This window comes from Marininema halotolerans, assembly GCF_900116235.1.
GTDB lineage: Bacteria > Bacillota > Bacilli > Thermoactinomycetales > DSM-45169 > Marininema > Marininema halotolerans.
Genome location: NZ_FPAA01000012.1, coordinates 1 through 57,671, shown reverse-complemented (window position 1 = coordinate 57,671; position 57,671 = coordinate 1). Strand labels below are relative to the sequence as shown.

Sequence of the window (57,671 nt, the reverse complement as noted above, 5' to 3'; positions counted from 1 at the left end):
CATCAGCCAACATTTTATTAACGATTTATTCATGGAACGTACCTCCATCCACCCACCACTTTACTATCATTTCTATGCGTAGCCTGTCCGCTCCATGAATAAAAGGACGCAATCGATCTAGAATTGCGGAACCTCATGACAAAATTCCCATAAGAAAAATGAAGGAATCAGGAAACGTTACCGATCGCTCCCGACCCCTTCATTTCTTATTTACATAGCACTTTCCATTCGGAACGATCACTTGATCACACTTATGAACGCCTTTCTCGAAAAAACATTTATCACAGCCGACTGACATAAAGAAAAACCCGGCCGAAGCCGGGGGAATTACTTCAATTACTGTTCTTCTGACATCTTCCTGCCTGTTTTCTGCTTGGCTAACCAATCCGCTAGTTGCTCCTTCTCTAGCGCAGTTCCTTGGAACATCCCTGCAGGCATCTTGCCTTTCCCTTCATTCATGATGGAGATAATTTCGTCAGGCGTATATGCATCTCCCACACCACGTAAAGGGGGACCTTGAAGACCTTCTAGCTTTTGACCATGACAGTTTACACACGCATTGTTTTTGTAGATGTCAAAAGCCGGATCCTTCTGGTCAACAATCTTCGCTTCTGCTTCCCCTTTTGGCAGGGAAGCGAGTTGCTTCTCATGCTCATCCCATGCTACCCACGTAAGTACCACCGAACCAATTAAGGCGAGAAACATAATTCCAATGGTAACTGGACGTTTCATCGGACGACGCTCTTTTCCTGTATCGAGCCATGGAACGAGGAACAAAGAGCCAAAGGCTAGCATAGGGACAATCACGGTACCAACCACTACATAGGGACCGGAAGCCCATTTGAATTTTAGAAGTTCATAGAGAAACAAGAAGTACCAGTCAGGAACGGGTAGAAAGCCGGTATTCGTCGGATCCGCTTGAGCACCCAATGGTGGCTCTTCAGCCATTACCAGTGCCATAAATCCAACGAGTACAACAACCGCAACCATCCATTCCTTTAGAAGGAAGTTCGGAAAGAAGGCCTCGGTCTTACCCGGAAATTCGGAATAATCCTTGGGAACCAATCGTTCCGTCTTCTGTACCACCCGTGAGTCCCCAACATAATGGATTTCTTTGTCGTTATCATGATGATGTGCCATGGTTTTCACCCCTCACCTGTCAGACTTATAGCGGACCTGAAATACCCTGTCGACGAATTAAAACAAAATGAACTCCCAAGAGAAGAAGCAAAATAGCTGGGAGGAAGAAGACATGCAGAGCAAAGAATCGAGCAAGTGTCTGCGCACCAACAATTTCTCCCCCTTGCAGGAAGGTCGCGATGGCACTTCCAATCACAGGGACACTTGCGGCAATTTGAATCCCAACTTTTGTTGCAAAGTAGGCTTTATTATCCCAAGGGAGTAAGTAGCCTGTAAATCCAAGACCCAACATGACAAAAAAGATCGACATCCCGATCACCCAGTTAAATTCCCGTGGATGTTTGTACGATCCTGTGAAAAAGACCCTTAACGTATGAAGGAATAACATCACGATTGATACACTCGCTCCCCAGTGATGCATCCCCCGTACAATCTGACCGAAAGCGATTTCATTTTGTAAGTAGTCAACACTTTTCCAGGCGTTTTGAATATCTGGGACATAGTAAAGAGCGAGAAACATGCCTGATAAAATTTGAATCACAACAATAAAGAAAGTAAGCCCACCAAAACAATAGATGAACGCTGAAAAATGATGGGCAGGGTTCACATGTTCGGGTACTTCGTGGTCAGCGATATCACGCCACATCGGTGTAATATCGAGCCGTTTATCCAACCATTCATAAGTATTTTTTAACATGGTTCTTCTCCCCCCTTACCCTCGTTCTTTGACTGCACCCAGAAATAATCTTCCACCCTCAATTTTTGTTGCGTATACATCGAGGGGTTTAGGAGGTGGTGTGCCTGGAACATTGACACCGTCTTTCGTGTACATTCCACCGTGGCAAGGACAGTAGAACACGTCCGTGTTACCTCCACCCTCCCATTTCACTGTGCACCCCAGGTGCTTACAGATGGGAGATAACGCAAGAATCTCACTACCATTTTTCATTACCCAGGCAGTCGCTTTCTCCCCGCCTTTTTCCTTGTACCACCCATCATTTCGCTGAATGCGAAATTCCACAATCTTAGGTTTGTTTCCGAAATCGCTTACAGAACCAACATCGACAAATTTTGTATCCGTTCCTTTTTGTAGAAGCGGATCAATTGCAAAACGTACCATTGGAAACAACATACCAGAACCGAGGAAACCGGCGGTACTCGCGATGGTATAAGTCAAAAACTTACGGCGCGACATCCCCGACTTCGTCTGTTTGTGCTCGCTCAAGACTCGTCCGACCTCCCTCTATGCGGTTACCCTTAACCGGACCGGAATCCGTATGTAATGCTAGGACATAACCATGATAGCCAACCGTCTCAATCCCTGTCAAGAACAGGCACTCCAGGAATCAACTTAGGATGCAAGAGTTACTTTTTCCCAAACTCCCTTCCATCATTCCCCTGAACCGAATCCCACATGCCTATAATTCCTTCAACAACCTTCGTTACGCCATCGTCACTCTCGGACGAGGCCCCTGAATGGATGGGAATCCAACCGCATCCCCCATGGTTTAACGCCAACCCATTAGAAAAAATCGAGTCTCTTCCGATTACGAAACAATAGTGAAAACCGGAAGACGAAAACTGCCGAATCACATCGTTAACATAGTGAAGAAAAACATTTTTTTCGGCTCCATAGGGAACAGCGGGCATCAACAAAAGTCGGCCCGTTAACTCTTGCTCAACGCCTCGTGCAATCTTTTCAGTAAACTTTGCCTCATCGAGATCGGGGTTTTTATCGGTCATTCCAATTCGATAAACTGGGATGAGGAGTGTATCCACAAAGGGAGCTGAACGCAACCACTCATCCTGTGCCAACTTAGTCAACCGCATGAAAAATTCCTCATTTCATCAATGGTCATCCCATATAAAAATGCCCGGCCTCTACCGGGCATTATATCGGAACTCTCACTCATTTTCCACGATTCTGATCCATTGTTCGGTTAATTGTAAAAATTGCTTTCGATCACCCGAGGCCAATGCTTCATCAATCCTACGGTAAAGATTTTTTTCCTTAAAATCTCGTATCGATTGATCCAATACCAACTCAGCATATAAACTGTACAAGGTGTCTTGGACGAGATCCTGCTTTTCCATGGGGTTTCCTTCTAAAACAGCAGCATATTCTGGACAACTTGATCGATCATTAAAATAGAGACTGATAAAAAGATCTTCCTTCGGGCATGAACGGATATCGTAGAAGGCTGTCTCAACATCAGAACTCACCCGTTTGTTTTTCGTAAATTTAAAAGGCGTCATTTGAATACACCGCGTAGAAATCAGCAGGGTCTTAGGAAGTTGCCGAAGGCTTTCGACAAAATGGGTGCGCTCGAGAAGTTCCACATCTGAGCAGAGATAGTTGAGTAGCCACGCCGCCTCGCGTTTTTGCAGTTCGAAGCGGTTTAAAAACCACTGAATAAATTCTTTTTTTTCTGAGACTGTCACGCAATCACCCATCATAACCTATCCCCCCCATCTGGATCGATGAGAATATTGTGAACTTTGTTCTTAATATACGCAGGAAGCCTCTCAGATTTTCGGATAATCTTGATAGAGGCTTATATTTTTATTCCATGTCGGACACCCGATTCCCTTCTTGCAAAGGCAAATTGCGCCCACCTACGGGCTCTGACCATCTTTTCGCTAACCGTTTTTCTGCAAATCCAGCAATGCCTGAAACCCACTGGACACCCGTTAAGTTCATTGCGATCAACCGACTTCCGACGTCTGCTTCTCCCATTCGAATCATCCCTAGATGGAGCATCATTTTAAGAATTCGATTAAAAAGATCCTCCTTTGTTTCGTAATAGTAAGGGCTTAGCCACTCGTTGATACCCTGATAGATTTCCTCTGCATTTTGCCAGGTATCACGGGACAACAGCTCAATCCACTTTACGACTAAAGCGAGTTGCGGAAGGGGGGTTTTATAGAGACGAAGCCAAAAACGATAAAGTTCCTTTCCTTCTTCTCTAAAGGAATCCGTCATTTTCTGTACGCCCAATTCAGTTAGATGAACAATATTTGCAATCGTATCCTCTGCAATATACCCTTTAAAAAATGCATAATCATACATCAGAGCAAAACGATCAGGATACAAATGATAACTGCGTCCAAATCCAAAACGCCAGGCTTTTTTATCCACCGGACTTTCTTGAATATGAAAGGTTTGAAAGAGCTGACGTTGTTGTTGCCGATAAATTCCCCCGTCCGCACTGAGGCGCACTTCATGGCGACATAAGAAAGAACAAAACTGCACAAGATCTTCGACAAAAAGTCCCTCTTCATTTCGATAAACAGGAGGTTCTTCACGTCCCATAACCCTGTCTGAAAATAAACGAAGAAAGCGATTCCTTAAATCGCTTGGCATTTGGAGTAAATCTTTTTCCCGTTGTGAGATGCCTGGAAAGAGCCACCCCTTATGTAACGCAGAGAGTACCAACCGTCTCGGCTCTCCTTCCTTCCCTCCTAATGCCACACGTCCTTTACTCAGCAACTCTTCATGATTAAACCACTCACGGCTATCGAAACAAAGCTGTTGTAAGAACCGTCTTTCAATGTCAGTCAAGCATGCAAACTCTTCTGATAGTCGACTCTTCCCAGCGAGATGATGAAGAAGGGAGGTGATCAAATCTTTTTTAGAATGAACATCATGTCCACAACCATAATGTTTGGCCATTCGCTGTAGAAGATCAATATCGGCATAGGTTAAACGATCAGCTAAATTCATTAAATTCCCTCCCCTGGAGATGCGTCTTTCCTATTTTTCCTCCAGAGGATTAAAAAATACCTTATCTTGGATTTTATCAATCCCTTTTATTCATGGCGGATCGCTTACCAACTTGGTTATCGATCCTACCTGATGCCTCCTCTGACACACGTAAGTTGCGTCCGCAAAGGAATAAACAGAGCGCGACCCAAGCCGATAAAAACATCAGATCGATGGAAAGGGAGGGATCAAATAACCGCAAGCCATCACCGATCAGTCGACTCCATGCCTTTCCTGCCTCCTGAATCCATGTCAAAGGTTTCATTAGAGTAAGAGGTAGTCCACCTATCAACCATAGAGGTAAATGGATAAGAGCAAACACTTGTAACGCCTGGGTAAGGCTTAATTGATAGATTTGTCGCGATGTTGATCCCAGTCCAAGGTAGATCACACACAGGATCACACCCACGATGATTACCATCCACTCGCCCATCTTGGCTGCCATATCTCCGGTTGGAAAGAAGCGCCAGATGAAATAAGGGAATACCCATTCTTTTAATATGAGCACCATCGCTAAAACAAAGCCAATCTCAACCGATAACCCTCGACGGCTTCCTTTCATTTTCTCTCCCTCCTCCTCTTAGACGAATATGACAAGTCCAGCAAAAAAAGAACCGCCTGTGGAATCAGGCGGTACGCACTCAACCGTGCATTTTATGGATAGGAGTGGAGAGAAACCATACTTTGACACTCCCACAGCGAAATCACCCAAAGGAAATTCCGTTAGGCGCTTTCGCTGTGGGATTCTTGGAAGCTCCCATCGATTGATAGGATCATACCCAAGCGAACCCCGTGTGCCCCACGGTTAAAACCGTTTTTGTTGCTAAGCCTACCTCATTAGTTACGACTGAGGTAGGGGTTACGGCACATCCTATAAGCCTAGTATAAGCGGTGGGTTCATCACCGTCAACTATCTATTCTAAATATTGTACAGGAATAAGAATATTCTGATCTTAATGATAAAGAGAACGTGTGCGTTCTCTTTATCATTAAGAATGAACCTTACCCAACCTGGACATCAGTTCTGAAAAGCCTGGGAAGGAAACATTGATTGCATCCGCGTTGTGTACAGTAACTCCACCCTTTGCGATCAAGCCAGCAATTGCTGTTGCCATTCCAATACGATGGTCTCCACGGCTATCGCAAATTCCCCCAGTTAGAGGCGTTCCACCTTCAATCACCATGCCATCTTCCGTCTCTTCAATCCGTGCACCTAGCTTGGTCAACTCCCCAGCAGTCACAGCAATGCGATTGGTTTCTTTCACCTTCAGCTCTGCTGCATCACGAATAATGGTCTTCCCTTTGGCCTGGGTTGCTGCCACCGCAATAATGGGAATCTCATCTATCAACCGGGGGATTAATTCCCCGCCGATCTCTGTTCCAAAAAGGGTAGATGTCGAAATCGTAATATCGCCTACCGGTTCTCCACACCACTCCCCGGTCTCCTTCACCTCGATGGTTGCACCCATGGCTTTCAAAACATCCAATATCCCCGTCCGAGTCGGGTTGACGCCCACATCCTGGAGTGTAACTTGACTCCCTGGCACTAGTAAAGCAGCAATCATCGGAAACGCCGCAGAGGAGATATCCCCTGGCACTCGCACCTCCCTACCCGATAGCTGTTGCCCACCTCGTACAGAAACTCCCCCCGAGAAGGAATTGACCTCCGCACCAAATGCACGTAACATCCGTTCGGAGTGATCCCGTGATCGATAAGGTTCTTCGACAACCGTCTCTCCTTTGGCCTGTAGACCGGCTAACAATAGACAAGATTTAATCTGTGCACTCGCTACTGGGCTTTGATAGCGAATCCCTTGTAAACCCCCACCCCGAATACCTAATGGCGTAAAACGCCCTCCTTGACGTCCATCCACTTGCGCACCCATCTCACGAAGGGGATGAAGCACACGATCCATCGGGCGTCTTGCAATCGATTCGTCTCCAGCAACTGCTGAATAAAAAGAACGGCCTGCTAAAATGCCGAGCATCAAACGAATCGTTGTCCCTGAATTTCCCACATCAAGCAGTTGGTTAGGTTCATGCAGTCCTTCCCATCCTGCCCCTTCTATGGTTAATGATGTAGGAGATTCTTGCGTGATCGAAACCCCCATGTTTCGAAAACAAGCAATCGTTGCTAAACAGTCTGCTCCTGGAAGAAACCCCTTCACACGTGTTGTACCCTGGGCAATGGCACCAAACATTACTGATCGATGAGAAATCGACTTATCTCCAGGTACCTGAACGGTTCCTTGAAGTGAATTTCCCGGTTTCATCGTTAATTGTTGCATCAATTGTAGCCTACCCTTCTCCATATTCAATCCAGATCGAAAACGCGGAACTTCTTTCTTTTTAATACATCCCGAGCTCGCTGTTGTTGATCGCTATCACCGAACACCAGTCTAAGGACACCTGCTCGATCTTCACGGTTTTCCATCACACCAATATTTTGCAAATTAATTTTTTCATCCGCCAAGAGCTGAGCCACCCCTGCAATCATTCCAGGAGAATCGGGTACATCAACATAACACTCATAGGATGATTGCAAAACGCCTTGAACACGTTCAGGTAATCCTTCTCGGCTGATTTTCGCCCGCGTAAAAAAGGATTCGATTTGATCCGCATCTGCATCCAAGATCGCTTTCCTTGCGTTGCTCATCTCAGCAATCCAATCATCCATCAAGGGAAGAATGGCTTCACGATTGGAAAGAAGAATATCCCGCCACATAATGGGGTGAGCCGCAGCAATTCGCGTCAAATCACGAAACCCTCCTGCTGCTAGACGATAATACCATTCATTCTGCTCGTTATACCGGCTAATTTGGTTGACTAAACCAGAAGCAATGATATGAGGGAGATGACTAATCGCTCCAACGACCTCATCATGATATCGTGGATCCATCATCACCAGCTTTGCTCGTGTTGCAATGGTTAATAATCGGGAAAGCCTTTCCACATCCGCTAATGGTGTATTCGGTAAAGGCGTTAGCACATAGTAAGCATTCTCGAAAAGTAAGGAGTGGCTTGCTTGTACCCCAGAATGGTGGGAACCTGCCATCGGATGACCCCCGATAAACGTAGCAGGCAGTCCCTTCAATTCCCTCGCATGGGCAACAATTTCTCCTTTGGTACTGCCTACATCTGTGATGATGCACCCTTCCTTTAACGGCAACATTGCCACTTGATTTAAAAGCTCCTTTGCCGCATTCACCGGAACCGCTAGAACAAGAATGTCTGCATCAGCGATTGCTTCTGCTAAGTGGGTATACCCGCGATCAATCATACCCGCCGAGGTAGCCAGTGCCAAACTTTCCTCAGAGGTATCATAACCGGAAACGACCCAGTCCGTGCGCTCTTTGATGCATAAAGCAAGAGAACCGCCAATCAAACCAATTCCTAAAATCGCTACTTTACTCATGAGAACGGTCCACGTCCTCTGGTGCTGGCTTATCCAAAATCTGCGCTAACTCCGTCAGAAAGCGAAGATTTTGTTCTCTGGTACCGATCGTCACACGGATATGAGTAGGATAGCCCAAAGGTACTCCCGATCGGATAATCATTCCCTTTGCCAAGAGTGCTTGGAATACTTCATTAGCATCCCGCTCTGTATCCATCAAAATAAAATTTCCTTGGGAAGGAAAATAGGAGAGATTCCACTTATTTAATTGCTTTTCGAACAAAGCGAGTCCCTCTCGATTGGTATCACGGCATTTTTTAACAAAGTCCTGATCTTCAAGACCTGCTACTGCTGCCCGTTGGGCTAACCGATTCACATTGAAGGGTTCACGTACACGATTCATTTCCTGGATCAAGCGAGGATCCATCACCCCATATCCAATTCGAAAGGCAGCAAGTCCATAAATTTTAGAAAAAGTTCTTAGAACAATCACCCGTGGATCCTTTAATACTTCGTGGATTCCATCCGGATAATTAGAATCCACGACGTATTCTTCATACGCTTCATCCAACACCACCAACACATGAGGGGGGACTTTCTTCATAAACGAAGTCAGTTCCTCCCCAGAGATCATCGTACCGGTGGGGTTATTTGGATTACAAATCCATACAATCCGGGTGCGCTCATTCAGCGCAGCTGCCATTCCCTCTAAATCATGAACACCCTCGATGAGTGGGACTTCTACTGCCTTACCCCCTTCAATCAAGGTCTGTGTCTTATAGCGCGGGAAGGTAATATCAGCCATCACGGTTTCGTCGCCCGGTTCCAGGAAGGTGCGCCCGATCATCTGTATAATTTCATCTGATCCATTCCCAAACATCAATCGCTGTGGTTCTATCTGTAAATGAGCGGCTAGTTTCTCTTTTAATAGAGGAGCTTCACCCTCTGGATACAACGCAAAAAAATCACGTTCCGCTTGTAAAGACTCCCACACATTTGGCGAACAACCCAATGGATTTTCATTCGAGGCCAGTTTAATCACTTCATCAAGGCCATATTCTCGCTTTACTTCTTCCAAGGGTTTTCCTGGTTGATACACAGGTACCCCCTGTAATGTCGCTTTCCCTTTCATTCCACTGGCCCCTCTCCACACATTTTCCCTTTAGTTTACAATAGAATGGCTCTGAAGCCCAACTATCCTGCAAAAAAAAACCGTAACCATCGGTTACGGTAGTGTATCGATTACGTAACATTTGCTTCCGTTGTACCCACGCCCTTCACCAGCTCGCAAAAAAAGGCACGAATCTCTTCGAGTGACCTCTCTCGTGTATGAACGTCTTGCAACGAAGTGGCTCGCTCCCCTATCCTCTGTACAAGGGCGCTACCCACCACAGCTGCATCTGTATGGTTTAAAAAACGATCGACATGCTCTCGTTGCGAAATTCCAAATCCGACAGCTGTGGGGACCTTAGAAACTTGCTTAACCATATCAAGGAACTCTTCGACTTCCGCAGAAAAGGAAGAGCGTGCCCCGGTTGTCCCCAATGATGAAACACAATAAATAAATCCTTGAGCTTCACTTGCAATCCGTTGAACGCGCTCCTTCGAAGTCGGTGCCACCAGAGGAATTAAACATAAACCGCTCTCCTCTGCTAAATGCCGCAACTCTCCACTTTCCTCATAGGGTAAGTCTGGAATAATCATTCCATCGATTCCACTGGTTTTCGCCTTCTTTACTAACTCATCCAACCCAAAGCGAAGGAGGGGGTTCACATAGGAAAATAGAATGAGTGGGGCCTTGACTCCCTGTTGACGAGCCTCGTTTGCCAACTGAAGTACACCTGTCAATGTCATTCCTTGATTCAATGCACGACTCGAAGCTGCTTGAATGACAGGACCATCTGCTAGTGGGTCGGAGTAGGGGACTCCGAGTTCAATAGCACAGGCGCCTTCTTGATCAAGCATCCGTATAATCTCTAGACTTGCCTCTGGATTTGGATCCCCGGCCGTTACATAAGGGATTACCTTTCGCCCAGGCCGCTTAAAAGCATCTGCAATCCGATTCATTCAGCATCCCCTCCCAATCTTTCCCGAATCGTCTCTACATCCTTATCCCCTCTACCTGATAAGCAAATCACAACGATCCGATCCTCACGTTGACCCTCTGCCAATTTCATCGCTTCAGCGACCGCGTGCGCGGATTCAAGGGCAGGTAGGATCCCTTCACTTTGTGTCAATGCTTCAACCGCCTTCAAGGCTTCAGCATCCGTAGCGGTTGTATAGCGAACTTGATGCGTATCAAAGAGGTGAGCATGTTCCGGTCCAATTCCTGGGTAATCTAGCCCCGCCGAGATCGAATGGGCAGGGGCAATCTGTCCATGCTCATCTTGAAGAAGGTAGGTATATGAACCGTGAATGACCCCTTTGGATCCCTTGGTTAGTGTGGCAGCATGACGATGGGTCTCAAGCCCTTCTCCCGCTGCTTCCACACCGTGTAAGTTTACGTCTTTATCCTGGAGGAAAGCCGTAAACATGCCAATAGAATTACTGCCACCTCCAATGCATGCCACCACATCATCGGGAAGCCGTCCTTCTCGCTCTTGGACTTGCCTACGTGTCTCATCCCCAATTACTCGTTGAAAATCACGAACGATCGCTGGATAAGGATGGGGGCCAACAACTGAACCGATAAGGTAAAATGTATCCTCAACATGAGTTACCCAATGGCGGATCGCTTCATTGGTCGCATCTTTTAATGTTCGCGTTCCCGAGGTAACAGGAATCACCTTCGCTCCTAATAATTCCATCCGAAACACATTTAATTTCTGTCGCCGTACATCCTCCTCACCCATAAACACCGTACATTCCATACCGAGAAGAGCCGCGACTGTCGCAGAAGCCACACCATGCTGACCTGCCCCTGTCTCTGCAATCAGCTTCTCTTTCCCCATCCGCTTCGCCAATAATCCTTGTCCCAACGTGTTATTGATTTTATGAGCGCCTGTATGATTAAGATCTTCACGCTTTAAATAAATTTTAGCCCCCCCTACCTGTTTCGTTAAATTGGCGGCAAATGTAAGCGGCGTCGGTCTGCCCGAATACTCCGTCAGAAGTTGATGCAGTTCGTTTTGAAATTCCTCATCCCTCATCGCTTCTCGAAACCCTTGCTCCAATTCATCCAACGCGTTCATCAGGGTTTCAGGAACGAAACGTCCACCAAAATCACCAAATTGCTTTGCAGCACTTGATTGGTTCTCCATTCGTTTATTCATTGTCAACATTTCTCACCCTCTCAACAAAGGTTGCCATTTTCTTAGGATCCTTTTTTTCTGCTGTCTCTACGCCACTCGAGGTATCCACTCCAGCGATCGCAAAACGCCGGACAAGTTCAGCCACATTTTCAGGATGCAATCCGCCTGCAATCCAAACGGGAATTCCTTCTTTCTGCCATGGATCAACAAGCGAAGGGATTTTATCCCAGGAGAAAGTTTGACCACTTCCCCCCTTCAACGGACCCGCTCCAGAATCCAGCAACACTGCATCCACGACCGAAGCATAAGCACCCACTTCCCCTGAAGATTCTCCCTGATCATCCACATGCATCACTTTGATGATTGGAATTCCCACTTCTTCTCGTATACGGTGACAACATTCAGGAGACTCATTCCCATGAAGTTGAATACGATCCAATGGAACGTGTTCCACCCACTGTTTCACTTCATCCATGGAAGGATTCGCCATCACACCAACCGCTGCGATTGAATCTGGCACACGGTTAACGATCTCCTTAGCAATTCCCATGGTGACCGTTCGCCTTCGATTGGGTACGAGAATTAGTCCAATCGCATCAATATCGAGGGACTCACACGCCTCGATATCCTTTGGATGACGCATTCCACATAATTTAATTCCTGTTCGCCTTTTCAAAAGACTCCCCCCATTAGCAGATTCCTCACCCCAATTTCTGGAGAAGACTGTTTCATGAGATATTCTCCTACCAGTACACCATCGACACCTGCTGCGGCTAGACGCTGATAATCCGCCTGCGAATGAATACCACTTTCGCCGATTACAGGGATCGTCCCAGGAATAAGCGGGCGTATCCGTTCAGTGACGGCCAAATCTGTCGTAAAGGTCGAAAGGTTACGGTTGTTAATCCCAAGTAGATCGGGCTTTGCCTTCAGCGCACGAGGAAGCTCTGTTTCATCGTGTACCTCAAGTAAAACTTCCATTCCAAGTCGATGAGCTTCTTCTGTCAGGAAGCAGCACGCTTCTTCCGATAAAATCGCAGCAATCAATAAAATGGCATCTGCACCTAAATATCGACTCTCTACGACTTGTAATCGATCAATGATAAAATCTTTCCGTAATACAGGAATCCCCACGACGGGTTTTACTTTACGTAGATTTTCTGGATCGGCTTTAAAAAATGAGCGATCCGTCAAAACCGAGACAGCGGATGCCCCACCCTTTTCATAGGCCATCGCTGTTGCTACCGGATCCACTTTCTCTCGAATGACGCCTTTGGAGGGCGATGCCGGCTTCACCTCAGCAATTAGGGCCGGAGGATTGCCTTTATTCGTCATCGCTGTTGCCAGGGATCGACACGAAGGTAGCTCCTCATTTTTCGGTTCGATTTCCTTACCCGACAGTCGCTTTTCAAGTTCCACAATTTCCTGTCTCTTCACATCGATGATCGTCTCAAGAAACATGGCTAATCTCCTCCTGAAATTGCTCCTGAAACCCTCGCATATCCTTTAGTTTTGCGAGTGCCTCCCCAGAATCAATCGCTTTACCAGCAAGCTGAATCCCTTCTTCCATTCCATTCGCTAGCCCAGCAATGCTAATCACCGCTCCTGCATTCGCCACGATCACATCGCGTTGCGGACCTGCCGAGCCTTGAAAAACCTCCTTAATAATCTGAGCATTCCTCTTTGCATCCCCACCTGCTAAATCCGATAGGTTGGATCGATTAAGGCCCAGCTTCTCCGGGGTAATGCGATAGGTTGTTACCTTCCCATTCTTTAATTCACTCACTTGGGTTTCCCCTGTCACTGAAATTTCATCAATTCCATCCATTCCAGCAACAACCATTGCCTGTTCCGTATTTAATAATTGTAGGACCTTCGCCACGGGTTCAGTTAACGCAGGATCATATACCCCGACTAATTGTCTCTTTACCCCAGCAGGATTTGCCAAAGGACCCAGTAGATTAAAGCAGGTACGGAATCCAAGTTCTTTTCGTATCGGCATCACATGTTTCATTGCGCGGTGGAAAAGCGGCGCAAATAAAAAGCAGATTCCCTTCTGTTTCAGTGCTTCCGCAGCCCCTTCCGCATTTTGTTGAATATCCACACCCAGTGCCTCTAGGACATCCGCACTACCGCTTTTACCAGTGACGGCTCGATTGCCGTGCTTAGCAACTTTAACACCTGCAGCGGCTGCAACGATTGCAGCAGCCGTTGAGATATTAAATGTACGTCCACCGTCTCCCCCCGTACCGCAAGTATCTACTGCTTCCGAATCGATTGGTGGAAGACGGAGTGCCTTCTCTCTCATCACCATGGCTAATCCAGCCAATTCATTCACCGTCTCACCCTTCATACGTAACGCGGTTAATACAGCACCACCCTGTGCAGCGGAAAGTTCACCCTCCATCATCGCCCGCAATAATTGACTCGATTCTTGTTGGCTTAAATCCTTTCCATCGACGAGGGTTGCTAAATATTGCTTAACCATTTCCATCTCCCCTTCCATTGACATGTGATTGAAACAAGCTTTCAGCGACCTGAAGGGCACGAATCATCCCTCGTGCTTTATTCTGGGACTCTTCATACTCCTTCTCGGGAACCGAATCAGCAACCACCCCACCACCTGCTTGGATAAACGCAGTCCCCTCTTTAAAATGTAGGGTTCGTATCGTAATACAACTATCTAGATTGCCAGAAAATCCAAAGTAACCAATCGATCCAGCATAGATCCCTCGCGGTCCCGGTTCCATCTGTCCAATTAGCTCCATCGCTTTCACTTTCGGGGCACCAGAGACAGTACCCGCTGGAAAAGCAGATTTAAAAGCTTCTAACGGAGAAACTTCTTCGTTTAACTCTCCCGTTACATGGGAAACCATGTGCATCACATGGGAGTAACGTTCGATTTTCATCTCCTCAGTTACTTGGACGGTCCCGTAACGGGAAACCCGGCCGAGATCATTCCGGCCGAGGTCAACTAACATCACGTGTTCCGCTTTTTCCTTCTCATCCTCTAAAAGCTCTTCTTCGAGTGCAAGATCCTCGCTCTTTGTCACACCTCGTGGACGTGTTCCTGCAATTGGGCGTGTTTCCACTTTGCCATCCGTCACGCGTACAAGCATCTCCGGTGAGGTTCCCACGATTTCTTCTTCATCGAGAACGAGATGATACATATAAGGAGAAGGATTCAAGGTGCGGAGCACCCGATAAACATCGATGGAGGGAGGTGCATTTTGAAAGATCCATCGTTGAGATGGGACCATCTGAAAGATGTCACCACGCCGAATATGCTCTTTGGCCCTTTTTACCACGGCACAGTACTCTTCCTTGGTCATATTGGAATTCACCCTGGAAAAATCCACATCCATTTGGGCAATATCCAACGGAGGCAGTAATGAAGGGGCAGGTTCTTTCCCACGTAATTCCTCCATCCATGCATCAATTGCAATTTGCGTCTCGTAATAGGCTTCGTCAATTTGCTCAATGGACGCATTCCTAGGCACATGAAGGTTAACAACCACCGTGATATCCTGTTTTAAATGATCGACGATAATCAATCGATCACAGAACATCACATGGATATCATCCGACTGGGTTGAGTCCTTTCCCGCGGGACGCGGTACAGACTCGAAGGTAGAAACTGCTTCAAAACCTACATAACCAACGGCCCCACCTAGAAATGGCGGAAGACCATCGATTCGGGGAGATCGATACGCCTCAAGTAAGTCATTGAGATCGTCCATCGGGTGATCCGAGGGATATTGGCGGATCGCATCACCCTCTGTTATTGTTGTAATGCCTTGGCGAGAGCGTACTGTTAAGAACGGATCCGTACCCATAAAAGACCACCGGCCCCGACGCTCTCCACCTTCAGCACTTTCTAGTAAAAAAGAATATTTTTTCTCACCAAAGCGCTGATACAGGCGAATCGGTGTTTCAGTATCTGCAAAGATTTTTTTACAAATGGGAATCGTATTGTATTGATGGGCAAGTTGCCGCACATCCTCTAATGGGGGAACGAACACGATAACCAACCTCCTAGGTAAAATTTTCACATCTAGGAGACAAAGCATCGGTTCGCAGAGAAAAGGGAGGGTACTACCTTGGGGAAATATAAAAAACCAAGACACAGGTGCCTTGGTTTGGAAGTCCGTCAATTATACCAGCTTCCTCGGCTATCCTCTGCTCAACCTTACTCGTCTCAACTCATATAAGCTCTGCTCTCAGCTGTACGAAACCCTTCGTAAAGGAATTTCGTCGTCAGGGTATTCCCTGAGTAATTAAATATCCAATTCGCTTGGATCGATTCATGGTTTACTCAATGAATGAACTCCCGGTGATTTTCGTCACCCGTTTCATTCCTCAGCTTTACTCATAAACAATCGTAGTAATTAGTACTACTTTATCGAAAATCCTATCTGATGTCAATGATCCAGTGCGGAAAGCATCGGTCGAAATTTCCACCGTGTCTCTTCATATTCCTTCTCCGGATCGGATTCTTCAACAACTCCACATCCCGCGAACAAAGAAGCTTGTTTCCCTCGCAAAAGCCCCGAGCGAATGGCTACACAAAACTCTCCATCGCCCTTTGCATCCATCCACCCAATGGGTGCCGCATACCAGCCCCGATCCAATACTTCCTGTTCACGAATCCATGAGAGGGATTCAGACCATGGCCACCCACCCAAGGCTGGAGTTGGATGCAAACGGTGCACCATCGACAACAGACTGGTCCCTTCACGAGCCCAGCCGGTAACCGGTGTGAAGAGGTGTTGAATATAACGCAACTTATGAAGAATGGGTTCTTCCGGAACGTCAACATCTTCACTCTCTTGACAAAAAGCTTCCCGTATCATTTGCACAACAAAATCATGCTCTTCTCGATTTTTCTGATCCTGTAGTAATTCTTCACCGAGTGCAATATCTTCCGCGATCCCAACCCCTCGGCCAATCGAGCCAGCAATGCAATTCGATAGCAATTTCCTACCTTCGCGCTTCACCAAACGCTCAGGAGACGCCCCTACAAAACAGCCGTCTCCACGTTCAATCGCAAATAGGTAGCTATCCGGTTGGTTGGCATGGAGACTGGCTAACGTACCTTCTGGTGAGAAATTCCTCTCCCCAGTCAAGCGCAGTTCTCGTGCCAAAACCACCTTTTTTAAGGTTCCTTTTTGAATCTCGCGAGTAGCCAGAACAATACTTTGTTTCCAAGCGTCTGGCGCCACCTCTTCTGTGACAAAGGGAGTCCCTTTTGAAAAGGAATTTCTCTCAACCGCTTCTTCGAGTAATTGCCTCTCGTAATTCAATTGTTCTTTTAATTGCGTAAGGTCTTCATCAGGTTCCAACACGATATTCACCGTTAGCCAATGACCGCTTTCATTGATCGTTAACAACCAACGTGGCACGATCAGAGAGGCTTCTTGGTAGCCTTTCCATAGATCCGTTCGTTTCTTATTCGGGTCAAAGGAAAATCCACCAATGATCACCGGGCCTGTCCCCGGGCCATGTCCTTCTGTCATGATTGCATGGGCCACCCATTCCTGCCACTTTCGCTCCACTGCAGCAAAACGGTGTTCTTTTGCTGACCCCTTTTCATCAAAAACCAGCGTTTCCCCTACACCGACCAACACCATCCCCTGGGAAGCATCAGACCAAAAAGAACGCTTTCCCTGAAAAAGGGTGCCTGCCTTTGCAAAAAAAGAAAGCGGGTCCCATGAATCGATCCGCTGAGTATGGCTAACCAAAATGGATTGTCCCATGTGCTTTGCTTGATAAGCTCCTTGAGTGAGTTGCTCCCAATTTGCTAGTTGTTTTACCACCGTCATATTGGATACCCCCGCTCCATACCAAAGCGGGCCGAATTCCTTCGCCCCGCCATCGCACTCTTACCTGCATATAAACGTGTTTCTAATCTCCAATTAGTATACAAGAAATTCACCTTTATTTCTACCAAGGCCCACTTCCCAGTAGCTAGGGTGTTGTTAAATCCGGACGTAGATTGCGAGCCTCCCGTAAGTACACATGGCGAATCTCCTTTTGACCCCGATCAGTATTGGCATGGAGTAACAACCGAATACAAAGGGGCAAACTACCAGGCACGTCGATTTCCGTTGCACACATCAGTGGAACCGCCTCCCAATCAGGCATCCTCCTTATCGCCATCGCTGGAAACGTGGCCGTTAAGTCTGATGTTGCCGTAATAAATACACTGGCGATATCTTCGGGTAAGACCTTATTATGTTCAACAATTTCTTCGAGTAGCTGACGGGTAGCTGTTAAAATCGCCTCTTCTTCATTCACCTCGACAGTCGTCGCTCCACGAATCCCTCGAACTTTCATTCGACTCCCCCTCTTAATTCCTGTAGAACTTCACTCACTACTTCTTCTTGCACGTCGTGTTGAATAACGACTTCGCCAATCCCTTTTGGTAAAACAAACGTCAGGGATCCCCCCAGTGCCTTCTTATCACGACGCATCAATTCAACTAATTGCTTATTGGACCATGGGCCTGAAAAAGAGGTAGGCAAGGAAAATGCGGCTAGAATTTCTTTCGTATAGTGGTGTACATTTCGCGCTGTTCGCAGTTTTTCACCCAATAGAGAAGCTCCCACCATCCCAATCGAAACCGCTTCCCCATGCGCATAAGTATAGTCGGAAATCGCTTCAAGAGCATGACCCATCGTATGACCATAGTTTAAGATAGCACGTAGCCCATGTTCTCGTTCATCCAACGCCACCACATCAGCCTTTACCTGGCACCCGCGTGCTATCGCTTCCGCAATATATTCGGAATGTAAATCATTTAACTGAACATGATGGTCCAGTAACCATTTCGCAAAGGAATCATCGTAAATTAAGGCATGTTTTACAACTTCAGCAAACCCAGAAACCACTTCCCTACGTGGCAAGGTAATCAGCGTATCTGTATCAAAAACCACCAGGGAGGGTTGATGAAAAGCGCCTAACATATTTTTCCCTAAGGAATGATTAATTCCCACCTTCCCCCCTACACTGCTATCGTGAGCAAGTAAGGTCGTAGGAAGTTGGATAAAAGGAATCCCTCGCATATAGGAGGCCGCTAAAAAGCCAGCAAGATCACCAGTCACTCCCCCACCAAGAGCCAGGATTGCTCCATTTCGATCCAACCCTGCTCGAATGCATTCCTCGGTCAATTTCTCTAGAGTCGATGATGACTTCGAATGTTCCCCTGCTGGAAATGTCACAAGGCTCACCTGATATCCAGCTTCATCAAGGGGTTGAACGACTTTTTCACCATACAACGGAGCCACATGAGAATCTGCGATAACCATCAAGGGACGGTGTTCATCCCAACCCAAGTCATGAATAAAATTAGGCAATTGACTATACAAACCACTGCCAATATGGATTGGGTAACCTCCTTGTGGCAATTGTACGTAGATTGTTCTCATCTTAGAAATCCTTCACTTCGCGGTGACGTCCTTCGATTTCACGAAGCAAATCCGCTGCTTTATCCGAAGTAAATGTCTCTAAAAGAGCGTGCGCGATTTCCCAGGCCACCACATTTTCTGCGACCACGCTCGCCGCCGGTACTGCACAATTATCCGAACGCTCAATACTTGCCGCAAAAGGTTCTTTCGAATCAATGTCCACACTTTGTAGTGGCTTATATAGCGTAGGGATCGGCTTCATCACCCCGCGAACCACAATTGGCTCACCATTGGTCATACCACCTTCAAACCCACCCAGGCGGTTTGTTTTCCGGTAATACCCTCGTTCCTCTGACCACAATATTTCATCATGGACGGCTGAGCCTTTTCGTTCACCAGCTTCAAAGCCAATCCCCACTTCTGCTCCTTTAAAGGCATTGATACTCACAATGGCTTGGGTAATACGCGCATCTAATTTTCGATCATAATGCACAAAACTACCAAGCCCTACAGGAACATTTTCGACAATGACTTCGACGATCCCACCTAGACTATCTCCTTCCTCCTTTGCCTCGTCAATCTCACGTATCATCGCTTTTTCTGCTGCGGAATCTAAGCAACGCACTGGTGATTTTTCAGAGGTTGCACGAATTTCCTCCATGGTCCACTGTGAGGGATCGATCCGTTCCGTCCCGACTGAACCGATTCGTACGACATGACCCGCGATGGTGATCCCACAAAACTCTAACAACTGCTTCGCTACCGCCCCGACTGCTACGCGAGCAGCAGTTTCCCGTGCGCTCGATCGCTCAAGAACATCACGCATATCCCGATGGCCATACTTTATTGCCCCATTTAAATCAGCATGTCCCGGACGCGGGCGGGAAACACGGCGTTTGTCCGCTTTCTCCTGTTCCGGTTCTGGACTCATAATCTCAGTCCACTTGGCCCAGTCCTTATTTTCAATCGCCAGAGCTACAGGAGCCCCTGTCGTTTTCCCAAATCGAATCCCCGAGAGAATTTGGATTTCATCCGATTCAATTTGCATGCGTCGCCCTCGACCATGTCCTTTCTGGCGACGTAATAGTTCTTCATCTACTTTTTCCTTCGAAAAAGGCATCCCACTCGGCAAGCCTTCAATAATCATGGTTAGTTGGGGACCATGGGATTCCCCTGCTGTAAGGTAGCGCATCTTGTTATCGTCCTCCGTCTACGCCCGATTCGGGGCCTTTGTTCTTATGTTTCCGCATATCATACCATAGGACCTTAAGTGGAGGAAGTCCCTAGGATAGCAAAAGGTTTGTTTTGCAAACTTGTTTACCTTTATTGGAACAACCATTTAATTTTTCCATGGAAGAGGGTGTAAAATCTATCCTTTATCTCCTTCAAGTGGGGGACATAGGACATCACGCGTATCCATAAACTGAAGGGAATCACCATGGAGGTGAACGAAAACATGCCCCATAAAACGGATATTCCAGAGCACATTCTTCAGGATTTAAGAACATATTCACAAAATAGGAACCTGCTCAACCAATTAGTATACCTCTCTCGGTTGTACTTTGGCTTCTTTGTAAAACATACCCCACGCGCCTATGAATACGTCTGGTTGATCGAACAACTCCCCAATATTCAAGGAAAAAAGGTGCTCGATATCGGTACTGGAATTTCGCCCCTTCCTATTTATTTGGCCCAACAAGGCGCTGAGGTATATACCATTGATTTTTCCCATAATCAACACCATTTTGGAGAGGATCGCTCCAACTGGTATGAATGGGGATCCCTTGATTATTCAAGCGTTCATCCCAATATCCTATCCATGCATCAAAACATCCACCAAGTGGAGTTTCCTGAGCACCATTTTGATTGTATATACTCCATTAGCGTCATCGAACATATGTCAGCAATGAACCGAAAAAATCTTTGGCCAAAAATCGATCGCTGGTTAAAAAGAGAAGGCGATCTTTTATTATCCCTCGATCTCATCCAAGACACCGAAGATTTATATCCTTATTTTCTTGATAAATTCATCGAAGACCCTGAAGTTCATGGCGATTTATCAACCCTCCGTAAGGAATTAACTGAACGATTTACGATTCGTCATGTTCAATCCATCACCGATATCCCTCACCTCGATCAGCCCATTGATATCGTCACCCTATCCTGTACCACAATGAATCCATCATAGTAACGGTAAGTGAAATAATAGCTTTTTGTCTGCAAGATGGAATGCAACGTCTATTTTATGTTCGTCAACCCGATTAGCAAACTAAGACAATGGGGTGTCCGTATGAAAGAACCAACCATTTCGCTCATGGTAAGACCTACGCATACGATGGATTCTTCTTCATGGAGCCATCATTCGTTATTGCTTCAATATCGTAACCTATTAACAACCATCCATGCCTTTAGTCAAAATCATCAACCGATCCATCTATGTATTCCCATCCCTCATCTCATCCGATTTGCAGAGCCTGCTTTTCAGAGGGACTGTTTAACTTTTATCGAGAACAAGGCTGCTGTGGATTCACGCTTCTCTGAGCTCGATGATCAATTAAAACAAATGAAAGGTCAATTTCATACCGCACTTCACCATTTTCAACGGACTGGGGAAGTTGAGATCCTTCCCTCACTTGCGGTTCCTTCCTTCCTTCCGTTTATTCAACACAAAACCATCATTCAAGCCAACATTGAGCTGGCGATCGAGGTCTACCAACGGACATTTGGCATTCGCCCTAAAGGATTCATGTTAGAGGGTTCTGGCTATCATCCAGTGGTTAATTCGATCCTCAACGAATGGGGGATCCGCTATTTCATTGTGGATTCACAAACCCTGCTTCAAGCAACCCCTTCCCCCCCTCATAACATCTATGCTCCCATACAAACTTCCCATCAATTAGCTGTCTTCGCCATCGATGAACCTGCTTCTCAACAAATGAAGAACCTGCTCGAGCGTCCCCACGATGAACATGTCCAACTCAATTTCAATGCTCCAACGACACTGGATACACCTCTGCACCTCATACAACTTGCCATCGATGCGAATCCAAGCCATACACAAACACTATCCCAGTTAACAACAACCCTGTCTCCCTATCCAATGACCACCTTATCCAACGTCCTTGATACCACCCCTTCGATGGATCAGGTTACCCTTCCCCCATGTTCTCAGGAAGCTTGGTTAAACAAACATAACGATTGGATCTATCCCCAATTATTCTCTGCAGAATCAAAACTTCTACAATTAATTCAGGATAACCCCACTCCTAGACCCCCCATTGCAGAATCCCTAAAAGAGGCGATCGGTGAACTCCTTTTAAGTCAATGTAGCGAATGGGCTCTCGCCATGAATCATGAAGATACACGCGAGCAAGGACACCGTCATTATCAATATCACTACCAACGATTCCTTCAGTGGTATGACTCCATGCAACCACACACCTCGATCGAAATGCCTACTTCCGATGTTACGCAATCGGGCCTCTTTCAATGGATCAACCTAGAAGCAATTTCCTCTCAAAATCAAAACGGGACCAATATGTCTTTAAAAAAATCAAAACATTGTGTGTTGATGTTGAGTTGGGAATACCCTCCGCGCGGAGTTGGAGGATTATCCGTTGCTGTCCATGAATTGGCTCGCCATCTTGTCTTACACGATATTGAGGTTCACGTCATTACCAGCATGGCGGAATACGCCCCCAAATATGAACAAATGAAGGGTGTACATGTCCACCGCGTCGATACCTACTTCTATAGCAATGAAGGAGACTTCTTCAACTGGATCTTCCATTTGAATTTAGAAATGGTTGATGAAATGGAACGACTCTACCAAGAGGGCCTGCGACCGGATATCGTCCATGTTCATGACTGGCTGGTCTATTTTGCAACAGATAATATTAAGAAAACCTATCAACTCCCGATCATCGTCAGCTTTCATGGCCTCCAACAACCCCGAAATCAAATTTCTAAGCTTCCAGGCTACGAAGAAATTCACAACTATGAAGAAAAACTCTCTCAAATTGCCGATCACGTGATTACCTGTAGCCAATCCATGAAAGTCGACCTTCAACAAATCCTAGCTATCCCCCCATCAAAAATCAGTGTCGTACTAAATGGCATCGATCTCACACCTGCTCGCCAAATTACCCCCGATTTAGCTTCCCTCCGTCAACAGTATGCTCCCGGTGATGACCAAATCGTACTCTTTGTCGGCCGCCTTGTTGCGGAAAAGGGGGTTCAATTATTATTGTCAGCGGCCCCTGCTATCTTAGAACAGTATCCACGCGTTCGATTTCTCATCGCAGGAACAGGCTATCTAGAGCAGGCACTCAAGGAACAAGCGAAGGAGTTAGGCATTACCGAACAAGTCAGTTTCTTGGGCTTTATTCCCGATCAACTTCGCGATGAATTATATTGCTTAGCCGATATATGCGTATTTCCCAGCCTCTTTGAGCCATTTGGTATTGTTGCCCTTGAAGCCATGTCCTTTAAAACACCCATTATCGTCTCCCGTATCGGTGGATTAGCCGAAATCATCACCCATCATGAAAACGGTCTGATTATGGAAAATAATGATGTGGAATCCTTGGTTACCCAACTCCAGTGGATGATTCAATACCCGGATCGTGCCAAATGTTTAGCAGAGCAGGCGTATAAAGACCTAGCTGTTCACTATGATTGGTCACATCTGGCCTCCCAATCCCTCACCATCTATCAAAAACGATTAGAAAATGAAAAATAAGGAGGGATCATTGATGTATGGGACCTATATCGGGGGAAATCGCCTCCTCATACAGACTAAGCATGCAGGTACCCTGATTGCACCAGCGGATGAACAAAGCATCATTCCTCAGTTGATGGTAGAAGGACAGATCGATCCTTCACTGACCTCCTTCTTAGTCAATCACTTGACAAGAGGTCAAATTGTTGTCGATATAGGGGCCACGATTGGTTATTTCTCCCTCCTCATGGCAAGTCTTGTTGGCGGGAAGGGAAAATGCCTCAGCTATGAAGCCGACCCCTACTGTTATCGGTATCTCACTGATAATATTTTTATTAATCACTATCAAGATCGGGTAACATCCCACTCCCTTGCTCCTTTTTCTGACGATGCTCCCATCACCCTTCATACTCATAACCAATGGATTAACGAACACGCATTTAAAAATCCCTCTCATCGTTATCCACCTCACTTCGCCGATACCGTTGAAGCGAATGAAGAAATTCATGGAGTATCCCTCGATGAACACCTCTATCATTTACCATACATTGACCTCATCAAAATTGATGTGAAGGGGGACGAATTACAAACTCTGATGGGTCTCACCCAATTGGTGAAAGACAAAATTGGCACGCTACTTTTCTCATTTAATCGCGAGGATTTACACAATGACCTCCCTCATTTCAAAGAAATCCTTCTGCTATATCAAAACTATTATGGAAAGTCACTCTTTAAAATCGATCCCCTTGGAGAGCCCATTCCAGTGGACATTCAGCATGTCATTGAGCACTCACCCAATTGTACAATGATTGTCGCCTCCTGATCTTCCGTGCATACTCTGTTTACACAGGGTCTACCCGGAGTGTTGTTGGAGGGATAATCGATGAAAAAAGCCGTCATTATGGCAGGGGGACAAGGCACACGTCTCCGTCCATTAACCAATCATCTACCCAAGCCGATGGTTCCGATCCTTAGTCGACCTTGCTTAGAATATATCATCCATTATTTAATGTCCTACGGAATTACCGATATCGCAATGACGGTGAATTACAAAAGCGACCAAATTAAAGATTACTTTGGCAATGGTGAATCGCTTGGTGTAACCATTACCTATTTTGATGAAGCAACACCGCTGGGTACTGCGGGTGGGGTGAAAAACTGTGAATATTTTTTGGATGAACCCTTTCTTGTCATTAGTTGTGATAATATCGCTACCATTGATATAAACAAAGCCATTCAGTTCCATCAGCAAAAAAAGGGGATCGCTACACTCATCCTGACACAAGCTGAGGACCCTTCCTTGTTTGGTGTTGTAAAAACAAACGATCAAGGAAAAATTATTCAATTCATCGAAAAACCGAAGGATCCACCCCTTCATTTAAACGCAATTAATACAGGAATCTATATTTTAGAACCCACTATTTTAGAAACAATCCCTCCTCGGCAAAAAATTGACTTTGGCAAAGATGTATTTCCCAACCTATTGCAAAAGGGAATCCCCCTCTATGGTTATTCATCCGAAAGCTATTGGAGAGACATCGGTTCCCTAAAGAGCTACTGTCAAACACAGTTTGATATGCTTTGCCAACACCATCAATTTCCCACTATTAATAAACTCTTCTCTACCGATCACATTATGATTGATCCCAGCACAGAAATTCATCCAACTGTAGAAATTGAACCGCCTACCTATATTGGTGCACACTGTAAAATCGGCCCCCATGTTCGTATCCGTCCCCACACCATTCTGGGTGACCATGTGACCATCTCTCAAGACAGCATCCTATCCAATACGATTGTATGGAGTCATGTGAATGTCGGGAACAACGTCCATCTTGACCAATGTATTGTCTGCCACTACACATGGATTGACGATCATACCCACATCGATCGATCAATTATTACGAATCAATGTAAGCACTCACCCTTCACTTAAAAATGCCCCTTCGCTGAAGGGGCATTTCATCTTATTCAAATAACGTAAACACAGTTACTGCAACCCCTTTTTTCTTGAGAAGTGTAATCATCTTCTCACGAATCGTAGCAAGGGGCGTCTTTGCTGTCACCGAATCGATTTCAACATGCGTCACACCACATGCACGAATAAATAATTCCATTGAGGATGGGGTTAAGTTGGTCTCTCTCGCTCTTAATAAATGGGGCTGCCCACCTGTCCGCCTTGAGATTCCATCATGAATAATGATGACCATCACATCTTGTTGCTGATCAACCGCTTCCATCAAGGATTGGATCCCACTATGAATAAAAGCATAGTCTCCGATCACAGCCATGGCTCGTTCACCACAACGTGCTAATCCGGTTGCTACACTTATGGGCGATCCCAAACAATATCCCCATTCCGCGATATCGTAGGGAGGATGCATGAGGGACATGGATGAACCGACATCCACTGCTACACGCACATCTTTTTCCTTGGTTACTTGCGATAATTCTTGATAGATATGAACAAGTGGGGGGTAGGTTTCTGGAGGTTTTTTTCCGCGAATTGCCGGCTCCCTTTGATGGGGTAGGATCACCTCTTGTTGCTGTAACCCCTCGACCACCAAGCGGATTCGCTCAACGCTGTGGAAACCATTTGAGGGAAGCATGCCATGATTTCTACCCAAAATTCTTGTCCCAATCGCGTACCGATGCACCAGGGCACACAGTTGGTTTTCTAAAAAATTGTTGGGTTCTTCAATAACCAGTATGTTTTCATATCGTTTAAGAAATGAAAGAATCTTTTTCTCGGGCAATGGCCATGAAGCTGTCAGGGATTGATAAGGTAACGCTAATTCTTGCAGCAATTCACAGCAACCACCGCAAGTAATCACCCCGACGTTTCCCTCTGTTAACTCATCCATCGTAGGTTCTCCATAAAAAGCTTCCATATAGGACCGAATATGTGGTAGCTTCTTCTCGGTGTAATATTGCATTCTCCCTATTTTAGATAAATGACTGGCAATCTTTTTATTAACACGATGTTCCGTTTGAAGTGGTTTTTTCACTGAACCCTCTTCACGACAAGTCATTGAACTCGAACGCAATCGCGAACTTATTCGTACTAATACCGGAACGGAACATGTTTCTGATAAAGTAAAGGCATAGGGGATGGTGTCACGAACCTCCCTTGCTGAGCTAGGGTCAAATACAGGAACCCCTGCCACTTGTGCAAGTTGACGCGAATCCTGTTCCACCGTTGATTTTGTACAACCGATATCATCCATCGAAAGAATGACCAGCCCCCCACCAATTCCATGCACCACCGCATTCACTAACGGATCATATAAAATATTCATTCCCGCTTGTTTTATAATCACCCCTGCACGGTACCCTGCGGCAGATACACCTAGCGCCAGTTCGAAGGAAACTTTTTCGTTGACACTCCAATGAAAATGATCAAAGCGATGGGACAGACATTCTCCGGCTTCATTGGCTGGATATCCATAAACGCCAAAGGCAGAATGAATCTGGGCATCTAATAAGCCAAAGGCCGCAATTTCCACTCCATTGTATTGGCCCAATTATTCACCCCCATCAACAGTCCCTAATCAATTAGCGCCGATTGATTAGGGACTGTTCTTCCAAAAACACGCAAGATAAACAACCGTTAACGATGGTAGGCCTCTTGATAGACATCGATTGTTTGAACGGCGATTCGTTTCCAATTGTACTCGCTTCGCAATGTATTGTATGCTTTCCAAGCCATGGTGTGTGTTTTCTCAGGGTTCTCCAAGGCCCAGTTGATTTGATCGATCAGGGAGTTTAAATTTCCTGAGAGAATCGTCAGCCCATTTACTTGATGTTGCACCAATTCCCCAGGACCACAGGAGTCGGTTACAATAACCGGTGTCTTATAGGACATGGCCTCTAATACCGTAATGCCAAAGGGTTCATGAATACTGGGCAAGACAAATATTTCAGCAATTTGATAAAGGATGTGAAGGGATTCCGTATCAACAAATCCAGTAAACATGACTTTATCCGATACACCCAATTCTGTTGTTCTATTTACTAAATACTCTTCCAACTGCCCAGCCCCACATAGAACAAATTTCGCTTCCGGATGCTTTTGTAATACATAGGGAATCGCCTCAACCAGAAGGGTAATTCCCTTTTCGATGAGCAAACGACCAGCAAACAATACCACTCGCTCCCAAGGTAGTGCATATTGGTTTCGCTTCTCCTGTACAGCAGCGATCACCTCATCTTCTGGGGGAGGCGGTACCATCACGCCATTCGGAATCGTCACCACTTTTTTCTTGATTGGATGAAAGGTGTTGGTAACCCCTTGATGGATACATCGGCTACATACGATCACCTTTTGTGCAATGGATACCAAGGAGGTTTCATGTTGATGAACCTTTTGATTAGGTGAACTCTTTACTTCATCACATTTCACCTTATCTATGCCATGCATGGTATACACAAAAGGAAGACCATATTGACGTTGAAGCTCCTGCGCCACATAACTGATCAGCCACTCATGACCATGCACGATATCCATGCGAAGTCCTTGTGCGATCAGGCACTGCACCTTATTCATCATCGCTAAATTTAATTGAAAAATCCAATCATCAAAAGAGGCTTCTTCCTGATCAAAGCAAGTGGCTACCCGATAGACATGCACCCCTTCTACTTCTTCATAGGCAGCAGATTCAGGTGGCTGATAAGTAATCAGGTGCACCTCAATATTGTATTGCACCAAATGCCGAGACAATTGATAAACAGCCGTCGCTAACCCGCCAATATGGAAGGGAGGAAACTCCCAACAAAGCATAAGGACCCGCAGAGCTGGACGATTCTTTTTATGAAAAATAGGGGCGGCAGGATTCCGATTGGGAAGGGATAGATTGGGGAAAATCGGAGTCGCTTGCTCCCATCGCGTTAGGGTCTCCGAATCGATCTGGTTCATCCGCAAAAGGGTGACTATCTCCTGAAATGCGGTTAGATGATGGTGGATTCGGTTCGTGCCATATTTAGATACCTTCTCTGACCGAGCCATGTCCATCCAGTCACCGCTTTGGGCTAAAAGTAGTTCTCGACATGCCTGTTGAAGTGCACGATGTTCTATCGGAATCGGATCAGGGTATTCCTTCATCAATTGTAACCACTGTTGCTCAGCAATAGGGAGATGTCGCAACACCCATGCATATTGTTCGAGAATCACTGGATGATGTACACGAATCGGCAGTTTGCTCCCTTTTACTTCAAAATCGCAATAATTCCATTTAGAAAAGCTGGTTAGAGAAAGTGATGAATGTTGAGCAAGCCCTCGAATCATCTGATCTAAATAATGATGTCCCTCATACCAATACCCACCAAAATTCTCCAATACGAATGGGATCACTACTCCCTCGGTCCCCATCCCTTGTTCTTTCTCCCTACAAATGGTATGGCTCCATTCCTTCAGGTCAATTCTTGCATCCCTTCTTGCTTGTTGCATCGCTACTTTAACATCATATAACGGTTCAACCTCTGATGAATCCCCTTTGCGACAATATGAAAAGTTCATAAAAGCAGGCGCGTCTTTCAAGGAAAAACCTATATCACTTAATGGATCGCGATACACTCTCTGTGAATTCTCGTTATCTTGTGAACAACATGGACGACTTCTTGTAAAATTAGAAATAAAGAATGTCACAGGCGACTCATGCTCCTCTTTTTTTGCCTGAAACACAACGGTATGCTGCTTTGACGTTAGCTCACCATCAAGTAATGCGTAGGTCATCCCCTGTTTTGATAAAAGGGTTGAAATATTCATGGGATGAATGTCTTTTGGAAGCATCACGCCTTTGGGATGACATCCGAGGAGCTCTTGAAAGGAGTCAACCGCCACACAAAGTTGGTAGTCCAATGACTCTTTTGTTAGCAAGGAAGCGCAAGGGGACGTTGCCAACATCGTAATCAGATCGATCCCCCTTCGCTCCTTTAGCTGTATCATTTTGTTGATTAAATTAAATTGAATCCGTTTTAAATAATTTGATCTTTTGTATGATTCGATTAAATAATGAGTGGCTAACCGATATTTTTTGGGGTCATTTTTGGTTCGTTTCTTCTCCCTCTCCCCGATCTGAATGCGTGCAGTCATATAGGAGTGGCATCGTTGTTGAACAACCGGATGCTGAAGAAGAGAAAGTAATGTAGGAGACACTGCCCAAGTAAGGTGGAAATCCAACCCATCCATGAGGAAGGTATCGATCATCTGAAGGAAAGGAACATACGAGTCGACTATGGTTTCATAAATCCATTGCGCCTCAAAGGTCTCCGAGTGATCGCCCTGAAGCAGAAAGGGTAAATGCGAGGTAAAAACGAGTGAAACATTACCCACTTCTGACATAAGAATCCCCCTTGCTTCCCTATCGTTATAAACGTACACAAGGTGAATGTAAAATGGGAAAGGTCCATTCTCCACGCTGAAGCTCGAGCGATGCTCTATAAAGATGGTCAGTTTCTAGGTCGGAAATTATGTAACAGGAGCAATTGGATGAAACGTCTATTTTTCTGACAAATTGCTTTTGATTCATGTCTGAGAATCCCTCAGCCATCCTATATAAGTAAAGTCCATAATGAACTTCCTCTTTACTCAAAGAATCATACATTTCCTTCATATGGTTCCATGAGACGGTCCATTCCCAAAAGGCAAAAAGTTCTGTGGACCCATAAGCAAGCAACCCAAGGGCATTTATTCCGTAACTTTCCGGCAAATGCCTCCCATTCTCCGCTGGAGTCGGTTGTGATGAAGGGACCGTGAAAGTGGAAGATACCCCATTGTTTTGGGAGGCCAATCGTTGGTAGTTTTTCAGATGATAAAATCGAAGTTTACTTTCTAGTTCTTGAATCGGTAATCCATATTGCTCTGCATCTTTATTAGTCAATTTTCTTTCTTTCTGTATTACTAGTAATTCTTTCAACATTAAGATGTCACTCCTTCTACTAATCGTACGAACATCCATTCACAATTATTTAATGAAGGAAAAGCACTTATTTCTACACATGTTATAAATTATGCTTCAGGGGTATCGTTATTCTTTGCTGATCTTTCCTTGTGCCCATCTATCCTCATCCCTCAACTTCAGGTTGATCAACAACTGAAGTTAGCACCTCAGCCATCTCTTAGTTGTTAACCTAGCCAGGTTGTTTGTCCAATCCACTAAAAAGAAGGCACTTTTATAAAAAAGCGCCTTCCCTCCACCCCCTAAGTAGTCAGGAACTCATTGATATCCTGTTACCTTAAGGACGCGGCTTACTCTAACACCGATAATGGCTCAATCGCCATATATTGATGTTGTTTCGGTAGGCATTGATGGTAAAGGGTTGTGGACTATATGCTGCCAACCGGAAGGGGAAACTATAGGTCGTAAGGGCGTAGGCACCAATACCGGCTGGATTATACGGATCCGCATAGTTCGAAACGGTAAAATAGCTGCTAAAAGCACTTGCCTTGGGCGATCCGCAAGCAGCCGTTTTAAGCATAGGTTCACTCGTGGACGGTTCCTTCTTCAATCCTGGCATCACGATCGTATTGGAACGAAGAACGGGAAAGAAGTGTCCATTGTGAAAAACACCTAAATTAGCAACATACCGGTGACCTGGTGTGACATGGTTAATGTAACAGGAATTAGACCCTTTTTTCACAAACACATCACGGTAATTGGTTACATGGTGATGGGGATCAGGTACCGAATCGAGATCGATCAGACGAACACCAACCAGTGCCTGATCCATGTTATCTTTCACATACGATTTTAGCATTTCATTACGAGAAGATGTCACGGTCCAAAATGCATGTACTTTTTGAGAACCGATCGATAGCAATTGTAACTTATTTCCGTTCATGAATTACCCTCCATTTTCATGGGAATCCCATTTGTAATTCTTAACAACAAATTCCAAGGCGACAAAGTACCCGGCAGAGTCTACGACGAGGGAACGAAACCATTACCTGTCTAGGCCCTGGTCTTACCGTAAGCCACAAGGTTCTTTGCAAAAATGCTCGGGAGCACCTGCGTTGAGAAATCGTAAGCTTGTGATTACGAGCAATTTTTCTCTTTTTTTGCATGGAAAATCACCTTTCCAATATAAGAAATAATTGTACACTTTATCTATCGTATGAAACGAACCTCCACTTGGTTATGGACGACCGTGGATCATAAAAAAACCCCGCTTTTCACGGGGATGGAGGATTTAATAATGTTTTTTTCCGATGTCATCAATTTTCGCTTTCGCCCCACTCACAATACTCATATCGATTTTGATGGATCGTAGAGAATCTTTGTTTAATGTCACCCCACCATGCTGGTTTAACCGTTTCCATTCACGTGGGTGATGGTAGTAAAACTCATAGGATAGATCATAGATATCAAACTTTTTTTCCAGTGCCTTTTCATAGGTATAACGAACTTGTTTGGCAATTTCCTTTTCAGCTAGACCCTCCAGCGCCTCTCTTTTTAATGGTTTTTGCATACTGAGTAAAATACCTCGCCCCTTAATTTCAATGTCAAACCCGGGATGTTTGTGGGGATCCACAAATGAATGAATTTCAATTGTAGTGTTTCGACCCACAACATCGGCAATCGGCTTTCCTTTTTGTCGTATGACAACATTTGCGCGAACGGTTTGCGGTTTCATCCAACGTAAACCTGCTAGATCATTACTTTCCATCTTCCCTAACTCATGATAATTGGAGAGCCCGTAATAATGATCAATAATTAAGGTGGGCGCCTTCTCTTCTCCAGAGCTCCAAGGCCCTGATTTTACACGAATGCCGGGTATTCCTGGTGTTTGACCCGGTTCGCCAATCAATCGAATCATTTCGAAATAGCGTATAGGCGGAATGAAAGAGCGTAATCGAAAATTACTATCTGGATCCTGTAATTGTCCATTCGTGGGTGAATCAAACACAACCGGTGTTATGGACAACACATTTTCCAGGGAATCATCCGTCGCATACACCCAAGGCAGATACCGTGCATCATAAAATCGATTCACTAAACTACACACATCTCGCATTCCATGCTTTAGCAATCGTTCAGACACAATGATTGCGGTCACATGTCCCCAACTTACTAATCCCTCCGTGTACATATATAGGGAGTGCACCGCTGAATCTACCGTTGGCCCCTCCCCCTTTACTGTCCAAAATTTCGGGCCTTTCCCTCCACTTCCTCCACTCGCCATGGCAACGGAACTAAAATCACTGATTTGAGCATAGGCTGTGTACTTCCCTTTGTGCCAATCAACACCCACACTGGTAATATAATATTGTCGGGAAATTTCCTTCATACTCCAACACCCACTCGCTACAAAAAGAAGGAGCAGGGATAACGACAGCAGGGCACATCGTTGGAATCTTTCTTTCATCGCTCCTCCTCTCCTTTTCGCGTTGGATCTCCTGGTTGTAAAATCGAAGGACGACGCGTCATCTCTCGATGGCTCGTGAACACTTTTAAAAAGTCTTGAAAGGATAAAGGCGCTATGGGAGCTAAATAAGGCAATCCGAATGGGCGTAACCAAGAAAGGTAGAGAACGATACTATAGAGACAAATAAAAAGACCAAGCAATCCCATTAAAGAAGAAGCCACTAAGACAATCAATCGCAAAATACTAATGATGCCATTTAAATTAAGATTATCCAATGTAAAACTTGCCACAACGGATATGGCGATGGCAACAACCATACTTGGGCTTGTTAAACCTGAACGAATGGCCGCATCACCGATGATCAGCCCTCCTACTACCGACAGCGTTTGGCCGATGGGTCCTGGGAGACGAAGTCCTGCTTCTTTAAACAGCTCAAATATCAGGACCATCATCACTGCCTCGAGTGGAGCTGGTAAGGGAACACCTTGCTCTGACTGCACCAGATTTGATAAGAGTGGGAAGGGAATTTGATCCTGATGAAAGGTAGTCAAGGCGATAAAAAAGCCCGGGAAAAATGTGGCCGTCACCAAACCCAGCCAGCGAAGCAGATATTGAAAGGGTGGAAAGATCGATAAAAACTCGTTATCCTCTTCGCTTTTTAAGAGTTCCGTTAGCTGTATGGGTGCAATCACCCCAGCAGGAGAACCATCCAAAAGTATGCACACTCGCCCCCGAAGTAGCGCTGCTGTAATAAAATCGGGCCTTGCTGTGTAATCAAAAACGGGAAATAATTTTTGGGATAGGGGCGTCAGCCATTTCTCTAAGGCAGCACTACTATCCAGATGATCGACATCCAAATTTTGCAACTGCTGTCGCAGGGAATAAACGATGGGAGGGTGAACGACATCCTTAATGTAGAGGAGTGCCACTGAATTATGGCTTCGGGTGCCCACTGCTATTTTTTCCACACAAAAGGATGGATCACAGAGGCGTTTACGTACTAAAGAGATATTGGTCACGAGGGATTCGGTCAATCCATCCCGAGCTCCGCGGATAGTAGGTTCAGCAGGACTATCGCTGGTTTGCCGTTGCGGAGGATGAGAAACATCCAGACTCAAGGCGTGTGCTCTCCCCTGTATAAAGACCACCAATTCTCCCTTAAAGATCGCTTCGAACACCTTATCCATTCGTTCAATTTCTTTCACGGGATCAAAAGATAATGTATCGATTCCTTCCCCTTGCGCTAACCAATCTTTTAGTACAGGGATCGCTTCTTGATTCATTCGTTTCTTATCAATCATCCCCTCACAGTATGCCAGGAGGATATCTCTTTCCTGATCGTCTCCATCCACCCACTCCCGGAAATAGTAGTGCACATCATCATGGGCGGATAATTCTTTCTTCAACCATGCTTGGATTTGATCAGGGTCTAAAGCCAGGGTATTCAATGGATTGACTGGGAGACTGACCGGCTCCTCTTCTGTTTTTTTCTCTTCACTCTTCTTCCAAAACCACCAACGTCTCATCCTGTACGAACCCCCTTTCGATTGGCCATTTTCCTTCTACTGATCCATAAGCAGAGCAGGGTCATCACGGTCACAATGAAAAGTAAACCAAAGGAGATTGGTGTCAAATAGGTCTCTGTCATCTTCCAAAATTGAATATCACTTTCTGGGAAGATGCACAGGATGGCGACTACCAGGGTTAACCCAGCAATCCACCAATTTTTACGGCGCAACTCACCGATTCCGATGATCTCAGACAATAGCCATATTCCATAGGAAATACGAATCACCGAACCTGTCAACCACTGATACATGGATAAAAAATCGATGTGTTCAACGTACCCACCAAGGGAAAGTACTCGCCATTGTTCATAAGCTGGATAACGTTGCTCACTAGCTGTTTCGGGTCCAAAGATTGCGAGAGCACCCATGGAGACTCCTAAAGTAAGCATCACCAAGATCAAACCAAGGATCACTATTTGGGAGTACTTCATGGGTTCTTTCATTCGATGTTGAATAAATAAAAGACTCACGATTTCCACCAATCCGATGCTGGAGTAAAACATTCCTTGTAAGATCGGTTGGATCCCATTTTGATAGACTGGCAATAACAACGAATAATCTTTTTTTGGCAAATTCCCCAGCATGACAAATAATCCGAGAAAGATAACCAGCGGTAAAAGCACGCCATTAGTAATCACGATGGTTTCCAGACCCAGTGCAGCCGATGCGAAACAAACAATTAAAATTAATAGTAAAATGACAAGTGCTGGCGTCTCGACTAGATAGGAGAGCCTTGTCCAGGTAACCGTATCTTTTATGGCAATATAGGTGGTGATTAATAAATTGATGGCATATAACAGACGGATGAGGATGGTGATTGGTTTACCGACCCCCTGTTCAATCCGCTTTAGTACAGGTACATCGTTTTTCTGCTTAAGAACGCCTGCAATCGGAATCAACCAAAGCATATAAAGTACCCCAGTACATAAAATAGCCACCCACGCATCTCTACCGGCCACTTCCAATATGGCAGGCATGATAATTAAATGATTAAAGATGCCGATTGAAGCGATATATAGCAAGGCAATGGAAAATATCCCGATTTTCGGCTTAGACACAGAAGGTTCCCCCGATATAGGATCTAGTACCCTTAGCATGTCTGAATCTCCAAGTTTCTATGATACAAAAAAAGCCCCCCGCCAATTGGCGGGGGGCTGCCGTGGATCTGATTAGTAAATCCACTCGTCCACTTTTTTTGTATAGCTACTTTGCTCATCCTCATTAAACCACAGGGAGATTTCACGCTCCGCACTGGTAGCAGAGTCAGAACCATGGATAATGTTTTTACCGACCGTCACACCAAAATCACCACGAATGGTTCCAGGCGCTGCTTCAGCAGGTTTCGTTGTACCCATCATATGACGAGCCGTCTTAATGATGTCCTCCCCTTCCCATACCATCGCAAATACAGGGGAAGAAGTGATAAAATCAACCAGTTCGCCAAAGAATGGACGCTCTTTATGCTCTGCATAGTGTTCTTCTGCAAGGCTTCGTGGTACGGAAATCAATTTTCCACCCACCATTTTAAACCCTTTTTTCTCAAAACGAGCAACAATTTCACCAATCAGTCCACGTTGAACGCCATCTGGCTTAACCATGATAAATGTCTTTTCCATTATGCATAGACCTCCATGTTCCTATGTATCATCATTGTTTGAAATCGGTTACGTAAAACCCATTAAGATCGTAACAAATTCTGAGCATAAGTGCAAAAAAATCGCGACTGAATCAGACAAAAACACCCATCCATATGTTTTCAGTAGGATCGGCCACCCACAAACTCAGCAACCAGACGCAGGGATGATCGCGCCTCTCCATCAGGTAACCCTTCTAAAATCGAAAAGGCTTTGTTTAAATAACGTTCCGCTAATGCCTGAGACCAAGCGATGCCTTCCGATTGACGAACACGCTGAAGGATCTCACCCAACGGACGACCTTCCTCCCCCTCTTTTAAATAACGGATGATCGCCTCGCGGTCCTCGTTAGAACCATTTTTCAACGCATAAATCACTGGCAAGGTAACATTCCCTTGACGCAAGTCACTTCCTGCTGGTTTGCCAAGTTCCTCTTCCTCACCAATAAGATCGAGGACATCATCTGTAATTTGAAAAGCCATTCCTACATAATAGCCATAGAGACGTAACCGACGAACGGTATCCCTATCTGCCTCTCCCACTAATGCACCTAGTTGGCAACTGGTTGCCATTAATAGAGCCGTTTTTCTCTTGATTCGATGAAGATAAGTTCGAATCGATTGTTCATGATTGTAAAAATCTTTAATCTGTTCAACCTCACCAATACACATCTGCATGATTGCATCAGAAAGAACACGATGCACCTCTGGAATTTCAATCGTGGCTGCAATGGTAAGTGCCCGTGCAAAGATGTAATCACCTGTATACATCGCCACACGGTTGTCCCATTTGGCCTTCACCGTTTCTTGACCTCGCCTTGTTGCAGCGTCGTCTATCACATCATCATGAACCAGCGTGGCCATGTGTATCAATTCCAGGGGAACCGCGACATGTTTAAGTCGTTCAATATTGTAAGCGCCAAATTTCCCGGAGAGCAAAACAAAAACCGGTCGCATTCGTTTCCCGCCAGCTTCCAAGAGATGCACAGATGAATGCTTTAAAGCATCAAAATCTGATTGAACAGACTCTCCCAACTCCTGTTCAATCAGTTGAAGATCATTACGTAGATTTTTATAGATATCAGAGAGCTTCATACACTTCACCCTGGTTTATACAATTGAGTCGACCCTTCATTCTTTTACAATACCGATATGAAGGGCAGCAATTCCACTTGTCAGTGGACGAACCTTTACTTCTTTAAAGCAACCATCCTTCTCCATCATTTCCGCCAGTTCCAGATAGTCAGGAAATTGGATTAAGGATTCAGGAAGCCAACGATACTGCTCATAGCGATTCGCGAAAAACTTACCGAGCCATGGGAGTATCCGTTGAAAGTACATATAGTAAACAAAGCGAAAGGGGGGCCATGTAGGCTTCGATAATTCTAAAGAAACAACTTGCCCTCCTGGTTTCACCACGCGAGCCATTTCTTTTAGTACATGACGGTAATCCGGCACATTTCGCAATGCAAACCCAATGGTTGCATGATCAAAATGGTTATCAGGAAAGGGCAATTCCATTGCATTTCCATGGATCAATTCAACCTGATCCTTTAGCCCCAATTCCGCTACTTTTTTTTCTCCAACTTTCAACATGTTTTGAGAAAAGTCCAGTCCAACCATCTGACCCGTTCCTGAAGCTTTGGCAAGGGAAATGGTCCAGTCACAAGTACCACAACAGACATCCAAGGCGGTATCTCCTGGTTGCACTGCCATTTGACGCATCGCTACATTCCGCCACGCTTTATGGCGACGAAAGCTTAGTAAGTTATTCATACGATCGTAGTCTTTAGCAATACTTTCAAAGACACCATGCACAAATTGTGCTTTCGAATCATTTTTATTCTTGCCTTCAACCATGGGACGTCACCCCTCTCTCACCACGTATTCCTCTAGGCGATGAGGGAGGCTATTATTTCCTTGAACCACCTGGCATAACTCATGTCTCACCGATAATGGACGTACCTCTTTCATTAACGAGATCGTTTCCGCTGCTAATACTTCGGTCAATCCTTCAGGCAGCGATCGGACGGATCCTAACATCGAAGACTTCTCTCCATGAAGAAAAAGAAGCACCAAGTTTGCACCCAAGCGCATCCATGGATCAGAATTTTGATCCCCCTCATAAAAAAAAGACGCTAATGTGGTGATCAGCCCCCCATGAATTCGCTTGGAGAGCTCCAACCAGTGGGACCAGGAAAACCCTGGGGCCTCCTTCATCGCATACCGTTCCATTTTAGCTTCATTGACGTCACAAATCGCCTTTGATAACGCAACAATACCCTGAATCTCACCATGCTCAGCCAATTCACGATAAAAGAGACTACTAAAATAATCCCCCGTCAAAACGGCTAACTGACGCGTTCGCATCCCCTCTTTAGAAAGTGTGCCCTCGGATATCGTTTCATGGATATCTAGACCCATTTGTAGGAGAGTCGCTGTTACGCAATAGCGATGAATGCGTTCGGTTGAGAGCATGCGGGAACGCAGCATATAATAAAGCACCTGCACAAAGAAGAGAGGAACATCTTGTTTACCCAAATGTTTCTCTAAATAGGAATGCCGAGATTGAACTCGAATCTCTTCTACTATGCGGTTTAGTTCGTGCTGCTGTGTCAACGTCATGTTGCGCCCCCCATGAAAAGCAATAAAAAATACGTGTAATCCTCATCAGTATAACACATCTTGCACCCTGCGGCACGGCGGCATTTATCCCTCTCCAAGATTTGTTACTTGAAACATCTTTTGCAGATAAAGCGATGCATTCTCATCGTTTGCCCGTTTCATTCCAGGGTCCCGAACCAGGTCCCCTCGCTTTGCTTTTACGGAGAAATTTTCGGATAGACCGTGTACCTCCAACGTCAGCCTGTCCACATTTGAAGTATCCACTAATAAATAGCGTAATAGGGTGACCAACGCGCGATGAAGCGGTTCTTTTTCCTGGGGAGAAGATACAAACAGCGTAAGTGTTCCTTCTCCCCACTCCACCCGTTTTAGTTGCAGGGAGGAGGGTCGCTTCGATAAAACATCCACCAAATTGCTCTCTGTCAATGTCATCGCAGACCCGCTTCGAAAAGCCGGTACATCTTCTCGTTTAGCTCCTTGTTCCATGAGTGCTGGAAGCAAAGATAGCAGGGATACAGCCATCACCGATAGAAAGATAGAGGCAAATAGACGACGGCCCAACTTCAACATAGGAACCCTCCTTGTCTCTCCTCATTCCATTGTATCGGTGATGCCTTTCATTCATGCCGACCGTATCAAGATTTTCCTCTACGGTTGCCCCTTTTCAGTTTCAACCGTCCCGAAGGGTGTAATAATTTCTGCTTTTCCTCGTACCTTCACTGCAGAAGTGTGCTCAGTAAATTGCACAACCATGACTTCTCCCTTATCTAGTTTTTCTGAGTGATGAAACCGAGTATCTTTCCCTCGCGTAAGACCAATCACATTTACGCCATTTTCATGAGCCTTCACGATAAAATAATCATCATGATTTGGTTTTGCCATAAGAGAATCCTCCCTACACTGTCCAGTTTTTACTGTATGTCTCATCATGTCCCAAACCCGTGGGCTTGTCAAACCCATCTGTACCATAATAAAAAGATCCTCATTCTTGATGAGGATCTTTTCTCAAATTGGTCGGGCTAGCCGGATTTGAACCGACGACCTCTTGCGCCCCATGCAAGCGCGCTACCAAGCTGCGCCATAGCCCGAAATTGAATTGTATGTATTGGAGCAACATTAAATATTCTATACGAAAGTATTATTTCTGTCAAGAATAAACTACTTAACTGGCCAAGTTATTCTTAAAATACCCCTTCGGATCTCTTTTTTAAACCAGTTCACCATAAAATAAAGACCTTCATAGTTGAAGGCCTTTACTCATTTGGTCGGGCTAGCCGGATTTGAACCGACGACCTCTTGCGCCCCATGCAAGCGCGCTACCAAGCTGCGCCATAGCCCGGCGATCCCCGAACACTTCTCCTATCGAAGCGACAAATAATACTTTATATCGGATTACGAAAAGTGTCAAGAGATTTGCCGGGTTTTATCCTTTTAATTTTCCACCGATCCCAATAAGGCTGAACGCCTCTGCACGCACGGCTGGATCTTTTTCAAATACACCTCGCACGGCTGAGGTAACCGTCATCGCTCCTGGTTTTTTAACTCCTCGCATGGTCATGCACATATGTTCCGCCTCTACCACCACAATGACACCATGTGGCTCTAGCGTTTCCATAATCGAATTCGCCAAGGTATACGTGATTCTTTCCTGCAATTGTGGACGCCGGGCGATATCATCGACTGCTCGCGCCAATTTAGACAATCCAGTTACACGACCACTCTTTGGAATATATCCCACATGCGCACGCCCGTAAAAGGGAACCAAATGGTGCTCGCACATCGAGAAAAAGGAGATATCCTTCACTAATACCAATTCTTCATGATCTTCACTAAAAATCGTCCCAAAGTGTTCTTTCGGATCCTTATCAATTCCCGAAAAAACCTCTGCATACATCCGTGCGACTCGTGCCGGGGTATCGAGCAATCCTTCGCGATCAGGATCTTCACCAACCGCTTCTAGAATCATTCTGACAGCTTGTTGAATTTTATTGTGATCCACATTCATATATAAAAACCTCCAGGCGACTCTTTATAATAAACAAAGGCCCCGAAGGGCCTTTGAGAGTACGGCTAATTCAAAAACCGCCAAATTCGAGTAGTCCTTGACGTTCAGCCGACCCGTATATGGAACAATTTGTTCCAGGGTTAGAACTATGTACCCAACCCTCAATCAGAGGTCAAGCGTTCACATCGTCTTTCAGCGCTTTTCCTGGTTTGAAAGCAGGAACTTTGCTGGCAGCGATTTGAATTTCTTCACCGGTTTGTGGGTTGCGACCTTTACGAGCAGCACGTTCCCGAACTTCAAAGTTACCAAAGCCGATCAACTGAACTTTGTCACCACTACGAAGCGCTTCCGTAATTGTGTCAAATACAGCATCCACTGCTTGGGTAGCATCCTTCTTGGTCAAGTTGGTCTTTTCAGCGACCTGTGCGATCAATTCTGTCTTGTTCACAAGTGACCCTCCTCTCACGTTCATTCCTACCACAATGTTGCACGGTTCTTCCGTATTCTATACATGCTCTGTCCGTCTTTAGGGACAAACCTATAGTAATACACTGATGCGTGGAAATTCAAGTGTTTACGCGGTTTCTCACCTAAAAAAGAAAAAAAAGCACTCCGAGGAGTGCTTTTTCATGCGTCGATGAACCTACAAAATGATCGCGATCAGCCCACCAGACCCTTCATTAATAATTCGCTCTAAGGTCTCCTGTAACTTATAGCGCGCGTTTTCTGGCATCATGGATAACTTGGCTTGAATGCCTTCTCGCACAATCGAATGAAGCGAACGACCAAAGATATCCGATTCCCAAATGGAGAGAGGATCTTGTTCAAAATCCCTCATGAGATAGTTCACCAATTCTTCGGATTGCCTTTCCGATCCAATGATGGGAGCAAATTCAGAGTTCACACTGACTCGGATCATATGAATCGACGGCGCCGTTGCCTTTAATCGCACACCATAACGAGGGCCTTGTCTAATCAATTCGGGTTCATCCAAGGCCATCTCTTCTAATGTGGGTGCAGCGATACCATATCCCGTAGTCCGGACCATTTGTATGGCTTCAGCTACTTTATCATACTCACGTTTGGCATTCGAAAACTCCTGCATTAATTCTAAGAGGTGATCTTTGCCCCTGATCGATACCCCAACCACTTCCGTCAGGATTTGATCGTACAATTCGTCAGGAGCATACAGGTCGATCTCTGCAACCCCCTGACCCATATCCATTCCTGATAGTCCAGCACGCTCAATAAAGTCATATTCCGTAAAGTGGCCCACAACGGCATCCACATCACGTAATCGCTTGATATCTTTGACAGTCTCTCTAACCGAGGTTTCAAATTCCCTGCGTAACCAGTGCTCTTCGTCAAGAACCATGACCCAACTTGGCAAATTGACGTTTACTTCATGAACCGGGAATTCATAGAGCACTTCTTTTAATACGGCATAGACATCCTCTTCACCGATGGTAGCTACACTCATGGCAAGGACAGGAATATCGTATTTTTCAATGAGAGAATCTCTTAAATATTGTGTATCCTCGCTATATGGGCGAGTGGAGTTGAGCACCAGGATAAAGGGTTTGCCGACTTCCTTTAACTCCTCAACAATTCGCTCTTCCACTTCTTCATAATCTTCCCTGGGAATATCGGTAATGGACCCATCTGTCGTGACGACTACACCAAGAGTAGAGTGTTCTTGGATCACCTTCCGCGTCCCGATTTCAGCAGCCTCTTGGAAGGGAATTGGCTCTTCATACCACGGGGTATTAATCATCCGCGGCCCTGCTTCATCTTCATAACCCCGTGCTCCATTGATTGCGTACCCTACACAATCAACGAGTCGAACATTAATGTCAATTCCCTCACTTACATGAAGCTGCACGGCTTGATTGGGGACAAATTTGGGTTCAATTGTGGTAATGGTTTTTCCCGCACCACTTTGAGGGAGTTCATCTGTCGCCCTCATCCGATCGGACTCTTCACTAATATTGGGAATCACCACTTGTTCCATAAACCGTTTAATAAATGTGGATTTTCCTGTGCGTACGGCACCGACGACGCCCAGGTAGATGTCTCCTCCCGTTCGCTCTGCAATATCTTTGAAGATATCGACCTTCTTCACGAAAACCCCTCCTTCGAATAATCCGACTCCGCCTCTTCGCGTCGGTGCGAAAGCGAACCGCCTTCATCATACGCTTCCGTATATATTAGACACTATAAATATATGAGGGCGGAGACTCATTATGATTCCCTTTGATAAAAAAGCAGGCTGAGGTCCCACAACTTCAATTCTACGGATTTCCTCTCTCAATCAAACCCATGTCTGACACTAGAGCGCCCTTGCACAAACCTGTTCCCCAACACCTGATACGTCCTTGAAAACGTCACATTTAGAACGTATCCCATCCCAATTTTTTTGTGATGGACTTGACCAACCGACTCACTTTTTCACCCTTTGATTCTAGCGGGGGCCCGTACAGGACGCCGTTGTCAGAAGTATATTCCTAAGGAGATATAAAAAGAAGCAGAACCTAAAAAGGTTTCTGCTTCTACTCTTCTATTTTGTTAATCCACGTACTCCAAGCATCCCTTGTGACTTCCAAATCCTCCAAGAAGATCCTGCCTTCTTCCCTGCTATCCTATGTACAAGCGTTGATTCGAAAGACCCTCTCCATACACGATATCGTGATTGGCAAATGCTTTTAAGCTATTCGGCTTGCAAGACAGGATCCCCATCTTTTAATACCATCCCAGGGGACAGCACAGGGACAAATAACGAATCCTTCCAAAGTAGCTCACGTAAATCCACTTGAGAAGAAGGTTGCTTTTTTTCCTTCTCTAGTGCTTGCATGACTTCTAATCGATAATCGAGAAAGAGTTCGCCCTTTTTATCAATAATCACTGGCAATTTTATTTGACTATGGTAGGGACTTGGAATTTGTAACCCCTCTGTGTTCAAGGCTTTAAAATCCAAGGCATAATACCCGCCTTCAATGATTTCTCCTTTTGGAAGGTGATGCTCTCGTTCCTTGTAAGCGTTTACGCGCGTCTGCAAATCGCGAATCTGATCCGTGATTCTTAAATCCATCGCTCTCACTTTGGGCTTCTTCCCTGGATCAGCTATGACAAAAACATAACGACCACCCTTCTCAAAGGAGTTGCTAGGCGCTTCCGCAAGGTACCCCTTTAATTGATCAAAGTCGATTAAATATTTTTGGTACAATGAATTTCCCTGGGCAGCTTTCAGGGGCAATAATGGCGTCCCTTTCATATACTCGTTTAACGCCGTTTGTACCATTTGGACTTCCTGGGGAAGGCTTTGCGCTGTCCGGTCATTAAATTCTTGGGTACGTACACACCCCGTTACTAAAAGGATGAGCAATAACCATCCTGTCATCCATTTTCCTTGTCTCATTCCTAATCCCCCATTTTTTCTTTCAGTCCTTTTTACAACAACGCTCGAATGCCAAACAAGAAAGCTGGGATCAACATCAAGAAGGCTGTTATGGATAACACCACTCGAATCCACCCTGTACTTAATTGACGAGTCCATACAATTGTGAAATTAGCCATCAATAACAAAACAATCGCAATGAACGAATCCATCATAACCATCCACTTCTTTCCCTTTCGATGTATCTTCAGTATAGCAAATCCACTCCTGCCTACCAATCATAAGGGCGTTTGTCCTAGATCGAAGATAGGATATTAGCATAGGATAGGGAGACAACAGCCCGAAGGGGAGGATAAGTAATGAGTAGCCCCACTAGGCACAATCGCCGGTCTCCTACTAAACGAACCCGAGCCAACCGGTCTACACGATCTCCTAAATCCAAACGGCAAGCACCTCGTTCATCACAACCATCCTATCGGACGCCTCAACAGCTTGAACCCGAACGCGGAAGGACATCACCCTCTGAAAAAAAAGAAACAAAAACTCCAATGACTACCCCCAATTTAGCGAATGTCATTAGCAGTTTTTATACGATTCGATCCACTGTACAACAACTAAGTGATTCCTTACAACGGATGGAAAAAATCATGACCAATGCCTATCAAATGTTTGAAATCGCAAACTCATTTATGGGCCGCCGCCGTGAGCCGGGTTTATTTGGTGGACCAAGACGACGCCCACGATTACGTTTAATCAAACCTCCTGAAGAGGACGGGGAAATTCCACGACTCAATTTACCGGATGAACCTCCAGGAGGTGGCAATGGCGCCTTTGGTATAGGACAGTTATTTAAACTGATGCAATCACCCTTTGTCCAGCAAATGCTTTCCGGATTAATGAACGCAAAGACATCAGACCAAGAATCCAAGCCATCTAAACAAAAGCAGGGGTAACGCGAAACCGCGTTACCCCTGCTCTCTGAATCCGCCATCCCAAGAGATAACTGGTCCCTACCTTCTTCCCTCGGTTAAACTTCCCAGGCGAATGACCCAGAGTGTACTATAGCGTATGACACCACACGTTTCCATGCGACAATGGAATGGGTGTCCTCGTCAGTACCTTTTACCTTTTCGGCTGAATCATTGCTTCCATCTCATCAGTCATATTGCGTGCCATTAAATCCTCAACAGCTTGGCGAGGATCTTTGTTGGCAAAAAGCACCTTATTTAACTCTTCCGTAATCGGCATCTCTACTCGATACTGCTTCGCAAGTTGATACGCCGCTTGTGTTGTCTTTACCCCTTCCACAACCATGCCCATTTTGCTCAGCATCTCATCGAGGCTACATCCTTGACTTAGAAGATGGCCGGCTCGCCAGTTACGACTATGTTTACTGGTACAGGTCGCCACAAGATCGCCAACACCTGATAAGCCAGCGAAGGTCATCGGTTTAGCATGCATGGCCATCCCTAAACGAGCCATTTCAGCAAGTCCACGGGTGATTAGTGCGGCTTTGGCATTATCGCCAAATCCCAAGCCATCCGAAAGGCCAGCCCCCAGGGCAATAATGTTCTTTAAGGAACCACCTATTTCTACACCGATGACATCTGGGTGAGTATAGACACGAAAGGTGGAATTATTCAACAACGCTTGTGTACGTTCGGCAGCTTCCGGATTTTCAGAAGCAACCACCACAGTCGTTGGTGAATGACAGATCACTTCCTCCGCATGGCTTGGACCGGAAAGCACAGCCACTCGTTTTGCTACTGTTGTAGGTAGCTCTTCTTTTAAGACCTCAGAAATTCGCTTTAACGAAGTAAGCTCAAATCCTTTGGATGCATGAGCCACAACTGCATCGTCTACAAGGTGAGGAGCCACTTCCTTTGCGACCGCCCGCACTGATTGGGAAGGAACAACCATTAAAACGAATTCACGCCCCGATACAGCTTCTGCGATGGAGCTCGTTGCTCTTACATTTGATGGCAATTGCGCACCGGGTAAATACTTGGCATTTGTATGATGATGATTAATTTCCTTCGCTGCATCTTCTCGGCGTGCCCACAACATGACGTCCTGACCGTTCTCTGCAAGGACTGATGCAAGAGCAGTTCCCCAACTTCCTGCCCCCAACACTGCCGTTTTTCGCGAGATCATTGCTTCTCCTCCATCCATCTCACCACATGTTTCATTTCTCAATGATGTTTAGTTTTGAGGTTTAGCCGAACCGATCTTGCTCTCGGTACCTTTTGCTAAACGTTTGATGTTGGTCCAATGACGTATGAAACCCAATAAGGCAATGATCAGACTGAGATAGATATACGATGTTGGATAATCCAATATTGAAATCATTATCGGTAATCCTGCAATAAAAATTAAGGAACCTAACGATACATAGCGCGTCAAAATCACAGCAAGAATCGCGACAACACCTGAACTTAAAGCAGCACTCAGGGTCATTAATGCTGTCACACCAATTGTTGTTGCAATTCCTTTCCCACCACGAAAGCCTAGAAATATCGGCCAATTATGACCAATAATTGCTGCCACACCACACCCAAGTAACATCGTCTCATTGACACCGAAAGCGTAACCCACACCAACCGCTGCCATCCCTTTTATTACGTCGAGAATAAAAACCAATACCGCTGGCCCTTTCCCTACAACCCGTAACATATTTGTACTACCTGCATTGCCACTTCCCCGTTCGCGAATATCGTAACCTTTTGTCCATCGCGTGATCACATAGCTAAAACTGATCGAGCCCAGCAAATAAGCGATCAGTATCGCTAACAGTGACATACCAGTCATTGAGTCTCCTCTCCTCTCTCTATGACTTTAGTCCTTTCTACTGCGTAACATGAGTCGTATAGGTGTCCCTTCAAAACCTAAGGATTCACGAAGTTGATTCTCTAAATAGCGTACATAACTAAAATGAACTAACTCAGGATCATTTACAAAGATCACAATACTGGGGGGTTTTACAGCTACTTGGGTAGCGTAAAGAATTTTTACCCGCTTTCCTTTCACAGAGGGAGGCGGAGTCGACATCGTCGCATCCTGTATCACCTGATTCAATACGGAAGTGGACACACGATGAGCATGTGCTTCAGCAACTTCCTTCACCTTCGGCAATACTTGATGAATTCGCTGTCCTGTTTTCGCGGAAATAAATAAGATGGGTGCATAAGACATAAAAGAGAAATGATCTTCTACTTCTAAACGGAAACGCTTCATGGTTTTATCGTCTTTATCGACAGCATCCCATTTATTTACGACAAACACAACAGCACGGCCCGCCTCATGGGCAATCCCTGCCACTTTTTTATCTTGTTCTGCAATCCCATTTGCACCATCAAGGACCATGATCACCACATCAGAGCGTTCAATGGCACGTAGAGCACGGAGCACACTATATTTTTCCGTCGATTCATACACTTTTCCGCGTTTTCGCATTCCCGCTGTGTCAACAATGACATAGTCTTGTCCATGGGCACGGATGGGCGTATCTACGGCATCTCTCGTCGTTCCTGCAACCGGGCTCACAATGACACGCTCCGCCCCAAGTAAGCGGTTAACCAATGAAGATTTACCCACGTTGGGGCGTCCAATCACGGAGACACGAATCGTATCCTCATCATACTCTTCTTCTTTTCTTTCAGGTAGATAGCCCACCACTTCATCTAAGAGATCACCACTCCCTGTGCCATGGAGCGACGAAACTGCGATCACTTTTTCAAAACCAAGTTCATAAAACTCGTAAATGTCCTCATGATGTTTTAAGTGATCCAATTTATTGACTGCAAGGACGACTTTCTTATCGGCTCGATGTAACATCAAACCAACCTCACGGTCCGTAGCAGTCAAACCGCTACGGCCATCCACGACAAAGACAATCACATCCGCTTCCTCAATCGCAAGTTCTGCTTGATGGCGAATATGTTCGATCACTTGATCTTGATCATCAAATTCCAGTCCACCGGTATCGATTAAATGAAAGGATTGACCGGACCAATCCCCTTTACTGTAAATTCGATCCCGAGTAATTCCGGGTTTGTCCTCTACAATTGCAATTCGCTCTCCTGCAATCCGGTTAAATAATGTCGATTTTCCGACATTGGGTCGACCCACAATTGCTACCACTGGCAAACTCATTCTTACGTCCACTCCTCATCACTCATAAAAAGGCTTCCCGTCAAAAACGAGAGCTCCCGCTATCGTTATCAGGTTTGATCGTATCGATCCAGTAAACATGACGCTTTAATTGCAAGTATGATTCTACCACAACCCTGCCTGAGTTCCTATCACTGGATTCGGTTGGTGTGACTCCCTTAGAAGCAATTAAGCATGGTGAACAATCACGAAGGTGCTTTCATTGAGTTGATGCACCATTCCATCTAAGATCTTTTCTAATAAGAAGGCGGTATCCTCCCGCTTCTTCGCGTCAGAAGCGATAAAAACAGGAACCCCACCCATGACTTGCCCTTCCTTTTCAGTAATCACAGCGAGGATCTTATTGCCATTCGAATCAGCCACTTTTTCCACCCCTACGAAACTGCTTGGTCGGATCCTCAGATGGGATCCTTACAGCGCTTTCTAATACGGGTACACTTCGAATCACTTGTAACACCTTCTCTACATCCTTCTCCTCAGGCAAACACAAAATACCCAGACGCCCATCCTCCATATCCCGTTTAGAAAGAGGGATTAACGACGGCTCACCTGTATCACGAAAAATACCTAAAACCACACTTAAATCATGTAATATGGCCTGTCGTTGACCCAGATTGGCCAACGTAATACGGCTATCTTTACTTGCAGGGCTAACGACAACACCGATCCCATGTTTCATGATTCGTTTTCGATTATCCGCTAACCCAATATTCATCAGATAAATATCATTGACATAAAGGCTGGGGCCTTCCATCCGCAATTCACCCAACTCCACTGAGGCAATCTGACCTAGATACTTGCCTGAACGTAGCAGCCCCGCTACCCCGACCAATACCATGCCCAGTACGATACCCACCCACAAATTCACTTCAATAACGATCAGCGAACTAAGGAAAGCTGCCATGATCACTACATAGTTTCTTCCCTCAAAAGCAAGGGCAATCCCTTCGATATAAGATGCCCCCCGTGGAACCAACTCGTCCTGCTCCAGCTTGTCCAAGGTTTCTCGTTCCATATTGCGCACTTCTCGAAATTGTTGAGCGGCAAGCGCGAGAAAAGTAACTGCCGTATACTGTTTTTCAATCAAAGCGGGCACAGCAACGGCTCCCATTCCCGCTGCAATAAACCCCAATGAAATATGAATGAGTTGGCCATGTAGATACGTGGGATACTGGCGATAGTCCGTTCGAAGCATTCGCAAGCGGACAAAAAATCCAACGGCTACCCCAACAACGATTCCTTCCGTGTAGGAATCCAACCATGAGAACCAGTGCTCCATCTCGCTTACTCTCCCTTCTCCGTCCATTGGTGAACACGACTTACAAACCACTGTCCAACACAATAAAAGACGAACCATCCCCCGATACCACACCAGAGAAAATCTCGAGTTGCACCGCTTCCAAATTGAATCGGGCTCATTCTCCCCCAGTGATATATCAGGCCAAAGAAATCCCCTAAGAGTATTCCAGCTATCCAGGCGACCACACGATCGTCAAAATTCATGGAGCCCGTCATAATGACACTGGCCATCACACATCCAGCAAGGAGGGATCCTAATAACTGTTCCTGATTAGGAATTGACCATAGCCATTCTTCAATGAAAAAAAATAATGAACCGATAAAAACCACCATGGAGAAAAGTGTAAAACCTTCAACCCCATTCCTTCTCCATCCTAAATGAACAACGATCGGGAACAGAAGTAGTGTTCCTAAATGAATTTCCAATGTAGAGGTAATTGGCCAATTCGTTTGGATAAGGGCAATTTGCAGCAACAACCCGTAAAAAATGAATCGTCGGCTAAGGAGAAGCCCTTGTTCTAAGCTGTTCATCCAACCCGTACGAATCAATACCGCTAAAACACCCATGCAAATCAGTGCTACACTCCCCGGCACCATCCTTTTCACTCACCCCTCCCCACTCATTCTGTAGTATGGCTTTTACCCAGTCTGTTTACAAAAAAAAGGCTCACCGATTTTCGGTGAGCCTTTTTAAATCCATAACAATTATTTCAAATGACGTAGTTTATCGCCAAATACATCCCCTAAGGTCACGTTCATGCTGTTGTTGTTTTTGTCTAGATTTTCGAGCTCCTGACGATCTGCCTCTTGTTCAGCTTCTTTAATCGAAAGACTGATTCGTTTTTGGTCCGGTTGCATGTCAAGGATTTTGACTTGTACTTCTTGACCCTCTTCAAGCACTTCGTTTGGAGCAGCAATATGACGACGAGAAATCTGGGAGATATGAACCAGACCTTCTACACCATCATATACCTCAACAAATGCACCGAAGGAAACCAGGCGTTTCACTGTCCCTTTGACCACATCGCCAGCTTTTATCGCTTGAGAAACCTGATCCCAAGGACCTGCCTGAGTCTCTTTAATAGAGAGGCTAATGCGCTCTTTTTCTTTATCGACTTTTAATACCTTCACCTTCACGGCATCTCCTTCAGACAACGCCTCTGAAGGGTGCTCCACACGTGTCCAAGCCAGTTCAGAAACATGAACCAAGCCATCCACGCCACCAATATCGACAAATGCACCAAAGTCAGTGATGCGCTGGACGGTGCCTTCCAATACTTGACCTGCTTCAAGCTGATCAAGCGTTTCTAACTTTTTACGATCCAACTCTTCGTCCAGAACGGCTTTACGAGAGAGAATCAATTTGTTCTTTGTTGGATCGATTTCAACCACTTTTAACGTAAGGGTACGGCCTTTATAGTCAGAGAAATCCTCTACAAAATGGCGCTCAACCAAAGAGGCCGGAATAAATCCACGCACACCGAGGTCAACAACGAGGCCACCTTTCACCACATCAGCTACCTCGGCTTCCAGTGTACTCCCATTTTCGAATTTCTCTTGCAGTTGATCCCAAGCACGATCAGCATCAATTGCTTTTTTGGATAAAACCAGTTTATCTTCTTCATCATTGAGGCGTAGGACCTTTACTTCCACTTCGTCCCCTTCAGAGAGGACATCGGATGCTTTGTCCACGTGCAGGCTGGACAATTCCGAGATCGGGATGACTCCGTCGAACTTATAATTGACATCGACGAGGACCTGATTTTCTTCTACTTTCGTCACTTTCCCTTTGACGACATCCCCACGATTTAGCGAAGTAACTTCCGCCATTTCCGATTTCATTTCTTCCACCATGACGACAACCTCCTCGTTTACCTACGTACTAAACATCACAATTTATAACTAGAACAAATGAAATTAAGAAGAACATTCTTAATTTCATTAATCCTACTAAGTATCCTCCTGAGGGGCGCCACCCCTCTCAGGACGGTTGAAAAACCAATATCACCCTTGAAGGGGAATCACTAAATTAGTTCGGTGGATTGATCGGCAATAGAGCAGCGATTTCATTCATCGTCTTCTCCATCACTTCCTCAACGGTTTCTGAATTTATCCCTTTGGCTCGATAAGGAGTCAGATCAATCGGTTTGCCAAAGGTAATTTTTATTCGTTGAAACTTACGATAGGGACCTGTGACGGCAGCTGGTACAATGACGGAGTCCGAACGCAAAGCGATAAAAGCAGCTCCCGTACGTCCTTTCCCTAATTGTCCGTTCTTGGATCGGGTTCCCTCAGGAAAAATCCCAAGTACTTTTCCTTCTTTCAAAAGCTCCAGAGACTTTCTCAGAGCCCCTTTATCTCCCGCTCCTCGACTAACCGGGTAAGCACCTAACCGTGGAAGAATGGGACCTAACAAAGGGACAGAGAATAGCTCCTTCTTTGCCATGAAGTGAACTTTTCTTGAAATGGAACTTCCCAATAAGGGGGGATCCATGTTGTCAATGTGATTACAACAAATAACAACAGGACCATCAGCAGGAATATGTTCAGCTCCTTTGATTTCCCAACGAAAAAAAAGACGAAAATAAGTCCGACATAGCGATCGACCCAATTGATACAACATAGTTTACTCCTCACCGCCCAAATTGGTTCGGCAAAGGTGCAAAATCCGTGAAATCACGTCATCAATAGAAAGACCCGTCGTATCTAAATGAATGGCATCTTCAGCGGGTCGTAAGGGTGAGTGCTCACGGTTTTTATCTTTCTCGTCTCGTAAGCCAATCTCCTCTTTCAACTCTTCTAAATCCACCTCATAACCACGGCGAATCATCTCTTGATATCTTCGACGTGCCCGCTCCTCAATGGAAGCCGTAAGAAATACTTTCACTTCAGCGTCTGGTAATACATGTGTGCCGATATCCCGGCCATCCATGACCACTCCGCCTTTACGCCCCATCTCCCGCTGCTTATCAACGAGAACCTCGCGTACTTTACTTTGACCTGCGATGGTCGAAACATGGGCCGTCACTTCAGGAGAACGGATCTCCTCTGTCACGGTGGTCCCATCGACCCAAACATCGCTCCCCTTTATATCCGTGGAGAGTCGAATGTCTGTCCTTTGCGCCATCTGGGTCACCGTTTCTTCATGAGTAAGATCCACTCCATGAGTAAGGGCTTTCCATGTGATGGCACGATACATCGCCCCTGTGTCCACATAAATAAGACCCAGTTGTTTTGCCACCTGGCGAGCCACTGTACTTTTGCCGGCACCCGCTGGGCCATCAATTGCTACAGATAATTGCTTCATCTACAAAGATCCTCCTACAGCCGGATAAAATACAACGAGCAGGCGTTGCCTGCTCGATGGTGGATGAAGGGTATAGGTTTCATCGCGCATATCAAGGTTGAGCTCCCTGATGGAAAACTCCGGCCAGCAACAACCGCGAATAGATGTTATTCGCTATGTATTCCATTGTATCAATTCCTTTTTAGGATATCATAATGAACCCTTGCTTGCAATCATTACGATTTAATTTATCTGACTAGAAACGACTTTCAATCAAAAAGGAAGTCCGAGCCTATAAAAGGCCCGAACTACTTATTACAATTCTTTCATTGTATTATTATCTTTTATTTTCTCTACATATTCTTCATCGCCGCTCTTCGCATTGATAAAGACGCGGTATTTATTTTTATCAAGCTGACCCAAAAACTCATAGCAGAGTACTTCCCCACCATGATCGCCATAAATCACTGCTTGACGCACTTTTTGTACTTTCAAATGGGAATTCACATACGTACGGGCTTTATCTTTACTAATTGTTGGTTTGGTTTTAAAGGTTGCTTGATGATTAAACACATATTGATCAGCTCTAAAGCCGGTTATTTCACCGTTATCCATCGCTACTTTTACCGCAACGGACTCAGGGTAGAACAAGGTTCCATTCGCATTTCGTACAAAGGTAAACACGGCTACATTTCCGGATTGACCGTAAGAAATGGTTTCCATTTTCGGATAGCCCAGTCGATCTAAAAATGAAACGGCCTCACCTTGAGCACGTTCTGGAGAAATTTTGGGCTTCTTTACCTGGCGGTCATAATTCATCCAAAGCACATAGCCACCCTTTTGGGTAAGGTCTCCAGTTACTTGCTTTCCATTTTTTTCTTTCAAGGTGATACTATAGACGGGGTATTTCCCATTGTTTGTTTTACTGACTTTGATTCCCTTTGTATTAGGGCGTTCTAAAATATCTGCAACCTTCTCTTTTACTTCGGTCGGCGTTACATTTTTCCCTTTTAAGCGGTTATATAATTTTCGTTGATCCTGCTCCGGATTTTTAACTGCTGGCCCAAGGTCAACTTCCGAAAAACCTTGGGATAGCTTATCCACTTTTTTAAAGCCATCCACTAACGAATTATTTATTTGTTGGTTTTTTGAGGAAAAGGCGCGTTCAACATCCATCCACTGCAGGTTTTGATTTAGTGCTTGATTTTGTACTTTTTTAAGGTCACCCTGCACAACATTGGTGTTCTTATACAACGTGCTAAGCGTCTTGTACTCTTGTTCAGTCAACGGCTTTTTATTTAAATCCCGCACCCCTGTTTTATAGGCAAAACTTCCTAGTCGACCTAGAAAACTTTCCGTTTTATCTGAGGGCAATTGCGATAAGGGAAGCTGTCCCAAGTCTTTTTGTGCCGCATAACTCAAACGCCACACATTGGTTAACGAAGTAGAAAGTTGCTTTTGAGAATTAAGTGCACGGGTTTTCCCTAATTCATCCTGTAGTTTGTCCACATGGAAGTTAAGATCATGAAATGCTCGTTGATACTGATTTTCCGACTGGACAAGCAATTTCTTTTTATCTTGGTTCACCTGATAGCCCCACACACCAATCCCAATCGCAGCAACCAACGCGATGGGAAGAAGGACGGCAGCTATGCGTCTGTACGTCACGACAGAACCACTCCTTTAGTTGCAAGAAGACGGATGATCCGAGATGTGGGCATAACCCATGATCAACGAGTCTCTCATCTTCCCTTTCATTTCTTACCGATAGTCTGACCTGCTTCTCCTCCTTTATACAAAAAAAGAAAGCGAACCAACGCCACTTTCTTTTTACAACTCTTCACTTGCGATTTCAAAATCAAGAAGATTATTACAGAGGCATTGTTTAAAACCCGTTTCCACCCGGCCTTTTTTTTCACGCCCCTTTAAGATAAAGCGCTCGCCACATTGATTACATCGTATCCGCACAAGGTAGCTTCTTTCCTCCAATTCCCGATCCTCCTTTCCTGAATCCGAAGCTTCACCCTTTAAGTATGACCGAAGCAGCGCCGATTTAGACCAATCCGTGACCTCACAATCACTTTAGGGTAAGATGAAGAGAAACCCCCTATTGAAAGGAAGAAACGTCCATTGGACGGCATGTTATGAAACAAATCGTTGTGATTACCACAGGAGGAACGATTGCGATGGCAGCCGATGAATCCAGCGGATCGGTCCTCCCCCAAGGTTCAGAAGCATTGCAAGACGTTATACCTTTACTTGAAAAGGTTGCCCATGTGTCTATGGAGCATTTTTTAAATCTCCCCAGCCCACACATTACCCCCTTAGATATGTACACAATCAGCCTACGAATCAAAGAATTGCTGCAATCACCCGAGGTGGATGGGGTTGTCATTACTCATGGAACAGACACCCTCGAAGAAACCGCCTACTATCTCGATCTTGTACTCGCATCGGAAAAACCGGTCGTGCTTACAGGAGCCATGCGAAGCCAAGATGAATTGGGTGCAGATGGACCGCCAAACCTGGTCCATGCCGTCCGAACAGCCGCCCATGATCGCTCGAAAAACCGGGGGGTATTGGTTGTTTTTAATGATGAGATTCATGCCGCAAGTCAAGTGACTAAAACCCATACAAGCAACCTTGCCACCTTCCGTTCACCTTCCCAGGGTCCCATCGGCGCGGTGACAAAGCGGGATATTTTGTATCATCGCTCAGTAGACAGATGCCCCCCCTTCCCACTAAAAAAACCCGCCAGTCGCGTTGATCTAATCAAAGCAACTGCGGGCTCCGATGACCTTCTCATTCGCGCCTCACTGGATGCTGGCGCTGAAGGTCTCGTTATTGAAGCTTTTGGAGCTGGAAATCTTCCTCCTTTGATGTTGCCTGGATTAAAAGAAGCCATTGCACGCAGGATTCCCATCGTTCTTGTCTCCCGCTGTTACAATGGCTTTGTCGAAGATACCTATGGATATGAAGGAGGCGGGAGTCATCTGAAAAAGCTCGGGCTAATTTTCTCCAATGGGTTAAATGGACAAAAAGCTCGCATTCTCCTCCTCGCTGCCCTTCAACAAAGTACAGATCCAGAAGAGCTTCATCAACTCTTTCAACGTTCTTCTAAATAACCGAACGACTATCTTGCCGCTCCTTGTTTAATGTGAGCGGCAATTTTTTGTCCACAAAACCATACTAACTCCATACTCAATTTTTGATTCTAGATATCAACACAAGCAAAAATAACTCCTTGTTAATATCATGGAATGAAAACATTTATTAAAGAGGAGAGATCTGCTGTGCAAACACCGAGTAAATTATGCAGAAATAGCAATAAAATTATTACACTAAAACCAAATCAAGATAAAAAGATATTTTCAATCCCTATTAAAATTAGAAAAAAATCCAATAAACAAAAAGTACAAATACTTTTTAATGTACAAGACATACTAACAACTTTGAATCCAACAATAGGAACCTCTAGACTTCTGAAATTCACACTATTTAGAAATGGGGTTCCTTTAACTCGCGTTTCAAGAAATATTATATTTGAAGGACCGTTTTTAGATTTTGGTGGGGATTCTATTACAAGCACCTTGTTTTGGTGCGATAAAAAACCACGGAAAGGTATTAATCATTATAGTGTAGTCGCATCTCTCCGTTCAGGTTCTAATATAAAAACACAACTTGCAAGTAGGTCTATTATAATTGATGTCTTTCAATAATTATTTTTGAATCTCAATCATCCTCACCTAGATTTCGTAAGACAACAAAAGCCTATCCTGCATAACAGAATAGACTCTCGCCAGCTCTTCAGATGGATCAAAATCATGTCAAATTCGTCGTTCGCCTGCGAAAAAACATGGTGGGAACGCACCATGTCCCTTCCTCCTCTGCCCCAGAGGAGGTCGCCAAGCTACCTTCGGATGGATGCCCGTGTCATTTCCTTTCTCGATCATCGGGGAAAACCAATCCATGTCGTGACCAATCTGTTTGCCTATCCTCCGCATATGGTTGCGGATTTGTACAAAGCGCGCTGGTCATCGAGCTGTTTTTCTCCCTTTTTCTAATAAATCCCCTACATGTTGCGGAAGCTTGAACCTCCCCCACCTACGCTAACGCTAAGAGGTGGGGGATTCTTGGAAGCTCCCATCGACTGACAGGATCAAATCCAAGCTTAAACCGTCGTCCCAACGGCAAGTAATCGAAGTCCTTCTTGCAAAATGTTCTTCGATGCATTGATGTCTCGATCATGATGGGAGTGGCACGTAGGACATGTCCATTCTCGTAGGTTGAGGTTTTTTACGTTCTTATTGCGGTAGCCACAGGAAGAGCATAGCTGACTGGAAGGGAACTGTTTCCCCACCTTCACCACGTTTCGTCCATGCCATTCTGCCTTGTAGGTGAGCATGGCAACAAACTCCGACCAGGATGCATCCGTGATCGATTTGGCTAACTTGTGATTCTTTACCATGTTCTTGACACCAAGATTTTCGATGCAGATCGTTTGGTTTTCACGAATCAGCTTCGAAGACAGTTTATGGAGAAAGTCGAGACGCGCGTTCACGATCTTCTCATGAATGCGGGCAACCTTCACCCGTGCTTTGTGCCAGTTAGCACCGCCTTGGGTACGTCGGCTCATGATCCGTTGCGCGTGGGC

General features: G+C 45.3%; 59 protein-coding genes and 2 tRNA genes (1 of these 61 running past the window's edge). 7 read left to right on the top strand and 54 right to left on the bottom strand.

The window, feature by feature from the left end:
* The 22 genes from CHX35_RS14570 to aroC all read right to left on the bottom strand — a co-directional run.
* On the bottom strand, positions 1–33 hold the 5' end (the start) of the coding sequence (locus CHX35_RS14570) for a sporulation protein YpjB (RefSeq protein WP_176392105.1). 798 nt of this gene lie to the left of the window's left edge; 33 of the gene's 831 nt are visible here — the first part of the coding sequence; it begins with the start codon at positions 31–33; its stop codon lies beyond the left edge, outside the window.
* Positions 34–336: 303 nt separating this feature from the next.
* Entirely contained in the window at positions 337–1,140 is an 804-nt protein-coding gene (locus CHX35_RS14565) for a menaquinol-cytochrome c reductase cytochrome b/c subunit (RefSeq protein ID WP_091838671.1), read from the bottom strand.
* A 25-nt stretch (positions 1,141–1,165) separates the two neighbouring features.
* Positions 1,166–1,837 (bottom strand): menaquinol-cytochrome c reductase cytochrome b subunit, encoded by a 672-nt coding sequence (gene qcrB / locus CHX35_RS14560; RefSeq protein WP_091838668.1) that lies wholly within the window; start codon positions 1,835–1,837, stop codon positions 1,166–1,168.
* Between the two features lie 15 nt (positions 1,838–1,852).
* On the bottom strand, positions 1,853–2,335 hold the full coding sequence (locus tag CHX35_RS14555; RefSeq protein ID WP_140413631.1) for a QcrA and Rieske domain-containing protein: 483 nt from the start codon (positions 2,333–2,335) through the stop codon (positions 1,853–1,855).
* Positions 2,322–2,468: a hypothetical protein gene (locus tag CHX35_RS17620; RefSeq protein ID WP_176392104.1), complete on the bottom strand. Its 147-nt coding sequence runs from the start codon at positions 2,466–2,468 to the stop codon at positions 2,322–2,324. Before CHX35_RS17620 ends, CHX35_RS14555 begins: the two co-directional genes overlap by 14 nt.
* Before the next feature lie 37 nt (positions 2,469–2,505).
* Positions 2,506–2,970, bottom strand: coding sequence for a DUF2487 family protein (locus CHX35_RS14550; RefSeq protein WP_091838662.1), 465 nt, complete (start codon positions 2,968–2,970; stop codon positions 2,506–2,508).
* Positions 2,971–3,045: 75 nt separating this feature from the next.
* Entirely contained in the window at positions 3,046–3,597 is a 552-nt protein-coding gene (locus CHX35_RS14545; RefSeq protein WP_245838858.1) for a ReoY family proteolytic degradation factor, read from the bottom strand.
* 106 nt (positions 3,598–3,703) lie between these two features.
* On the bottom strand, positions 3,704–4,864 hold the full coding sequence (locus CHX35_RS14540; RefSeq protein ID WP_091838659.1) for a hypothetical protein: 1,161 nt from the start codon (positions 4,862–4,864) through the stop codon (positions 3,704–3,706).
* Between the two features lie 76 nt (positions 4,865–4,940).
* Positions 4,941–5,465: a hypothetical protein gene (locus CHX35_RS14535; RefSeq protein ID WP_091838657.1), complete on the bottom strand. Its 525-nt coding sequence runs from the start codon at positions 5,463–5,465 to the stop codon at positions 4,941–4,943.
* A gap of 427 nt (positions 5,466–5,892) precedes the next feature.
* Positions 5,893–7,176: a 3-phosphoshikimate 1-carboxyvinyltransferase gene (aroA, locus tag CHX35_RS14530; RefSeq protein ID WP_091838743.1), complete on the bottom strand. Its 1,284-nt coding sequence runs from the start codon at positions 7,174–7,176 to the stop codon at positions 5,893–5,895.
* A 41-nt stretch (positions 7,177–7,217) separates the two neighbouring features.
* Positions 7,218–8,318: a prephenate dehydrogenase gene (locus tag CHX35_RS14525; RefSeq protein ID WP_091838654.1), complete on the bottom strand. Its 1,101-nt coding sequence runs from the start codon at positions 8,316–8,318 to the stop codon at positions 7,218–7,220.
* Positions 8,311–9,429, bottom strand: a complete 1,119-nt coding sequence (hisC, locus tag CHX35_RS14520) for a histidinol-phosphate transaminase (RefSeq protein WP_091838652.1) — start codon at positions 9,427–9,429, stop codon at positions 8,311–8,313. The genes CHX35_RS14525 and hisC overlap by 8 nt, the downstream gene beginning before the upstream one ends.
* 110 nt (positions 9,430–9,539) lie before the next feature.
* Positions 9,540–10,364, bottom strand: a complete 825-nt coding sequence (gene trpA / locus CHX35_RS14515; protein ID WP_091838649.1) for a tryptophan synthase subunit alpha — start codon at positions 10,362–10,364, stop codon at positions 9,540–9,542.
* Positions 10,361–11,578 carry a tryptophan synthase subunit beta gene (gene trpB, locus CHX35_RS14510; protein WP_091838647.1) on the bottom strand — a complete coding sequence of 406 codons (1,218 nt, stop codon included), beginning with the start codon at positions 11,576–11,578 and terminating at the stop codon, positions 10,361–10,363. Before trpB ends, trpA begins: the two co-directional genes overlap by 4 nt.
* The gene (locus tag CHX35_RS14505; RefSeq protein WP_091838644.1) at positions 11,562–12,224 is read right to left on the bottom strand and encodes a phosphoribosylanthranilate isomerase; all 663 of its coding nucleotides are present in this window, start codon (positions 12,222–12,224) and stop codon (positions 11,562–11,564) included. The genes trpB and CHX35_RS14505 overlap by 17 nt, the downstream gene beginning before the upstream one ends.
* The gene (gene trpC, locus CHX35_RS14500; RefSeq protein WP_091838642.1) at positions 12,221–13,009 is read right to left on the bottom strand and encodes an indole-3-glycerol phosphate synthase TrpC; all 789 of its coding nucleotides are present in this window, start codon (positions 13,007–13,009) and stop codon (positions 12,221–12,223) included. The genes CHX35_RS14505 and trpC overlap by 4 nt, the downstream gene beginning before the upstream one ends.
* A complete protein-coding gene (gene trpD, locus CHX35_RS14495; RefSeq protein WP_091838640.1) occupies positions 12,999–14,036 on the bottom strand; it encodes an anthranilate phosphoribosyltransferase in 1,038 nt (345 codons plus the stop codon). The genes trpC and trpD overlap by 11 nt, the downstream gene beginning before the upstream one ends.
* Positions 14,029–15,570 (bottom strand): anthranilate synthase component I, encoded by a 1,542-nt coding sequence (trpE, locus tag CHX35_RS14490; protein WP_091838637.1) that lies wholly within the window; start codon positions 15,568–15,570, stop codon positions 14,029–14,031. Before trpE ends, trpD begins: the two co-directional genes overlap by 8 nt.
* A 399-nt stretch (positions 15,571–15,969) precedes the next feature.
* Positions 15,970–17,370, bottom strand: coding sequence for an isochorismate synthase (locus CHX35_RS14485; RefSeq protein ID WP_091838634.1), 1,401 nt, complete (start codon positions 17,368–17,370; stop codon positions 15,970–15,972).
* A gap of 145 nt (positions 17,371–17,515) precedes the next feature.
* A complete protein-coding gene (gene aroH, locus CHX35_RS14480) occupies positions 17,516–17,884 on the bottom strand; it encodes a chorismate mutase (protein WP_091838632.1) in 369 nt (122 codons plus the stop codon).
* Positions 17,881–18,975, bottom strand: coding sequence for a 3-dehydroquinate synthase (gene aroB / locus CHX35_RS14475; protein WP_091838629.1), 1,095 nt, complete (start codon positions 18,973–18,975; stop codon positions 17,881–17,883). Before aroB ends, aroH begins: the two co-directional genes overlap by 4 nt.
* 1 nt (position 18,976) lies before the next feature.
* Positions 18,977–20,146, bottom strand: coding sequence for a chorismate synthase (aroC, locus tag CHX35_RS14470; RefSeq protein ID WP_091838626.1), 1,170 nt, complete (start codon positions 20,144–20,146; stop codon positions 18,977–18,979).
* A gap of 264 nt (positions 20,147–20,410) precedes the next feature.
* Between aroC and CHX35_RS14465 the strand changes: the two genes are divergently transcribed.
* The 4 genes from CHX35_RS14465 to CHX35_RS14450 all read left to right on the top strand — a co-directional run bounded on the left by CHX35_RS14465 (position 20,411) and on the right by CHX35_RS14450 (position 25,610).
* A complete protein-coding gene (locus CHX35_RS14465) occupies positions 20,411–21,142 on the top strand; it encodes an SAM-dependent methyltransferase (protein ID WP_176392103.1) in 732 nt (243 codons plus the stop codon).
* A gap of 102 nt (positions 21,143–21,244) precedes the next feature.
* Complete coding sequence (locus CHX35_RS14460; protein ID WP_176392102.1) at positions 21,245–23,695, top strand: 1,4-alpha-glucan branching protein domain-containing protein; 2,451 nt, start codon at positions 21,245–21,247, stop codon at positions 23,693–23,695.
* A 13-nt stretch (positions 23,696–23,708) separates the two neighbouring features.
* The gene (locus CHX35_RS14455) at positions 23,709–24,497 is read left to right on the top strand and encodes an FkbM family methyltransferase (RefSeq protein WP_176392101.1); all 789 of its coding nucleotides are present in this window, start codon (positions 23,709–23,711) and stop codon (positions 24,495–24,497) included.
* A gap of 60 nt (positions 24,498–24,557) precedes the next feature.
* The gene (locus tag CHX35_RS14450) at positions 24,558–25,610 is read left to right on the top strand and encodes a nucleotidyltransferase family protein (protein WP_091838614.1); all 1,053 of its coding nucleotides are present in this window, start codon (positions 24,558–24,560) and stop codon (positions 25,608–25,610) included.
* 31 nt (positions 25,611–25,641) lie between these two features.
* Here CHX35_RS14450 and CHX35_RS14445 read toward each other — a convergent pair whose 3' ends face one another.
* The 20 genes from CHX35_RS14445 to CHX35_RS17325 form a co-directional block, all read right to left on the bottom strand.
* Entirely contained in the window at positions 25,642–27,198 is a 1,557-nt protein-coding gene (locus CHX35_RS14445; protein WP_091838611.1) for a thiamine pyrophosphate-dependent enzyme, read from the bottom strand.
* Positions 27,199–27,284: 86 nt separating this feature from the next.
* The gene (locus CHX35_RS14440) at positions 27,285–30,014 is read right to left on the bottom strand and encodes a 1,4-alpha-glucan branching protein domain-containing protein (protein WP_091838608.1); all 2,730 of its coding nucleotides are present in this window, start codon (positions 30,012–30,014) and stop codon (positions 27,285–27,287) included.
* 25 nt (positions 30,015–30,039) lie between these two features.
* Positions 30,040–30,591: a hypothetical protein gene (locus tag CHX35_RS14435; protein WP_091838605.1), complete on the bottom strand. Its 552-nt coding sequence runs from the start codon at positions 30,589–30,591 to the stop codon at positions 30,040–30,042.
* A gap of 334 nt (positions 30,592–30,925) precedes the next feature.
* Positions 30,926–31,513, bottom strand: coding sequence for a DUF4912 domain-containing protein (locus tag CHX35_RS14430; protein WP_091838603.1), 588 nt, complete (start codon positions 31,511–31,513; stop codon positions 30,926–30,928).
* A gap of 348 nt (positions 31,514–31,861) precedes the next feature.
* The gene (locus CHX35_RS14425; RefSeq protein ID WP_091838600.1) at positions 31,862–33,037 is read right to left on the bottom strand and encodes a Ger(x)C family spore germination protein; all 1,176 of its coding nucleotides are present in this window, start codon (positions 33,035–33,037) and stop codon (positions 31,862–31,864) included.
* Positions 33,034–34,563 (bottom strand): spore germination protein, encoded by a 1,530-nt coding sequence (locus CHX35_RS14420; protein WP_091838597.1) that lies wholly within the window; start codon positions 34,561–34,563, stop codon positions 33,034–33,036. Before CHX35_RS14420 ends, CHX35_RS14425 begins: the two co-directional genes overlap by 4 nt.
* Positions 34,560–35,663: a GerAB/ArcD/ProY family transporter gene (locus CHX35_RS14415; protein WP_176392100.1), complete on the bottom strand. Its 1,104-nt coding sequence runs from the start codon at positions 35,661–35,663 to the stop codon at positions 34,560–34,562. Before CHX35_RS14415 ends, CHX35_RS14420 begins: the two co-directional genes overlap by 4 nt.
* A gap of 111 nt (positions 35,664–35,774) precedes the next feature.
* Positions 35,775–36,221, bottom strand: a complete 447-nt coding sequence (ndk, locus tag CHX35_RS14410; RefSeq protein ID WP_091838591.1) for a nucleoside-diphosphate kinase — start codon at positions 36,219–36,221, stop codon at positions 35,775–35,777.
* A 140-nt stretch (positions 36,222–36,361) separates the two neighbouring features.
* On the bottom strand, positions 36,362–37,333 hold the full coding sequence (hepT, locus tag CHX35_RS14405) for a heptaprenyl diphosphate synthase component II (protein ID WP_091838588.1): 972 nt from the start codon (positions 37,331–37,333) through the stop codon (positions 36,362–36,364).
* A 36-nt stretch (positions 37,334–37,369) separates the two neighbouring features.
* Positions 37,370–38,098, bottom strand: a complete 729-nt coding sequence (locus tag CHX35_RS14400; protein ID WP_091838585.1) for a demethylmenaquinone methyltransferase — start codon at positions 38,096–38,098, stop codon at positions 37,370–37,372.
* Between the two features lie 6 nt (positions 38,099–38,104).
* Entirely contained in the window at positions 38,105–38,863 is a 759-nt protein-coding gene (locus tag CHX35_RS14395; protein WP_091838582.1) for a heptaprenyl diphosphate synthase component 1, read from the bottom strand.
* A gap of 84 nt (positions 38,864–38,947) precedes the next feature.
* On the bottom strand, positions 38,948–39,433 hold the full coding sequence (locus CHX35_RS14390; RefSeq protein ID WP_091838579.1) for a hypothetical protein: 486 nt from the start codon (positions 39,431–39,433) through the stop codon (positions 38,948–38,950).
* Positions 39,434–39,511: 78 nt separating this feature from the next.
* A complete protein-coding gene (gene mtrB, locus CHX35_RS14385; RefSeq protein ID WP_091838576.1) occupies positions 39,512–39,745 on the bottom strand; it encodes a trp RNA-binding attenuation protein MtrB in 234 nt (77 codons plus the stop codon).
* Positions 39,746–39,874: 129 nt separating this feature from the next.
* A tRNA-Pro gene (locus CHX35_RS14380) sits at positions 39,875–39,951 on the bottom strand.
* A 174-nt stretch (positions 39,952–40,125) separates the two neighbouring features.
* Positions 40,126–40,202, bottom strand: a tRNA-Pro gene (locus CHX35_RS14375).
* An 84-nt stretch (positions 40,203–40,286) separates the two neighbouring features.
* A complete protein-coding gene (folE, locus tag CHX35_RS14370) occupies positions 40,287–40,868 on the bottom strand; it encodes a GTP cyclohydrolase I FolE (protein ID WP_091838573.1) in 582 nt (193 codons plus the stop codon).
* 172 nt (positions 40,869–41,040) lie between these two features.
* The gene (locus tag CHX35_RS14365; protein ID WP_091838571.1) at positions 41,041–41,316 is read right to left on the bottom strand and encodes an HU family DNA-binding protein; all 276 of its coding nucleotides are present in this window, start codon (positions 41,314–41,316) and stop codon (positions 41,041–41,043) included.
* A gap of 195 nt (positions 41,317–41,511) precedes the next feature.
* Positions 41,512–42,990, bottom strand: a complete 1,479-nt coding sequence (gene spoIVA, locus CHX35_RS14360) for a stage IV sporulation protein A (protein ID WP_091838568.1) — start codon at positions 42,988–42,990, stop codon at positions 41,512–41,514.
* Positions 42,991–43,575: 585 nt separating this feature from the next.
* On the bottom strand, positions 43,576–44,283 hold the full coding sequence (locus tag CHX35_RS14355; protein WP_091838565.1) for a hypothetical protein: 708 nt from the start codon (positions 44,281–44,283) through the stop codon (positions 43,576–43,578).
* 32 nt (positions 44,284–44,315) lie between these two features.
* A complete protein-coding gene (locus CHX35_RS17325) occupies positions 44,316–44,477 on the bottom strand; it encodes a DUF2768 family protein (protein WP_176392099.1) in 162 nt (53 codons plus the stop codon).
* A 144-nt stretch (positions 44,478–44,621) separates the two neighbouring features.
* Between CHX35_RS17325 and CHX35_RS14350 the strand changes: the two genes are divergently transcribed.
* On the top strand, positions 44,622–45,215 hold the full coding sequence (locus CHX35_RS14350; RefSeq protein ID WP_091838563.1) for a hypothetical protein: 594 nt from the start codon (positions 44,622–44,624) through the stop codon (positions 45,213–45,215).
* Between the two features lie 169 nt (positions 45,216–45,384).
* Here CHX35_RS14350 and CHX35_RS14345 read toward each other — a convergent pair whose 3' ends face one another.
* The 11 genes from CHX35_RS14345 to CHX35_RS17615 all read right to left on the bottom strand — a co-directional run bounded on the left by CHX35_RS14345 (position 45,385) and on the right by CHX35_RS17615 (position 55,006).
* Entirely contained in the window at positions 45,385–46,416 is a 1,032-nt protein-coding gene (locus tag CHX35_RS14345; protein ID WP_091838559.1) for an NAD(P)H-dependent glycerol-3-phosphate dehydrogenase, read from the bottom strand.
* Between the two features lie 48 nt (positions 46,417–46,464).
* Positions 46,465–47,070, bottom strand: coding sequence for a glycerol-3-phosphate 1-O-acyltransferase PlsY (plsY, locus tag CHX35_RS14340; protein ID WP_091838557.1), 606 nt, complete (start codon positions 47,068–47,070; stop codon positions 46,465–46,467).
* Between the two features lie 27 nt (positions 47,071–47,097).
* Complete coding sequence (der, locus tag CHX35_RS14335) at positions 47,098–48,414, bottom strand: ribosome biogenesis GTPase Der (protein ID WP_091838554.1); 1,317 nt, start codon at positions 48,412–48,414, stop codon at positions 47,098–47,100.
* 186 nt (positions 48,415–48,600) lie between these two features.
* Positions 48,601–48,795, bottom strand: a complete 195-nt coding sequence (locus CHX35_RS14330; protein WP_091838551.1) for a capping complex subunit for YIEGIA — start codon at positions 48,793–48,795, stop codon at positions 48,601–48,603.
* Positions 48,788–49,711 (bottom strand): YIEGIA family protein, encoded by a 924-nt coding sequence (locus CHX35_RS14325; protein WP_091838549.1) that lies wholly within the window; start codon positions 49,709–49,711, stop codon positions 48,788–48,790. The genes CHX35_RS14330 and CHX35_RS14325 overlap by 8 nt, the downstream gene beginning before the upstream one ends.
* A 5-nt stretch (positions 49,712–49,716) precedes the next feature.
* Positions 49,717–50,328, bottom strand: coding sequence for a YphA family membrane protein (locus tag CHX35_RS14320; RefSeq protein ID WP_425435378.1), 612 nt, complete (start codon positions 50,326–50,328; stop codon positions 49,717–49,719).
* Positions 50,329–50,436: 108 nt separating this feature from the next.
* Complete coding sequence (rpsA, locus tag CHX35_RS14315; protein WP_091838543.1) at positions 50,437–51,585, bottom strand: 30S ribosomal protein S1; 1,149 nt, start codon at positions 51,583–51,585, stop codon at positions 50,437–50,439.
* Between the two features lie 175 nt (positions 51,586–51,760).
* Positions 51,761–52,354: a lysophospholipid acyltransferase family protein gene (locus tag CHX35_RS14310; protein ID WP_091838540.1), complete on the bottom strand. Its 594-nt coding sequence runs from the start codon at positions 52,352–52,354 to the stop codon at positions 51,761–51,763.
* Positions 52,355–52,357: 3 nt separating this feature from the next.
* Positions 52,358–53,038 (bottom strand): (d)CMP kinase, encoded by a 681-nt coding sequence (gene cmk / locus CHX35_RS14305; RefSeq protein ID WP_091838538.1) that lies wholly within the window; start codon positions 53,036–53,038, stop codon positions 52,358–52,360.
* A 294-nt stretch (positions 53,039–53,332) separates the two neighbouring features.
* Positions 53,333–54,685, bottom strand: a complete 1,353-nt coding sequence (gene ypeB / locus CHX35_RS14300; protein ID WP_091838535.1) for a germination protein YpeB — start codon at positions 54,683–54,685, stop codon at positions 53,333–53,335.
* Between the two features lie 162 nt (positions 54,686–54,847).
* Positions 54,848–55,006 (bottom strand): hypothetical protein, encoded by a 159-nt coding sequence (locus CHX35_RS17615; protein WP_176392098.1) that lies wholly within the window; start codon positions 55,004–55,006, stop codon positions 54,848–54,850.
* A gap of 155 nt (positions 55,007–55,161) precedes the next feature.
* Between CHX35_RS17615 and CHX35_RS14295 the strand changes: the two genes are divergently transcribed.
* Both CHX35_RS14295 and CHX35_RS14290 read left to right on the top strand, forming a co-directional pair.
* The gene (locus tag CHX35_RS14295; RefSeq protein ID WP_091838532.1) at positions 55,162–56,142 is read left to right on the top strand and encodes an asparaginase; all 981 of its coding nucleotides are present in this window, start codon (positions 55,162–55,164) and stop codon (positions 56,140–56,142) included.
* 168 nt (positions 56,143–56,310) lie between these two features.
* On the top strand, positions 56,311–56,736 hold the full coding sequence (locus tag CHX35_RS14290) for a hypothetical protein (RefSeq protein ID WP_091838530.1): 426 nt from the start codon (positions 56,311–56,313) through the stop codon (positions 56,734–56,736).
* A gap of 452 nt (positions 56,737–57,188) precedes the next feature.
* On the opposite strand, the gene CHX35_RS14285 is transcribed toward CHX35_RS14290, so the two are convergent.
* Positions 57,189–57,671 (bottom strand): RNA-guided endonuclease TnpB family protein (locus CHX35_RS14285; RefSeq protein WP_140413629.1); only part of this gene is annotated, 483 nt, incomplete at its 5' end.

Bases quoted from the DNA above. Each gene is read 5' to 3' on its own strand.
- CHX35_RS14565 (WP_091838671.1), bottom strand. From the start codon at position 1,140: ATGGCACATCATCATGATAACGACAAAGAAATCCATTATGTTGGGGAC.
- qcrB (WP_091838668.1), bottom strand. From the start codon at position 1,837: ATGTTAAAAAATACTTATGAATGGTTGGATAAACGGCTCGATATTACA.
- CHX35_RS14555 (WP_140413631.1), bottom strand. From the start codon at position 2,335: ATGTCGCGCCGTAAGTTTTTGACTTATACCATCGCGAGTACCGCCGGT.
- CHX35_RS14550 (WP_091838662.1), bottom strand. From the start codon at position 2,970: ATGCGGTTGACTAAGTTGGCACAGGATGAGTGGTTGCGTTCAGCTCCC.
- CHX35_RS14545 (WP_245838858.1), bottom strand. From the start codon at position 3,597: ATGATGGGTGATTGCGTGACAGTCTCAGAAAAAAAAGAATTTATTCAG.
- CHX35_RS14540 (WP_091838659.1), bottom strand. From the start codon at position 4,864: ATGAATTTAGCTGATCGTTTAACCTATGCCGATATTGATCTTCTACAG.
- CHX35_RS14535 (WP_091838657.1), bottom strand. From the start codon at position 5,465: ATGAAAGGAAGCCGTCGAGGGTTATCGGTTGAGATTGGCTTTGTTTTA.
- aroA (WP_091838743.1), bottom strand. From the start codon at position 7,176: ATGAAACCGGGAAATTCACTTCAAGGAACCGTTCAGGTACCTGGAGAT.
- CHX35_RS14525 (WP_091838654.1), bottom strand. From the start codon at position 8,318: ATGAGTAAAGTAGCGATTTTAGGAATTGGTTTGATTGGCGGTTCTCTT.
- hisC (WP_091838652.1), bottom strand. From the start codon at position 9,429: ATGAAAGGGAAAGCGACATTACAGGGGGTACCTGTGTATCAACCAGGA.
- trpA (WP_091838649.1), bottom strand. From the start codon at position 10,364: ATGAATCGGATTGCAGATGCTTTTAAGCGGCCTGGGCGAAAGGTAATC.
- trpB (WP_091838647.1), bottom strand. From the start codon at position 11,578: ATGTTGACAATGAATAAACGAATGGAGAACCAATCAAGTGCTGCAAAG.
- trpC (WP_091838642.1), bottom strand. From the start codon at position 13,009: ATGTTTCTTGAGACGATCATCGATGTGAAGAGACAGGAAATTGTGGAA.
- trpD (WP_091838640.1), bottom strand. From the start codon at position 14,036: ATGGTTAAGCAATATTTAGCAACCCTCGTCGATGGAAAGGATTTAAGC.
- CHX35_RS14485 (WP_091838634.1), bottom strand. From the start codon at position 17,370: ATGACGGTGGTAAAACAACTAGCAAATTGGGAGCAACTCACTCAAGGA.
- aroH (WP_091838632.1), bottom strand. From the start codon at position 17,884: ATGAAAGTTCGAGGGATTCGTGGAGCGACGACTGTCGAGGTGAATGAA.
- aroB (WP_091838629.1), bottom strand. From the start codon at position 18,975: ATGAGAACAATCTACGTACAATTGCCACAAGGAGGTTACCCAATCCAT.
- aroC (WP_091838626.1), bottom strand. From the start codon at position 20,146: ATGCGCTACCTTACAGCAGGGGAATCCCATGGTCCCCAACTAACCATG.
- CHX35_RS14465 (WP_176392103.1), top strand. From the start codon at position 20,411: ATGCCCCATAAAACGGATATTCCAGAGCACATTCTTCAGGATTTAAGA.
- CHX35_RS14460 (WP_176392102.1), top strand. From the start codon at position 21,245: ATGAAAGAACCAACCATTTCGCTCATGGTAAGACCTACGCATACGATG.
- CHX35_RS14455 (WP_176392101.1), top strand. From the start codon at position 23,709: ATGTATGGGACCTATATCGGGGGAAATCGCCTCCTCATACAGACTAAG.
- CHX35_RS14450 (WP_091838614.1), top strand. From the start codon at position 24,558: ATGAAAAAAGCCGTCATTATGGCAGGGGGACAAGGCACACGTCTCCGT.
- CHX35_RS14440 (WP_091838608.1), bottom strand. From the start codon at position 30,014: ATGTCAGAAGTGGGTAATGTTTCACTCGTTTTTACCTCGCATTTACCC.
- CHX35_RS14435 (WP_091838605.1), bottom strand. From the start codon at position 30,591: ATGTTGAAAGAATTACTAGTAATACAGAAAGAAAGAAAATTGACTAAT.
- CHX35_RS14430 (WP_091838603.1), bottom strand. From the start codon at position 31,513: ATGAACGGAAATAAGTTACAATTGCTATCGATCGGTTCTCAAAAAGTA.
- CHX35_RS14425 (WP_091838600.1), bottom strand. From the start codon at position 33,037: ATGAAAGAAAGATTCCAACGATGTGCCCTGCTGTCGTTATCCCTGCTC.
- CHX35_RS14420 (WP_091838597.1), bottom strand. From the start codon at position 34,563: ATGAGACGTTGGTGGTTTTGGAAGAAGAGTGAAGAGAAAAAAACAGAA.
- ndk (WP_091838591.1), bottom strand. From the start codon at position 36,221: ATGGAAAAGACATTTATCATGGTTAAGCCAGATGGCGTTCAACGTGGA.
- hepT (WP_091838588.1), bottom strand. From the start codon at position 37,333: ATGAAGCTCTCTGATATCTATAAAAATCTACGTAATGATCTTCAACTG.
- CHX35_RS14400 (WP_091838585.1), bottom strand. From the start codon at position 38,098: ATGGTTGAAGGCAAGAATAAAAATGATTCGAAAGCACAATTTGTGCAT.
- CHX35_RS14395 (WP_091838582.1), bottom strand. From the start codon at position 38,863: ATGACGTTGACACAGCAGCACGAACTAAACCGCATAGTAGAAGAGATT.
- CHX35_RS14390 (WP_091838579.1), bottom strand. From the start codon at position 39,433: ATGTTGAAGTTGGGCCGTCGTCTATTTGCCTCTATCTTTCTATCGGTG.
- mtrB (WP_091838576.1), bottom strand. From the start codon at position 39,745: ATGGCAAAACCAAATCATGATGATTATTTTATCGTGAAGGCTCATGAA.
- folE (WP_091838573.1), bottom strand. From the start codon at position 40,868: ATGAATGTGGATCACAATAAAATTCAACAAGCTGTCAGAATGATTCTA.
- CHX35_RS14355 (WP_091838565.1), bottom strand. From the start codon at position 44,283: ATGAGACAAGGAAAATGGATGACAGGATGGTTATTGCTCATCCTTTTA.
- CHX35_RS17325 (WP_176392099.1), bottom strand. From the start codon at position 44,477: ATGATGGATTCGTTCATTGCGATTGTTTTGTTATTGATGGCTAATTTC.
- CHX35_RS14350 (WP_091838563.1), top strand. From the start codon at position 44,622: ATGAGTAGCCCCACTAGGCACAATCGCCGGTCTCCTACTAAACGAACC.
- CHX35_RS14345 (WP_091838559.1), bottom strand. From the start codon at position 46,416: ATGATCTCGCGAAAAACGGCAGTGTTGGGGGCAGGAAGTTGGGGAACT.
- plsY (WP_091838557.1), bottom strand. From the start codon at position 47,070: ATGACTGGTATGTCACTGTTAGCGATACTGATCGCTTATTTGCTGGGC.
- der (WP_091838554.1), bottom strand. From the start codon at position 48,414: ATGAGTTTGCCAGTGGTAGCAATTGTGGGTCGACCCAATGTCGGAAAA.
- CHX35_RS14325 (WP_091838549.1), bottom strand. From the start codon at position 49,711: ATGGAGCACTGGTTCTCATGGTTGGATTCCTACACGGAAGGAATCGTT.
- CHX35_RS14320 (WP_425435378.1), bottom strand. From the start codon at position 50,328: ATGGTGCCGGGGAGTGTAGCACTGATTTGCATGGGTGTTTTAGCGGTA.
- rpsA (WP_091838543.1), bottom strand. From the start codon at position 51,585: ATGGTGGAAGAAATGAAATCGGAAATGGCGGAAGTTACTTCGCTAAAT.
- CHX35_RS14310 (WP_091838540.1), bottom strand. From the start codon at position 52,354: ATGTTGTATCAATTGGGTCGATCGCTATGTCGGACTTATTTTCGTCTT.
- cmk (WP_091838538.1), bottom strand. From the start codon at position 53,038: ATGAAGCAATTATCTGTAGCAATTGATGGCCCAGCGGGTGCCGGCAAA.
- CHX35_RS14295 (WP_091838532.1), top strand. From the start codon at position 55,162: ATGAAACAAATCGTTGTGATTACCACAGGAGGAACGATTGCGATGGCA.